Origin of the sequence: Blautia sp. HCP28S3_G10 (assembly GCF_052065235.1) — a bacterium.
GTDB lineage: Bacteria > Bacillota > Clostridia > Lachnospirales > Lachnospiraceae > Blautia_A.
Window position 1 is genome coordinate 1 of the sequence record NZ_JBQHUL010000026.1, and the last position, 51,273, is coordinate 51,273.

47 protein-coding genes, 4 pseudogenes and 1 riboswitch are annotated in these 51,273 nt (G+C 40.7%); of the genes and pseudogenes, 9 read left to right on the plus strand and 42 right to left on the minus strand.

Annotated features, from left to right (window positions below; genetic code table 11):
- Positions 1 to 307: 307 nt before the first annotated feature.
- Entirely contained in the window at positions 308 to 832 is a 525-nt protein-coding gene (locus ACTNB8_RS11045) for a sensor histidine kinase (protein ID WP_441054652.1), read from the minus strand.
- A complete protein-coding gene (locus ACTNB8_RS11050) occupies positions 829 to 1,383 on the minus strand; it encodes a hypothetical protein (RefSeq protein WP_441054654.1) in 555 nt (184 codons plus the stop codon). Before ACTNB8_RS11050 ends, ACTNB8_RS11045 begins: the two co-directional genes overlap by 4 nt.
- A 339-nt stretch (positions 1,384 to 1,722) precedes the next feature.
- On the opposite strand from ACTNB8_RS11050, the gene ACTNB8_RS11055 reads away from it, so the two are divergent.
- Positions 1,723 to 1,974 carry a helix-turn-helix domain-containing protein gene (locus tag ACTNB8_RS11055; protein ID WP_441047709.1) on the plus strand — a complete coding sequence of 84 codons (252 nt, stop codon included), beginning with the start codon at positions 1,723 to 1,725 and terminating at the stop codon, positions 1,972 to 1,974.
- 66 nt (positions 1,975 to 2,040) lie between these two features.
- Here ACTNB8_RS11055 and ACTNB8_RS11060 read toward each other — a convergent pair whose 3' ends face one another.
- The 8 genes from ACTNB8_RS11060 to ACTNB8_RS11095 all read right to left on the minus strand — a co-directional run bounded on the left by ACTNB8_RS11060 (position 2,041) and on the right by ACTNB8_RS11095 (position 8,300).
- Complete coding sequence (locus tag ACTNB8_RS11060; RefSeq protein WP_441047708.1) at positions 2,041 to 2,205, minus strand: transposon-encoded TnpW family protein; 165 nt, start codon at positions 2,203 to 2,205, stop codon at positions 2,041 to 2,043.
- Between the two features lie 288 nt (positions 2,206 to 2,493).
- Positions 2,494 to 3,930, minus strand: coding sequence for a VapE domain-containing protein (locus ACTNB8_RS11065; RefSeq protein WP_441047706.1), 1,437 nt, complete (start codon positions 3,928 to 3,930; stop codon positions 2,494 to 2,496).
- A complete protein-coding gene (locus ACTNB8_RS11070) occupies positions 3,845 to 4,498 on the minus strand; it encodes a CHC2 zinc finger domain-containing protein (RefSeq protein ID WP_441047705.1) in 654 nt (217 codons plus the stop codon). The genes ACTNB8_RS11065 and ACTNB8_RS11070 overlap by 86 nt, the downstream gene beginning before the upstream one ends.
- Before the next feature lie 107 nt (positions 4,499 to 4,605).
- Positions 4,606 to 5,136 (minus strand): AAA family ATPase, encoded by a 531-nt coding sequence (locus ACTNB8_RS11075; RefSeq protein WP_441054657.1) that lies wholly within the window; start codon positions 5,134 to 5,136, stop codon positions 4,606 to 4,608.
- A 15-nt stretch (positions 5,137 to 5,151) separates the two neighbouring features.
- Positions 5,152 to 5,316: a hypothetical protein gene (locus ACTNB8_RS11080; RefSeq protein ID WP_166462287.1), complete on the minus strand. Its 165-nt coding sequence runs from the start codon at positions 5,314 to 5,316 to the stop codon at positions 5,152 to 5,154.
- Positions 5,303 to 5,770: a DUF6075 family protein gene (locus ACTNB8_RS11085; protein WP_441054659.1), complete on the minus strand. Its 468-nt coding sequence runs from the start codon at positions 5,768 to 5,770 to the stop codon at positions 5,303 to 5,305. The genes ACTNB8_RS11080 and ACTNB8_RS11085 overlap by 14 nt, the downstream gene beginning before the upstream one ends.
- 286 nt (positions 5,771 to 6,056) lie before the next feature.
- A complete protein-coding gene (gene rlmD / locus ACTNB8_RS11090; protein ID WP_441054661.1) occupies positions 6,057 to 7,388 on the minus strand; it encodes a 23S rRNA (uracil(1939)-C(5))-methyltransferase RlmD in 1,332 nt (443 codons plus the stop codon).
- Entirely contained in the window at positions 7,389 to 8,300 is a 912-nt protein-coding gene (locus tag ACTNB8_RS11095) for a radical SAM protein (protein ID WP_441054663.1), read from the minus strand.
- 430 nt (positions 8,301 to 8,730) lie between these two features.
- Here ACTNB8_RS11095 and ilvB point away from each other — a divergent pair, with 430 nt between their 5' ends.
- The 3 genes from ilvB to ACTNB8_RS11110 are packed head-to-tail and all read left to right on the plus strand — an operon-like array spanning position 8,731 to position 12,350.
- Entirely contained in the window at positions 8,731 to 10,449 is a 1,719-nt protein-coding gene (ilvB, locus tag ACTNB8_RS11100; RefSeq protein ID WP_441054665.1) for a biosynthetic-type acetolactate synthase large subunit, read from the plus strand.
- Positions 10,450 to 10,461: 12 nt separating this feature from the next.
- A complete protein-coding gene (gene ilvN / locus ACTNB8_RS11105) occupies positions 10,462 to 10,971 on the plus strand; it encodes an acetolactate synthase small subunit (RefSeq protein WP_296156641.1) in 510 nt (169 codons plus the stop codon).
- Positions 10,972 to 11,003: 32 nt separating this feature from the next.
- Positions 11,004 to 12,350, plus strand: coding sequence for an MATE family efflux transporter (locus tag ACTNB8_RS11110; protein ID WP_441054667.1), 1,347 nt, complete (start codon positions 11,004 to 11,006; stop codon positions 12,348 to 12,350).
- Positions 12,351 to 12,374: 24 nt separating this feature from the next.
- Here ACTNB8_RS11110 and ACTNB8_RS11115 read toward each other — a convergent pair whose 3' ends face one another.
- From ACTNB8_RS11115 to ACTNB8_RS11170, 12 genes are all read right to left on the minus strand, one after another.
- A complete protein-coding gene (locus ACTNB8_RS11115; protein ID WP_441054669.1) occupies positions 12,375 to 12,935 on the minus strand; it encodes an N-acetyltransferase family protein in 561 nt (186 codons plus the stop codon).
- Positions 12,936 to 14,315 (minus strand): MATE family efflux transporter, encoded by a 1,380-nt coding sequence (locus tag ACTNB8_RS11120; protein WP_441054671.1) that lies wholly within the window; start codon positions 14,313 to 14,315, stop codon positions 12,936 to 12,938.
- A 94-nt stretch (positions 14,316 to 14,409) separates the two neighbouring features.
- On the minus strand, positions 14,410 to 15,054 hold the full coding sequence (locus ACTNB8_RS11125; protein ID WP_441054673.1) for an ABC-2 transporter permease: 645 nt from the start codon (positions 15,052 to 15,054) through the stop codon (positions 14,410 to 14,412).
- A complete protein-coding gene (locus tag ACTNB8_RS11130) occupies positions 15,051 to 15,902 on the minus strand; it encodes an ABC transporter ATP-binding protein (RefSeq protein WP_441054675.1) in 852 nt (283 codons plus the stop codon). The genes ACTNB8_RS11125 and ACTNB8_RS11130 overlap by 4 nt, the downstream gene beginning before the upstream one ends.
- Before the next feature lie 52 nt (positions 15,903 to 15,954).
- Positions 15,955 to 16,329 carry a GntR family transcriptional regulator gene (locus tag ACTNB8_RS11135; RefSeq protein WP_441054677.1) on the minus strand — a complete coding sequence of 125 codons (375 nt, stop codon included), beginning with the start codon at positions 16,327 to 16,329 and terminating at the stop codon, positions 15,955 to 15,957.
- A gap of 160 nt (positions 16,330 to 16,489) precedes the next feature.
- Entirely contained in the window at positions 16,490 to 19,066 is a 2,577-nt protein-coding gene (locus ACTNB8_RS11140) for a PEP/pyruvate-binding domain-containing protein (RefSeq protein WP_441054679.1), read from the minus strand.
- Positions 19,067 to 19,193: 127 nt separating this feature from the next.
- Positions 19,194 to 19,685: a GNAT family N-acetyltransferase gene (locus ACTNB8_RS11145; RefSeq protein ID WP_441054681.1), complete on the minus strand. Its 492-nt coding sequence runs from the start codon at positions 19,683 to 19,685 to the stop codon at positions 19,194 to 19,196.
- A 252-nt stretch (positions 19,686 to 19,937) separates the two neighbouring features.
- Entirely contained in the window at positions 19,938 to 20,684 is a 747-nt protein-coding gene (locus ACTNB8_RS11150; RefSeq protein ID WP_441054683.1) for a YoaP domain-containing protein, read from the minus strand.
- A 35-nt stretch (positions 20,685 to 20,719) separates the two neighbouring features.
- Positions 20,720 to 20,998, minus strand: a complete 279-nt coding sequence (locus tag ACTNB8_RS11155; RefSeq protein WP_441054685.1) for an SAP domain-containing protein — start codon at positions 20,996 to 20,998, stop codon at positions 20,720 to 20,722.
- A 355-nt stretch (positions 20,999 to 21,353) separates the two neighbouring features.
- The gene (locus ACTNB8_RS11160) at positions 21,354 to 22,154 is read right to left on the minus strand and encodes a helix-turn-helix transcriptional regulator (protein WP_118508485.1); all 801 of its coding nucleotides are present in this window, start codon (positions 22,152 to 22,154) and stop codon (positions 21,354 to 21,356) included.
- Positions 22,155 to 22,505: 351 nt separating this feature from the next.
- Positions 22,506 to 23,903 carry an MFS transporter gene (locus ACTNB8_RS11165; protein WP_441054687.1) on the minus strand — a complete coding sequence of 466 codons (1,398 nt, stop codon included), beginning with the start codon at positions 23,901 to 23,903 and terminating at the stop codon, positions 22,506 to 22,508.
- 167 nt (positions 23,904 to 24,070) lie between these two features.
- The gene (locus ACTNB8_RS11170) at positions 24,071 to 27,109 is read right to left on the minus strand and encodes a glycoside hydrolase family 2 TIM barrel-domain containing protein (RefSeq protein WP_441054689.1); all 3,039 of its coding nucleotides are present in this window, start codon (positions 27,107 to 27,109) and stop codon (positions 24,071 to 24,073) included.
- 201 nt (positions 27,110 to 27,310) lie between these two features.
- Between ACTNB8_RS11170 and ACTNB8_RS11175 the strand changes: the two genes are divergently transcribed.
- Positions 27,311 to 28,174 carry an AraC family transcriptional regulator gene (locus ACTNB8_RS11175; protein ID WP_441054691.1) on the plus strand — a complete coding sequence of 288 codons (864 nt, stop codon included), beginning with the start codon at positions 27,311 to 27,313 and terminating at the stop codon, positions 28,172 to 28,174.
- A 57-nt stretch (positions 28,175 to 28,231) separates the two neighbouring features.
- Here the strand turns inward: ACTNB8_RS11175 and ACTNB8_RS11180 are convergent, their stop codons facing one another.
- The 16 genes from ACTNB8_RS11180 to ACTNB8_RS11255 form a co-directional block, all read right to left on the minus strand.
- Positions 28,232 to 28,447: a hypothetical protein gene (locus ACTNB8_RS11180; RefSeq protein ID WP_441054693.1), complete on the minus strand. Its 216-nt coding sequence runs from the start codon at positions 28,445 to 28,447 to the stop codon at positions 28,232 to 28,234.
- A gap of 50 nt (positions 28,448 to 28,497) precedes the next feature.
- Positions 28,498 to 28,620: a hypothetical protein gene (locus ACTNB8_RS11185; RefSeq protein ID WP_441054695.1), complete on the minus strand. Its 123-nt coding sequence runs from the start codon at positions 28,618 to 28,620 to the stop codon at positions 28,498 to 28,500.
- A 70-nt stretch (positions 28,621 to 28,690) separates the two neighbouring features.
- Positions 28,691 to 28,921 (minus strand): hypothetical protein, encoded by a 231-nt coding sequence (locus tag ACTNB8_RS11190; RefSeq protein WP_173733188.1) that lies wholly within the window; start codon positions 28,919 to 28,921, stop codon positions 28,691 to 28,693.
- 4 nt (positions 28,922 to 28,925) lie between these two features.
- Entirely contained in the window at positions 28,926 to 29,039 is a 114-nt protein-coding gene (locus ACTNB8_RS11195; RefSeq protein WP_305872007.1) for a hypothetical protein, read from the minus strand.
- Positions 29,040 to 29,221: 182 nt separating this feature from the next.
- Positions 29,222 to 31,417, minus strand: coding sequence for an ATP-binding protein (locus ACTNB8_RS11200; protein ID WP_441054697.1), 2,196 nt, complete (start codon positions 31,415 to 31,417; stop codon positions 29,222 to 29,224).
- Between the two features lie 55 nt (positions 31,418 to 31,472).
- Positions 31,473 to 34,679 (minus strand): response regulator, encoded by a 3,207-nt coding sequence (locus ACTNB8_RS11205; protein WP_441054699.1) that lies wholly within the window; start codon positions 34,677 to 34,679, stop codon positions 31,473 to 31,475.
- Between the two features lie 233 nt (positions 34,680 to 34,912).
- Positions 34,913 to 35,003: riboswitch (cyclic di-GMP riboswitch) on the minus strand.
- A 37-nt stretch (positions 35,004 to 35,040) separates the two neighbouring features.
- Positions 35,041 to 35,172: a hypothetical protein gene (locus tag ACTNB8_RS11210; RefSeq protein ID WP_441054701.1), complete on the minus strand. Its 132-nt coding sequence runs from the start codon at positions 35,170 to 35,172 to the stop codon at positions 35,041 to 35,043.
- A 1-nt stretch (position 35,173) separates the two neighbouring features.
- On the minus strand, positions 35,174 to 35,845 hold the full coding sequence (locus ACTNB8_RS11215) for a DUF4956 domain-containing protein (protein ID WP_441054703.1): 672 nt from the start codon (positions 35,843 to 35,845) through the stop codon (positions 35,174 to 35,176).
- On the minus strand, positions 35,842 to 36,591 hold the full coding sequence (locus ACTNB8_RS11220; RefSeq protein ID WP_441054705.1) for a polyphosphate polymerase domain-containing protein: 750 nt from the start codon (positions 36,589 to 36,591) through the stop codon (positions 35,842 to 35,844). Before ACTNB8_RS11220 ends, ACTNB8_RS11215 begins: the two co-directional genes overlap by 4 nt.
- Complete coding sequence (locus tag ACTNB8_RS11225; RefSeq protein WP_441054707.1) at positions 36,581 to 38,371, minus strand: CotH kinase family protein; 1,791 nt, start codon at positions 38,369 to 38,371, stop codon at positions 36,581 to 36,583. The genes ACTNB8_RS11220 and ACTNB8_RS11225 overlap by 11 nt, the downstream gene beginning before the upstream one ends.
- Positions 38,358 to 39,827: an exopolysaccharide Pel transporter PelG gene (gene pelG, locus ACTNB8_RS11230; protein ID WP_441054709.1), complete on the minus strand. Its 1,470-nt coding sequence runs from the start codon at positions 39,825 to 39,827 to the stop codon at positions 38,358 to 38,360. Before pelG ends, ACTNB8_RS11225 begins: the two co-directional genes overlap by 14 nt.
- Positions 39,808 to 41,232, minus strand: a complete 1,425-nt coding sequence (gene pelF, locus ACTNB8_RS11235) for a GT4 family glycosyltransferase PelF (protein WP_441054711.1) — start codon at positions 41,230 to 41,232, stop codon at positions 39,808 to 39,810. The genes pelG and pelF overlap by 20 nt, the downstream gene beginning before the upstream one ends.
- Before the next feature lie 39 nt (positions 41,233 to 41,271).
- Positions 41,272 to 43,116: a DUF2194 domain-containing protein gene (locus tag ACTNB8_RS11240; protein ID WP_441054713.1), complete on the minus strand. Its 1,845-nt coding sequence runs from the start codon at positions 43,114 to 43,116 to the stop codon at positions 41,272 to 41,274.
- Positions 43,104 to 43,997, minus strand: coding sequence for a hypothetical protein (locus ACTNB8_RS11245; protein WP_441054715.1), 894 nt, complete (start codon positions 43,995 to 43,997; stop codon positions 43,104 to 43,106). The genes ACTNB8_RS11240 and ACTNB8_RS11245 overlap by 13 nt, the downstream gene beginning before the upstream one ends.
- Positions 43,994 to 46,105: an NAD-dependent epimerase/dehydratase family protein gene (locus tag ACTNB8_RS11250; RefSeq protein WP_441054717.1), complete on the minus strand. Its 2,112-nt coding sequence runs from the start codon at positions 46,103 to 46,105 to the stop codon at positions 43,994 to 43,996. Before ACTNB8_RS11250 ends, ACTNB8_RS11245 begins: the two co-directional genes overlap by 4 nt.
- Positions 46,106 to 46,157: 52 nt before the next feature.
- Entirely contained in the window at positions 46,158 to 47,744 is a 1,587-nt protein-coding gene (locus tag ACTNB8_RS11255) for a diguanylate cyclase domain-containing protein (protein ID WP_441054719.1), read from the minus strand.
- 457 nt (positions 47,745 to 48,201) lie between these two features.
- Between ACTNB8_RS11255 and ACTNB8_RS11260 the strand changes: the two genes are divergently transcribed.
- From ACTNB8_RS11260 to ACTNB8_RS11270, 3 genes and pseudogenes are all read left to right on the plus strand, one after another.
- Complete coding sequence (locus ACTNB8_RS11260) at positions 48,202 to 48,387, plus strand: hypothetical protein (protein ID WP_014080774.1); 186 nt, start codon at positions 48,202 to 48,204, stop codon at positions 48,385 to 48,387.
- Positions 48,380 to 48,988, plus strand: a complete 609-nt coding sequence (locus tag ACTNB8_RS11265; protein ID WP_441054722.1) for a GNAT family acetyltransferase — start codon at positions 48,380 to 48,382, stop codon at positions 48,986 to 48,988. Before ACTNB8_RS11260 ends, ACTNB8_RS11265 begins: the two co-directional genes overlap by 8 nt.
- A 98-nt stretch (positions 48,989 to 49,086) precedes the next feature.
- Positions 49,087 to 49,308 (plus strand): annotated as a pseudogene (locus ACTNB8_RS11270) (hypothetical protein); the annotation flags it as partial.
- On the opposite strand, the pseudogene ACTNB8_RS11275 reads toward ACTNB8_RS11270, so the two are convergent.
- Positions 49,297 to 49,732, minus strand: a pseudogene (locus ACTNB8_RS11275) (alpha-amylase family glycosyl hydrolase); the annotation flags it as partial. The pseudogenes ACTNB8_RS11270 and ACTNB8_RS11275 overlap by 12 nt on opposite strands.
- A gap of 48 nt (positions 49,733 to 49,780) precedes the next feature.
- Positions 49,781 to 49,924, minus strand: a pseudogene (locus ACTNB8_RS11280) (helix-turn-helix transcriptional regulator); the annotation flags it as partial.
- On the opposite strand from ACTNB8_RS11280, the pseudogene ACTNB8_RS11285 reads away from it, so the two are divergent.
- A pseudogene (locus tag ACTNB8_RS11285) lies at positions 49,919 to 50,143 on the plus strand (IS3 family transposase); the annotation flags it as partial. The pseudogenes ACTNB8_RS11280 and ACTNB8_RS11285 overlap by 6 nt on opposite strands.
- 232 nt (positions 50,144 to 50,375) lie before the next feature.
- On the opposite strand, the gene ACTNB8_RS11290 reads toward ACTNB8_RS11285, so the two are convergent.
- On the minus strand, positions 50,376 to 50,675 hold the full coding sequence (locus ACTNB8_RS11290; RefSeq protein WP_441054724.1) for a hypothetical protein: 300 nt from the start codon (positions 50,673 to 50,675) through the stop codon (positions 50,376 to 50,378).
- Positions 50,676 to 50,698: 23 nt separating this feature from the next.
- On the minus strand, positions 50,699 to 51,154 hold the full coding sequence (locus ACTNB8_RS11295) for a hypothetical protein (RefSeq protein WP_441054726.1): 456 nt from the start codon (positions 51,152 to 51,154) through the stop codon (positions 50,699 to 50,701).
- Positions 51,155 to 51,273: the final 119 nt, after the last annotated feature.

The following is a 51,273-nucleotide window of genomic DNA, read 5'->3' on the forward strand; positions in this document are numbered from 1 at the left end:
TTCTAAAGGATTTATGATAAAGGTTTCCACTACCGGAATGGTGGTTTCCTAAAAAACGGATTTGCGGTTTCCTGTCACCGGACAGCAGGGACACGGGCACCGGATTATTCACCTTTTCCTCTATACATTCCTGTTTTGTTGAAATTTTTCCACCAGGATTTGTAAATTTAATACTGTTTCCATATATATTCAAGAATATTTGTCGCAAATGCAACGGACTTGCTATGACATACGGATGTACAAAAGCAACATCTCCTGAAAAATCCCATGAAATTTCCTTATCCGAGGCATTTCCTTCTATAATAGCCTAAATATCACAAAAAACATCAGATAAACAGACCAATTCTGATGAGAATTCTTCTCTTCCATCCTCTAATTTACTCATCTGTAAAACATCATTAATCAAGGACAATAAGTGATTTGCCGCCTTTTCCATCTTTTTGTAATTTTCACGTACAAGTTTCTCATCATCACTATGTGCCACATTGATTTTCAATAGACCAATAATTCCATTGAGTGGTGTGCGAATATCATGACTCATATTAAGAAGGAATTTAGATTTCGCCCGATTTGCAGTATCTGCTGCAATCACTGCCTTACGGAGCATTTCTTGCTGTTCAAGTTCTTTTTTCTTTTCTTCATCAATAACTTGATATGTGTAGAGTACTTGTGTCAAGCTACCTCTGTCATCTCTTGAAACCTCAACAAAACTTCCCCTCACCCAGCCGGAAAAAACACCTCTGTACTCCTTACTTAAATATCGTTGCGAATCCATACGCTGTGGCAGCGTATTTAAATCAACAAATTTTAATATATCTTGCTGATTTTTCACATTTGCGGTCTTTTTATTGCTATGGAAATAGCCTGTTGAGAAGATGAGTAACCATCAAGAATTTTAATAACTGCATCTTCTGCTTTTATAGGTACAAAAGTATCTGTTACAAGGTTAATTAGAAATACCCCTGTATAAATATCAGAAAGGGCAACTGTCGTCGCATTAAGTTCCCCTATTTTCTCCTGCTGCTCTTTCTCTGATTCAAGTTTGGCAATTTTATGCACTGCCTGTCTATTTGCCTTTTGCAGATGTCCCACAATAATAATATTAGAAATAACTCCCAATACAATCACAATCAGTTTATCACGATTAATCTGAGTATAAAAAATCCAGCTGTGGTCTGTTGAAAAAAAGAATGCAGAATACAAAACAGCAATAACACCACTTGTTATCCCTGCAAAGTATCCAAATTGTACTATTGATGCTGAAAGCAGCACAAATAATACAATATTCGGATTTGGAATGTTAAATTTATATACAATAATGCAGGCAAGGATTTGTATTATACCTGCCACTATACTTCCTTTTAGCTTAAGATTTTTATCCATAAAAACAGCCCTTTCGCATCTGTATTGTTTTTCAATACTACAATACACATCTAATTTCGCCCAAAATATTTATTACATTATATTCCTTCAAAAATAATATCGTCAATCAAGAATAGTATCAATTTAAAGAAATTATTCTAATGTTTTTATGTTGTCTGCTGTAATAATTTTACTTTTTATACACTAAATAAATACATTCAAAATCTGAAATACTAATTCTATGTTGTTTGTATTAAGAGATTTAGAAATGGACTCATATTAGTCCCATTATATCATTTCTGGCCGATATGATAAAGGCAAATATGGACTAATTTCAGTCCTCTATTTCAGGTGAAGTGAATGGAACAAAAAATAAAACAGGTTGGGATTGATATTGGTGGAAATATCCGTCGTATCAGATTGCAGAAAGGCTACGGGCAAACTGAACTTGTCCGTATGCTCCAGTTAGAAAATATAGATATGACCAGAGAATCACTGGTAAAAATTGAAAGAGGTATTCAGCACATTACTGGCACTCAGCTTCGTGGTATCCGGGACTGTCTGCATACTACTTATGATGAATTGCTCAGCGAATCATCTAATAAAAAATAAAGAGCCTACCATTATCCGTAGAATACTCCACAGATAATAGTAGGCTTGCTTTATATCTCTTTTTTATCAAACCGCCTGTCGGCTTGCTTCTGTTACCAACATCCGGTTGATTTTCTCTTGCATAGTTTCTTTTGCATCTTCATTAAAATGATAACGGACAATGTAAACTGTCTGTCCGATTTTCTTTGTAAATGTGTTTCCTTCTGTTTTTGCATTCATCATTTTTTCCATAATCATCTATTTCCTTTCTTTCCTGTGCCCGACAGAGAGAGGATTGCTTCTGTCCCTGCCGGAAGTTTATTGGCACGCTGACAACGTAAGTGTCAACATGAGGGTTCAAACTTTTTTCGGGTAGTTTTTTCTATTTTCCAAAACACTATTGAAAAGTTTTTTGAATGTTCTTGTTGACACCTGTTAAAAAGTAACTGAAACACCAGTAAATATAAAGGATTTCGATGTCAACAAAACTGTCAACAAGTGATAAATTTCCGGGGAATCCGTAGCCTTTCGGCATCAAAATCAGCCTTTCTCTTTGTCGGGCAGGTCAAATGGCAGCTCCAACTGTTCTGCCTTCGTCAGTTTTGTAAATCCGTCTTTGTCCGGTTCGTTGCCAGCCTCTTCTGTCCCTTCTCTGATCCAGCTTCTCTGTCTGCCATAGCCTTCCTTTGAAAATCTGTGGACTCCTGCCCTCTTCCAGCCGGTGATCTGTGTATCCATAATGGAACAGATCTCATTTGTCTCGAATTTTTTCGGCTCCCGTTCAAAATGGTCAAAGGCTTCTTTCCAGATCTGGACGGAACATACATGACTCCCTTTATAAGCGTCCAGCCAGCCCTGAATCATTCCTGCCATCGTATCTTCCTGTGTAAACTGTTTCCGGTATTCCCTGATCTCCTGCTCCATTTCTTTTGAAAACTTCAACAGGCTGTTCTTATTCTCCGTTGACCAGTATATTTCCATTGCTTCTGCCCACAACTGGTCAAAATAGGATCTGGCTTCTTTTTCATCATCGAGGATATGCTTCTCTGCCTTGCTGCTGTCTATGGCAATCGGTAAAAATCGTCTTGCCCCGGTACGGTCAAAGGGAATGAACTGCCTTGTGTTCGTTGAACCGGCAAAGATACACTGACGCTTCCGGTCTTCCTCATATTTATCATAGGGATTCCGGTAAGTGTCTTTCTGCCTGGTCAGGAATGATTTGATCTCTTCATTGCTTTTCGCACTGATCGCTGCAATCATCTCTGACATTTCCATGATCCAGTGTCCCCGGAGATGCTCGTATATTTTACTGTCATTCAACTGCTTTAGATCATCGGAAAACCAGTCATCATTTATGGCAAGGAAACGGAAAAACGTGGATTTCCCGGCTCCCTGCTGACCTACCAGGCAGAGCATTTCGTCTGCTTTACAGCCGGGGCGGTATATCCTGCTCAACGCTTCCATCAGAAAATGCTTCACGATCTCATAGACAAAATCCGAAGCCTCTGCCCCCATATACCGTTGCAGGACATAACGGATTCGCTCCTGACCGTCCCATTCCAGTTGTTCCAGATACTCACAGATTGGGTGGTATGCCCGGCTGTTGGCTTCGATGCGGAGTGCCTTGTCCATACATTTTTCGCTTGTGAGCTTATAATAGCGTTCAAAGAAATAATAAAAATAAGTCCTGCCATCATCGTCCAGCTTGCAGACTTCCTCATTCCACCAGAGCTTTTTCACAATATCAATCCTGCCCGTCAGCTTGTTATACTTCATGCTCTCACGCACAAGCGGATCGTTTCTCAGCACGACCATATAATTCCCTACCGTTGCTTTGGCGGTTCCCTTCTGTGTATATTCCAGCATATTTTTCACTTCATCGACTTTACTTTTATCTACCATCCGGAGCATTTCCTTCATAGCATCTTTCTGTTCTTTTGTGGCGATCTCCTTTATCTTCTCTTTCGCATTGCTCAATCCTCTCCACCTCCTTCCATTTTTCTCTTACAAGTGCTTCCTTATCTGCCCTGTCCCCAAAGAGCAGGATATCCAGATAATACTCAACAACCGTCAGTTCCCTGAGTGCTGTCATGAACTTTTCATGCCATTCTTCCGTCCATGTTTCTGGTGCATACTTCTCTTTCCATTCCAGAAGTAGGCTGCGGTAATCCAGATATGCTCTCAGGCATCTTAGATATTTTTTCTGCCAGATTTCTTCTGGTGTCGGCTCCGGCTTTTTTATCGGAATGCTTCTCCTGTTCTTCGGTGATCCTCTATCCCTGCCGGAATAAGAAATTCCAAAATCATCTGCCAGTTTCATGGCTGCATCTTTCAATCCAATGCCAAACAGTTGTGCCGTAAAATCAATCGCATCCCCGGTACAGCCACATCCGAAACAGTAATATCTCCGGTCAACTTTCATACTGGGTGATTTGTCATTATGAAAAATACAACGGATCAGTCCACTTCTGTTGGGCTTCAATCCATACAGCTCAGCAGCCTGCCGAACGGTCACATTCTGTTTTACTTCATCAAATAATCCCAATTCATTTCCTCACTTTCTTAAATCTGCTTCCCAAATCCGGGAAGCACTTTTTTCTCAAAAACAAAAAAGGCACTTTGTCCTGTCCTTACGGAATCAACAAAATGCCCTTATAGCTCCAGATCACTGGAACGTGATTTTCCTTTCAGTAATTCCATAAGTCCATCCGCCGCATAATATTGTGGCTGTACCGGAATCAGAACGCTGTCCGCTGCACTCAACGCATTGATTGTCAGCATTCCCAATGATGGCATACAGTCAATCAGAATATAATCATATTCATCTTTCAATAGTTCCAGATACTCTTTCAGTACTTTTTCCCTATCCTCAACAGTAAATAAGGACATATCCATTCCGGCAAGCAATTTATTGGACGGAATCAGATCCATCCCTTCTTCATGGTGCAAGACTGCTTCCTTTGGATCAAACTCCAGTCCCATGATGATATTTTCCATCATACTCTTTAAAGTCACTTTGAGATTTTTGGGAAATCCCATTCCCATTGTCAGATGTCCCTGCGGATCTGCATCTACCAGCACTACTTTTTTCCCATTCTTTGTCAGTCCGGCTCCCAGATTGATGGTTGTCGTTGTTTTGGCTACTCCGCCCTTCTGATTTGCAATAGCAATTACTTTACACATATACCTTCCTCCGATTTACTGTTTTTCTTCTACTTCTACATAAACACGAAAATATTTACTTGTTCCTTTATTTGCATAAGCATCAGATACTTCCAGGACATCCAATTCCTTATGATTTTCCAAAATACGTCGAAACCATTGAATGTCCCTCAAAGTACCCTGTAATCTAATTTTCAGCATATATATCCTCCCAGTCTTTGTAAAAGCAATACTCTGGATAACGGATTTTAATAGCTTCCCAGAAATACCGGGCATATCCACAGCAAAACAGATCCTCTACGGTATAACACTGACATTCTTTCAACTGATCTTCTTCTGCTTCGTAATCTCCGACGCTTGGTGTTCCATTACAATACAGGTTAAATGCCATACGGATAATTCGTAAACTTCCACTGGTCTGCCACCCTTCCTGCAGGCATTCCGTTTTTACACATCCAGTTTTAAAATTATAGATTTTATTCACATTATCTCTTGTGTCTCTGTCGATACCCAGGCAATAAATCAAAGCCCGATGGTAGACATCCTGATATCTGCATTTTTTCAGATATTCCTCATAAAATTTTTCGTGTTCCCTACTCTTGAAAGTAATTGTGCGAGAATTGCTATTCTCTGCTCTTAACGCTGTGTTTGTCATTTTCGTTTTCCTCCTGAATTTTTAATATTTTGGTATAAAAAAGACACTCCATTTCTGGAATGCCCTATAAAAAATAGGGACACCCGCTTTTGACAAGTATCCCTATAATCTATCAATAATCTGATAGCTCTCTATTCATTTTCATATTCAAGATTCTTTGTGTTCCCCGTCCCGAGGTCTAACGCAACAACAACGGTTACTTTCTTCACAAGGCTCTTTTCTTTGTGATTTTCACCTATTTTTCTGAAACTGAAAAACTCCACAAAGTGCGTAAATTCAAGGATTTCTACATATTTTTCCTTTGTAGCAACACCGCAGTCTCCACATGGTTCGTTGCAGGGAACATATCGACCGGCACTGCGGTGACTGCGTTATATCCATGTCTGGTCAGATATTTCAGATCTCGCGCAAGTGTTTCAGGTCCACAGGACACATACACAATTTTGCGTGGACTTAACTGTACCACAGAAGACATAAATTTCTCGTCACTTCCACTTCTCGGCGGATCCATAAATACCACATCAGCGCTTTCACCCTCTTCTGCCATCTGACTCATGAAAACACCTGCATCATTCTGATAAAATCGGACATTTTTTATCCCGTTTCTTTTTGCATTGACAATTGCATCACGGACAGCATCACGGTTCAGCTCCACGCTGATTACTTCTTTTGCTCTGCTGCTGGCAATAAGACCAATCGTTCCAATTCCACAGTAAGCATCAACTACGCGTTCCTTACCTGTAAGACCAGCAAGTTCAATTGCTTTACTATAAAGCTTTTCTGTCTGAACAGGATTCACCTGATAAAATGATTTCGAAGAAATCCGGAAAGTAAGGCCACATAACTGATCCTCTATATATCCCTTTCCATATAAGACAGTCTCCTTTTCGCCAAGGATCATGCTTGTTTTCTGTCCGTTTACATTCAGCACAACTGTCGTAATCTCCGGATGAAGTTTCAGAAGAGCCTTTACAAAATTATTCTTCGATGGAAGGACAGGTGATCCAAGTACAAGTACGACCATGATCTGACCACTGTGAAAGCCTGTACGGATCAGAACATGACGGAAAAGTCCGTAACCTGTATCTTCGTTATAAGTCTTGATTTTGAAAGATCTAAGAAGATCTCTTATATCACGGATAATGGCATCTGCCCTCTGATCTTCAATCTTACACTCATCCACCGGCACAATAAAATGTGTACCTTCCTGATATGTTCCAGAAATAACAGTCCCGTCTTTTTTATGTCCAAAAACAGCATGCACCTTGTTTCTGTAATGGAATGGATCTTCCATGCCAATGATCTTCTCTACTTTGCAGAATGGATTCAGAAGTTTCCGCATGTTCTTCTGTTTCTGCTCCAGCTGCTGTTTATATGGCATATCCAAAAGCTGGCAGCCTCCACATTTACTGCTTACAGGGCAGAGTGATTTCTCTGTTTTCTTTTTCGGCTGTACATTCTTCAGAACTGTTTTATCATTTCTGTCTACGGCATTTTTTTCGGATTTCTTTCTGTTTCCGTTTTTTCTGTTTTCTGTTTTATCTGCTGTATATTTTTTATATGTTTTTCTGTTCTCTGTTTTATTTACAGGTTTAAAACTCTTTTTTCTTTCTGTCATCTATTTTCCCTCTCCATCAAATTTCGGTATAAAACTCTCTATTGCAGTTTCTCCTTCTTGGATAAATCCGTTTTCCAGACCCAGAGAAATCCCATAATCAATCAGCCTCTCATATTCTCTTTCTGTTACCTTTCTGGAAAGAAGAGGATCCTCTTTCATTGCCGGCATAGGTGTATACTGATTCATTAAGCTGATATAGATTCTGTTTCCATATGTATCAATAAGATATTTCAGAACATTTCTGGAATCTCTTACATGTCCCGGCAACAAAAGATGTCGGACGATAATACCCCTCTGCATCATCCCCCGATCATCAAATTCAGGCTCTCCCACCTGTCTTACCATTTCTTTCAGTGCTTCTTTTGCCACCTCAGGGTAGTCTTTTGCATATGAATATTTAAATGCAAGATCCGGATCCATATATTTAAAATCCGGAAGATAAATATCAACCAGACCTTCCAGCATTTTAAGTGCAGTCAGGCTTTCATACCCACTGCTGTTATATACAACCGGTATCTTCAGTCCCTGATCTCTTGCGAGAATGATTGCCTCCGCCACCTGCGGAATAAACTGACCTGCTGTAACCAGATTAATATTATTTGCATTCTGTTCCTGTAATTCCAGAAAAATTTCAGCCAGACGTTTAACTGGAACTGTTTTTCCCTGTTGCCCACCTGAAATCGCCCTGTTCTGGCAGAAACGGCATCTCAGTGCACAACCGGAAAAGAAAACAGCACCTGACCCTTCTTTTCCGGAAATACACGGTTCCTCCCACATATGAAGTGCAGCCCTGGCAATCTTCACTTCTGCTGAAACTCCGCAGAAGCCTTTCTGCCCTGCATTGCGGTCAGCTCCGCAGTTTCTTGGACAGAGCCGGCATTCTTCCATAATTTCACATTTTTTTTTGTCCATTTTTCTCCATTCTCATTCATGTGAAATTCCATTAAAATTTCAATATATATTTATACCAAGTTTAACAAAGTTATCTTCAAAACGCAAGCAATTACCTGTAAACACTGTTACTGTTCACTCCGTTCACAGCAACTTGGTCAAAATCCATTCCAAATCACCTTCGGTGATGGGATTTTGCCCCGTATGTCTCGGGATTTTGCCATATTCATGGCAAAACACCTCGCGGAATATTACCTGTGAACAGTAACTAAACACTAACCTTTTGTGTGATACGGCATTGACAAATTCTGCATTTCAAATTATAATTACATTACTCTTGAGAATAGTTTATAAACAAAACGACATATGTCGTGATAATACTATCAAACAGTTCGTCTTAAGCGATATGTGCTTAGGGCTTTTTTATTATAAAGACAGGAGGAATATACGTATGAAGCAGATTTCCGGAAATAAATTACTTGTAAAGGCACTGAAGGAAGAAGGTGTCGAAAAACTTTTCGGTTATCCCGGTGCATGTACTATTGATATCAGTGATGAATTATATAAACAGAGCGGAATCGATATTATTCTGCCACGCCATGAACAGGCCCTTGTCCATGAGGCAGATGCCTATGCCAGAACAACAGGCAAAGTCGGCGTATGCCTTGTAACCAGCGGCCCTGGTGCCACCAACCTTGTTACAGGACTTGCCACCGCCAACTATGACAGTGTACCTCTGGTTTGCTTCACAGGTCAGGTTGCCCGTCATCTTATCGGAAACGATGCATTCCAGGAAGTTGATATTGTGGGAATCACAAGAAGTATCACCAAATATGGTGTCACGGTAAGGAATCGTGAAGATCTTGGCCGAATTGTAAAAGAAGCTTTTTATATTGCACGCACAGGCAGACCCGGACCTGTCCTTATCGATCTTCCGAAAGATGTCATGGCAGAACTGGGAAGTGCGGAATATCCGAAGAATGTTAATATCCGCGGATACAAGCCAAACACCAGTGTTCATATCGGCCAGCTGAAAAGAGCTCTGAAAATGCTTCAAAAAGCAAAAAAACCGCTTTTCCTTGCCGGCGGCGGTGTAAATATCGCCCATGCGGGAGAAATTTTTACCCAAGTAGTTGAAAAAACACAGGTTCCTGTTGTCACAACAGTTATGGGACGTGGTTCAATATCTACAACCCATCCTCTTTTTATAGGAAATCTCGGAATGCACGGTGCATATGCAGCTAATATGGCAGTAAGCAACTGTGACCTGCTTTTTTCCATAGGAACCAGATTCAACGACCGTATCACAGGGAAACTGCATGAATTTGCTCCAAATGCCCAGATCGTACATATTGATATTGACACTGCTTCTATCTCACGAAATATTCATGTAGATGTTCCGATCGTTGCCGATGCAAAAGAAGCCATCACGAAGATGAATGAATATGTAAAAGAATGCAGCACCAGAAAATGGCTTGCAGAAATTACAGCCTGGAAGGCAGAGCATCCACTTACCATGAAAGATCGTGGCATGATGGGACCTCTCGATATCATAAATGAAATCAACCGTCAGTTCGACAAATCCATTCTTGTTACAGATGTAGGCCAGCACCAGATGCTCGTTTCCCAGTATGCTGAAATCACTGAGCAGAAACAGCTGATCATGTCCGGAGGTCTTGGAACCATGGGATATGGTCTTCCGGGTGCCATCGGTGCCAAAATCGGGAATCCTGACACACCTGTCATTGCAGTTTCCGGCGACGGCGGTGTGCAGATGAATATCCAGGAACTTGCAACTGCTGTTCTTGAAGAACTCCCGATCATCTGCTGTATCTTTAATAATGAATACCTTGGCATGGTCCGTCAGTGGCAGAAGCTCTTCTATGGAAAGCGCTATGCAATGACCAATCTTCGCGCAGGTGCCCTTTCCCGTCGTACAGATGGTGAAGAGTATCCGGAATATACTCCTGATTTTATCAGACTTGCAGAGAGTTATGGTGCAAAAGGTATCCGTGTTACAGATAAATCAGAAATTGCAGCTGCTTTTGAAGAAGCAAAGAAAAATACAAAGGCACCTACTATTATCGAGTTTATAATTGATCCGGAAGAAATGGTTTACCCAATGATCAAACCAGGTGGAACTCTCGCTGATATGATCATGGACTGTTAAGGAGGAATTGAAATGGAAAAAGGAATGAAAAAAAGATGGATTTCACTTTATGTAGAAAATCAGGTAGGTGTCCTGTCCAAAATTTCCGGTCTTTTCTCCGGAAAGTCCTATAATCTGGACAGTCTTACCGTTGGAACTACCGAGGATCCTACTGTATCCAGAATGACAATTGCAACTTTCAGCGATGATGAAACTTTTGAACAGATCAAAAAACAGCTGAACCGGATGATAGAAGTCATAAAAGTTATTGATTTTACAGATGTTTTTGTTCGAATGAAAGAAATTCTCTACATTAAAGTAAAAGACTGCACTTCTGAGGACAAAGTAGAACTTTTTCAGATTGCGGAAACTTTTAAAGCCCGTGTTATTGACTACGGCAAAGACAGTCTGCTTCTGGAATTTGTACAGACAGCCACCAAAAATGATGCAGTCATCAAACTTATCAAAGAAGAATTCCGCCATATCGAAGTAGTCCGGGGCGGAAGTGTAGGAATTGAATCTATCAGTATGATGGAACGTTAATTTTATATTGCAGTGGGGGAAGTTACAAAGAAATGAAACTCTCATTTTCAAAATCCGTAGACATGACAAAGGGGTCACTGTGGAAAAATATTTTTCTGTTCAGTCTTCCCCTGATGTTTTCTCAGATTCTTGAAGTCATGTTTAATCTGAGTGATGTAGCTGTAGTTGGACGATTTGCAAATTATAAGGCACTTGGCTCTGTGGGTTCAACTACACTGCTTGTTACTTTGTTCACCGGTTTTCTCATTGGTATGGGATCCGGTGTCAATGTACGTACCGCACATGCCCTTGGTGCCGGCAACCGAAAAGACACAGAGCAGACGATCCATTCCTCTCTTCTGCTCTGTCTGTTCATCGGACTTATCATCGGACTTATCTGTATCATTTTTTCCGGTAATTTTCTCCGGATTCTGCATACAAAAGACGAGCTGATGGACGGTGCGGTTCTTTATATGAAAATATATGCACTCGGAATGCCTGCCATGGCTGTTTATAATTTCGGTAACGGGGTACTGAGTGCAAGAGGTGAAACAACCACGCCTCTTCTTTATCTTACCATTGCAGGCGTGCTGAATGTGCTTCTGAACCTGTTTTTTGTTATCAGATGCCACATGGCAGCTGATGGAGTAGCAACAGCCAGTGTCATTGCACAGTATGTATCTGCTACTCTTGTCATGTGCAATCTTTTTCACAGAAAAGACAATTGTCATGTCCGGATTTCTGGTCTTCATCTGTACAGAAATTCCTGCATGGCAGTTCTTGCACTTGGTATTCCTGCCGGAATCCAGAATGCGATCTTTGCCATTGCCAATCTCTTTGTACAGGCAGGTGTAAACTCTTTTGATGCTGTGATGGTATCCGGTAATGCAGCCTCTATGAACGCTGACACACTGGTATTTAATATCATGTACGCATTTAACATTGCAAATGCCAGTTTTATAAGTCAGAATATGGGAGCCCGCAACAAGACACGAATGAAAAAAAGCTATATGATCAGTATTTTTTATTCATTTTCAGCAGGTGCTATTTTTGGTGTTTTCCTGCTCATCTTTGGCAGACAGTTTCTTTCTCTGTTTGCAACAGATACAAGAGTCATCAATGCAGGTATGCAAAGAATCCACATTATGTGGTTTGCCTATGCAATCAGCGCTTTTATGGATGGCACTATCGCAGCTTCCAGAGGTATCGGAAAGACTGTAATACCAACAGTCATCGTGATCCTCGGTTCCTGTGTATTCCGAATCGTATGGGTCTATACTGTATTTGCATGGTTCCATACCATCCCGGCTCTGTACTCTCTGTATTTCTTTTCATGGACCATTACTTCTGTTGCGGAGGTCATATATTTTCTCCACAGTTTCCGGAAATTACCCATATAGTACATATAGAAAAAACAGCTCCGTTTATCGAAAACGGGGCTGTTTCTGTTCTGTAGTATGTTCACCTATTAACTTTTCCATCCAGACCATATTATACCATCTGTTAAATTTATATCCGCATTTATGAAATTCACCTACCATACGATATCCCAGATGAGCATGAAATTCTGCACTGTTTTTGTCCAGATGTTCGTCTTCTGTTTCCGGATATGCAATACAGGCATTCATGTTCAGGAATCCACGTTCTTTCAGTTCTTTCTCAAGTGCATTGTGAAGTTTCTTTCCTATTCCCATATGTTTTCTGTTACAGTCCACATAAATAGAAGTTTCCACTGCCCAGTCATAAGCAGGACGGTCATGAAATGGACCTGCATAGGCATAGCCAATGATTTCTCCATCCTGTTCTACCACTAAATAAGGATATTTCAGCAACGTATTACGGATTCTGCTTCTGAACTCCTCTGCAGAAGGTACTTCATATTCAAAAGTAATCGCTGTCTCTCTTACATAAGGCTCATATATTTCCAGCAGTGCCTCCGCATCATTTTCTGTGGCAGTTCTTATTTTAACTTCATCTTTTATCATTCAGTCGCACACTTTCCAATCTTTTCCATTAGTTCCAAATATCTTTTTCATATGTACGTTCATAATATAATAATACATCACGATCAGAAGCGCTCCAGCCAGCATCCACGCTGCAGGACCTGCAAGACAGACTCCTGTATAGCTTTTCATGTTTCCGGCAATGACTGCAACCACACCTCTTCCTATCAGTTCTGCAACGCCCGCCATCATCGGAAGAAGTCCAAAACCAAGACCCTGGATTCCATTTCTGTATATATTGACAATTGCAAGCGGTATGAAAAACAGTCCGATGCACTTCAGATAAATATCAACAGAATTCATGATCAGTTCTACATCTTCTGATACAAAAAGATACGTCATGTATTTCCCTATTGTCATTATAAATGCTGCTGCCACAAAAGAATAAATAACACCGATCATCGTACATGCTTTGAAGCCTTCCCGGATTCTTCTGACAGAACCTGCCCCCATATTCTGAGCAGCGTAAGTGGCCATTGTTGTTCCCATCGCAACATAAGCCTGTGTAACAACCTGTTCGATCTTTCCCGCTGCTGTAAATGCTGCAACCATTGTCGAACCAAGTATATTCAGTGAAGACTGTACCATCATGGAACCGATTGCAGTAATCGAATACTGCAATGCCATCGGAAGTCCGATCTTCAGCTGTAATCCATAAATATATCCTCCGACTTGAAGATCATCTCTTTTAAGATGCAGTACCGGGATTTTTGCAATAATATAAAGCAGGCAGAGCACGCCGGATACTCCCTGGGCAATAATCGTTGCTACTGCTGCACCTCTGGCTCCCATATGAAATACAATAATAAGCAGAAGATCCAGAACTATATTCAAAAGAGCACTTATGATCAGAAAATACAGCGGAATCTTGCTGTTACCTATTGCACGGAGAATACTCGACAGCAAATTGTAGAACATCTGTGCAAGAATTCCGGCACTGATGATCATAATATAACCGTATGCATCCTTAAAAATGTCAGACGGTGTATTCATAAATGTCAGCAACGGCTTCATAAACAGCATAAACAGAACAGTCAGCATCGCACCTACAATAAGTGACAGTATCCCGGCACCTGCAACAGTCCGGCGCATTCCCTTCATATCTCCTGCTCCGAATTTCTGTGCCGTAGGTACTGTAAATCCGGCAGTCATTCCAACAACAAAGCCATATATCAGAAACATGATCGTTCCTGTACTTCCAACTGCCGCAAGGGCTTTGTTTCCAACAAATTTTCCTACGATGACTGCATCTGCCATATTATAAAACTGCTGAAAAACATTTCCCAGGAAAATCGGCAGAGTGAAGTTCAGGATAATCTTCATCGGATTTCCAACAGTCATATCATTCTGTACTGTTTTCATACTTCTCCTCCTTTAAAATCTTCTAAACGAGTTCGTATTATACACCAGAATATATATACTGTAAACCGGAAAATTCAAGTTGTTTCATTCTTTTTTAAAACTCTTTTTTCATCATTATTTTTCTGCTGATCAGCCAGGAAAACGCAGCTGCCACAACCATAAATATTAATCCTGCTACTGCCAAACCTGTTTCATTTAAACTGTCAAGCCATAGGATAATACCAAGCGTGTCCGGATTCAAAACTTCCGTAACCACATAAATTGCTGCAATTATAGAACCTGCAAGACATATTAACACGATACGGCTTTTTTCTACTCCGAATTTCAGCTGTACAGGAATCATTACCGAAAGAGCGATGACAATCACCGGTAAAAACGCCACAACTACCTGTATATCAGAAAAAGAATCTATAACACTTCCATGCAGCACTTTTGAAACAAAATATAAGACTGCAGACAGAATCCATGAAATTATGGCACTTCCCATGCACAGAATATATTTTTCATTTACATATAAACTTCTGCTCACCGGTAATGTCATCAGAAACTGAAATCCATTATCTACCTCATCATACGAGATCAGGCTGGTAACAAAAATTGCCATACAGAACGGCAGATATCCCATTATAAATGTATTGCTCTGGGTCAGTCCCATTATTAGCGCAAGTGCCATAAATATCAGAATTGACTGCCTGTTCTGTCTCATCAGTCTGAAATCTTTTACAAATAAACCAGTCATGATCGATATCCTCCTGTCATCATAAGAATCAGTTCATCAATTCCTCCGTTTTCAACAACAATTCCGGGGTAATTTTCCTGATAAAACTTTTTGTTTGCCGTAAAACAGGCATATCCATAATTTACTTTCTGACTTTTTATTAAATATTCCTTATCCAGTGCCTCATACTGTCCATTGCTGACTTTCAGTATTCCATATTCTTCCATAAGTGTATCTGTTTCTTCATGAACGATTATTCTACCATCATGTATCAGATAAATATCATCACAGAGCGTTTCCAGATCTGATGCTATATGAGATGTGATCAGTATTGTTCGTTCTTCATCATTGACAAGATAGTTTCTAAGCATATCCAGGATTTCGTTCCGCGCCTCTACATCCAAACCTGCCGTAGGCTCATCAAGAATCAATAATTTTGCATTATGAGAAATTGCTGTGAGTACTTTAAGCTTTGCTTTCATTCCCGTTGAAAATGTCCGAATTCTCTTTTTCGGCGGAATTTTCAGTTCCTGACACTTTCTTCTGAAAAATTCCCGATCAAATTCGGTATACATTTTTGAAAGGATATGCTCCACATCACCCAGATCAAACTGACCACTGAATCCGGACTCTGCCAGCGAAACACCTAACTTCTGTTTATCATACGGAGTCATTTTTTCTGTATCTTTTCCAAGTATTTTTATACTTCCACTATCCTGTCTGGCAAGGCCCAGAAGAAGCCGGATCGCAGTACTCTTCCCTGCACCGTTCTTACCCACCAGACCGGTGATCCTGCCTTCTGGGATTTCCATACTCATATGAAGCTGAAAATCCATATATTTCTTCCCAACATCATTCATTATTATCATATCTTTCTCCATTTCTGATTACAGGAATCATTTTGTTACTGTTCTCAGTAACTTATTTTTCTTCCAGAAGAAGCTGTACTGTATCCAGTATCTCTTCTCTGCTCATTCCTACTGCTCTGGCTCTGTCTATGGCTCTGTCAAACTCATCTTCCACAGCTTTCCGCCTCGCCTCAGCAGCAAGCTGTTTATCCGAAGCTGTAACAAAAGTGCCTTTGCCATGGACTGTTGTCACAAATCCTTCCTCTTCCAGGCGATCATATGCTTTCTTTACTGTAAGGGCACTGATACGCAGGTCTCCTGCAAGTGCTCTCACAGATGGAAGTGCCTCACCTTCTTTCAGCAAAGACTCCAGTATCTGAGACTTTATCTGTTCCATCAGCTGTTCATAAATAGGTATCATTGATGAATGGTTCAATATAATATGCATATTTTGTATTTCTCCTTTACAATAAACAGTATATAACAGCTGGCATCTGTTGTCAACTGTTATATACTGTTTGTTTCAATATATTAATTAAGAGCAGACGTTATTGTCTGCCCTTAAGAAAACTCTCCTCAGTGCTTCCTTTGAATCAGTACTCTGAATCTCATATCTTTTGATACAGTACCAGCCTTTCAATCTGCAGATCATTACACAGTTCGCATGACACTCTGCTCATATCATACACATGAACAACCTGCTTCAACTCAGGATTCTCCGTAAACAAACTTACAATATCAGGATATTCTGCCAGTTTTTCCGGTGCAAAGCGTAACGTTTTTTCATTGGCAAATACTGCGGTGTACAATATCTCTGCTTCTACCAGATCCTGAAAAATATGGCTTCCATACGAAAGTTCCGGATTATATCCCGCCTTCTTCTCTTCTATCTCACAGATTGCTTCAAATTCACTGATATCTGCAAAAGTTGTCGGAACGCCAAGTTCCGGAGAAGATGTACCTATACGCCCCGGAACCATAAGAAGCATATGCTTATTTTTTCCTTTGTATTTCCAGTTTATTGCTCCGATCAGTTTCGCCACATTTGGCTTTCTGACATACGGCATATTATAGTATGCAACCGGATCGACCAGAACAATGTAATCGATTTTCACATTTCTGGACAGTCCCATCGAAGAATGCACATTCTCCAGAATTATTTTTTCTTCTGCAATATGTTCCGGGATCTGTGCTTTTCCGATATCCTTAAACACCTTCAGTGGCCGGCACTGCAACAGGTTTATGGAATATTCTCCTGTTTCCGAAAGATTCACCGTAAACTCGATATCAACCGGATATTCATATTCTTTCTGGAGCAGCTGCATAATGTCCTGTATCTGCTTCATCAGAATCTGATTCTTTACTATACCACTGCACGCAATAAAACGAACAGATCTGTTTATTCCCCTCTCCCTGAATGATCTTTCTGCGTCAAAATCATGATCCAGAAGAATATTGGCAAGGTATTCCGGAAGAAATCCTTCGATCTGATCCAGATACATTTGTCTCACGCAGTGTCCTGAGGTATCCACTGCTTCTACTTTCCGCTGCGAAAACTGATGTTTCTCTGTAATGGTTGTACAGCTTGTTGCCTGTGGCATATCCAGACTGACAAGCCGGGGATAAGAGCCTTCCGTGCGGTCCACTGCTGCTGTTCCAAGTCCCATAACCAGTCTCAGCATTCCTGCTTTTGGATCGATCTGCTCTAAAAACTTATAAGGACTGTAAGAGTACCCAACTCCCGCTGCACATGGCATATAATAAGAGCCATAATAAGAACCCGAAACGCGCTGTACAAGAAGCGCCATCTGTTCATCACGTTTATCAAGTCCTCTCCTCTTTCTGTAATCCAGTGCCGACAGACTCATGGAACTGGCATATACAGTCTTTATTGCGTTTTCAAACTCCAGAAGGCGCTCTTCCAGAGTTCCTCTGTTGGCGCAGAAAACTGACTCATATTTTCCTGCAAATGCATTGCCAAAACCATCTTCAAGAATACTGCTGGAACGTACTATAAAAGGATCCTGTCCATAATATTCCAGAATATGCAGAAACTGATTTTGCATTTCTTCCGAAAAGGCACCATTTTTCAGTCTCTGCGCAAATTCTTCTGCCAGCGAAAAGTATTCCTCTTCCTCTCTCTGACGAACGCGGATATCCCAGAATCCATTATCTACAATGTAAGTATAATAAACATCAGATCCGATAAAAAAGGAATCATGAGGTTCAAGCACCTCATCAATATCCGGTGCCATATTTCGGACAATTGCTCTGGAAAGCAGCATTCCACATGCTTTTCCACCAATCATACCCGTTCCGATCATATGATTTCGAACGTTAAAATAATCCTGTGGCGTAAAGTGCTTTTTCACCATAAGACGCATCTTTTCATCTCTGGTCATCATAATATTACACATGGTATTGCAGGCATCATCTGTGTTCATATGATTGTCATATAACATTTTTGCTGTGTTAAAAAAACGATTCCAGGAATCCGTAAACTGCTCTTCACCTGTTCTCTGAAATTTATCAAGAACCTGATAAAAACGGCTGGACTGTACTCCATCCAGGATTGGACGAAATGCACCTGTTTCTCGGTTATAAATATGTGGTCGAAACATGGTTTCCGAATCTCTGTTCCACACTTTTGCAGGCCGGACATATATGTTTCTCCTGTCAGAATAGACATCCAGAAATAACTGTGTAGTATTTAATATTTTCTTTACTGCATGAAAAGAATGTTTTCCCCTGATAATCGGAAAAAATGCAACTGTATCCAGTGTAAAAAGGAATGGACACGTAACACGAAAGAAGTTGCCCATCATCAGGTCAGTTGCCCAGGCTGTCTGAAGTTCTGAAAGACAGTCAAACACATAAAATACATCAGAACCTTCTTTTTCAATGATTTTATGTATTTTCACAGTAAAATCCTCAAACCTGTGTGATAAGGTAATTTCTATACGTTCTATCTGTGGACATTCTTTTACCAGCGGCTCATGGCTGGCAAAGCGAAAATATACAATTCTTTTTTTGTCCTTGATTGCCTGCTCTATATAAGGTTCGCAGAAATACCTGAATTCCTGGAGATTTGAAACTCTCCACACCACATTGTCCCCCAGACGGATATTATCCAGTGCCTGATCCATATCCGGAATTCCTGAACAGATTCTCTCAAAAGCTGCCATATTTTCCCTCCATAACCCAAGAATTAAAAAAAGCACACAGACATTCCTGTCCATGTGCCACGCTGCACCCTTTTCCTGAAATTATTATAAAAAGAATATATTATAAAGTCAACCATCTATATTGGTGTTACCTGTCAAAAACCAGCCGCATCTGATGCCATACGACATTTCCATGCGTGGATTTATCTGATATACCCTCATCAGAAAAGCCAAATTTTGCGTAATACGGAACAAGTTTTTCTTTACACGTCAATACAAGTCCCTTACGTCCCTGCTGCCTTGCATCGTCAATAGCACGACATATTAATTTTCCTGCATATCCATGTTTACGATAATCTGGTAAGGTATTAACACCGAAAATCATCTGCCACGCACCATTTTCGTCATGCATAAATGCATTCTTATACATTTCATCTGTTAAATCCGATTCATCTGTTACAAATCCATCCACAAATGCAATCAGCTTTCCAGCTTCATACATTAGCCAAAAGTGATTTCCATAATACTTAACTCTTTCAACAAATTCCTTTTCTGTTGCTGCTTCCGCAGGCGGAAAGCATTCTGCCTCAACTGCTGCAATTTCCGCAATATCTTCATTCGTTGCATATTTTATATTCATAATAGAATTCCTCTTCTCCAAAAATCTGATAACACATTGTATCACAAAAGTCAGTACCACAAGCTTTGCCTGGGTTTGAGATTGTTTCAATCATGTTTTTCACAGTTACCCCCGTAAACCTTAATTCTTCCTGACCTCAAGACAATAATTGACATGCTCGAAGGCTTTCATATCTGCTCCGGCTTTGTCAACAATATCCCTTTGAGTATCATCTGGTGTCAGCAACTCGTAAATCAGGAAATACACAGCCGCTCAGTCCCGAACTCCGGCAAGCGCCAGAAATTTTTTGTCTGACTGAATACCCTGGGTCAGAAACCGGCCGTCCCGGAACAGCGCATATGTGGTAACCGGTGCAGGTACGCTCTGTGCGGATTCTTTATCGGTAATGTGGATTGCTTTGAATGGAATGCCATGTTCCTTTGCCACTTCCTGCACCTTTGGCACCCAATAATAGGTGTATGGACACTGATCGGTATAATAAAGAACAAATCCGTCTTCGGCCACTTTGGGATACCTGGCACATTTCCTGAATTTCGGCAGTTCAGCATTCGGCACAAATGGCAGATACATCAGGCTGATCCCGCAATCAGATATATCTGCTGTCTTGAAACCCTTATACTTCAAGAACTTCGGATCGGCAAGAAATTCACGTTTCCGACCCTCAGCGCACAAAATACAAACGCCGTTCTTTCTCTTTGCCCTGGCGTCCCGAATGCACTCACCTAAAAGTTCGTTTGAATATCCATGTCCTTTCATACCACCGGATACCCACAGACAGTTGATGTAAATCCAGCCATTCGCCTCAATTGGAATCCATGCGTTTTCGGCCGGTATATATTCAATAAAGCATTTGCCCCGCTCTTCGCTTCGGTAGAAAACAAGACCTTCCTCAAAGCGCTGCTTCATCCATTCTTTCTTGGCAATGCTCTGCTTACCAGACATGGCACAGCAAATATGCTCTTTATCAATATTTTCTTTCGTGATCCGCATATAATTCATATTTTGTTCCTCCTGTTATCACTTCCTGCTGTTCTTCAAATGCAACCGCATCTAGTTGTTCCACATATTTCTCTATAATGGTTCTTTCTATATCTGGAACTGTTTGCAATAATTGCTGATATTCTTTTCACAGAACCCTGCAATATTTTTCCGGTATTAAGAAAATATTCAATTCTATCAGCAAGTTCTACTTTGCTCCCCGAAACAGGCCGGTTATTTTTTCTGCAAAAGTCCATCGATTCCTTTTTCAAATAGTAATAATTCCGGAATGTTTCTCCATTCAATCCCTTATCTAACTTCGGCCTTTCACTCACTCATCTTTCTCCTACAATTCGTTACTTTATTAAAAATAATATCGCAATCCATTTCCAAAATCAATTCACAAACTTATATTCCACAATTCTCAAAAAATGTCGAAAAAAAAAGTGTTGCAACCAGTATGATGATTACAACACTTTGTTCATTCTTATTGTTTAATTCTTTTTGTTGGACCCATTGATGCAAATACCACTTCTCCTATTGCTCATGTCTCCCCTCAAAACATTACATTTAGAAGCATATAACAAACATGACATAATAATTAACCACTACCCCATATTATAAATAACACCCAGAGATACTTATTTCAGACTGATAATCAGATTTTTATTGAATTTATTAATCTATATGTTATGACAACATATCTTTCAGACATGTACTCCGGTAGTCACTTGGTGATATTTTATATCTTTCTTTAAATACTCGGTTAAATGTTCTCTGACTTTCAAATCCACTATCCAGACAAATGTTTGTAATAGAATCACTCGTATTTTCCAAACGATGGCATGCATAGTTCAGCCTTGCATCGTTAAGATATTGATTAAAGTTTCTATGGAATGTTTTGGAAAAGAGTCTGGATAAAACATATTTGCTCACCCCCAGATCTTTTGCCATCTCTTCCAGAGAAAACTTCTTCTTGAAATTTGCTGATATATAGGAAACTGTCTGGTAAATAAGATCGTTGCTCCCCACATTACTCTTTTCTACCAAATTTAATTTTCCTATGCAGCGTGCCAACACAATTTGAAGATATGCCTGTGCAACAGTAATATCCGACTGTTCTGTCTCTAAAATTGCATTTATAACCCTATATACCTCCGGTTCAACCTTTTCCGCTTTGATGATTGGGTATTCAGGAGCCATGGATTGCATGATATCTGCAAATTTGGCTATCGTAAATGGCGATGCAATCAGATAAGTCGCTTTATTTACACCGGGTGTCAGTACCTGATAGTGATGAATAACATCTGGAAATACAAAGCCTATATCTCCTTTTTCCATATGGTATAGTTCCTGTCCGACACCAAGTTCTAATGCTCCACTTGTTACACAAACGATTTCCAGTGCATTATGAAGATGTGGTTCAATATGTTTTGACTTCCTATTTATTGCTATAATCTCCTCTTTTGTGTCAACATATTTTAACTGCATGAAATACTCCCCTTTGCAACATTTGTCTATATCTTCTTTCGATTTGGCAAGCAATCCTTTTACACCTATCTTATAATCAACTTGTAAATAAGGAAAGGAGGAATTGCAAATGAGCAACCTAAAAAAATATCTGAATGACCTTTTAGTATTCTACGCTGAATATTTTGAGCATCCTTACCATGTATAAATACTAAAAGGACTATTTTGTGAAAACTGAATATTTTCTTAAGGCCATTTCACAAAAATGAAGTGGTCCTTTTTTATTTTCAAAATACAGTTCTATCACTTTATATATAGAAAAAAGCACTGTCTCATCGAGCAACGATCAGACAACGCTTTCTCCTGTCAATTCTAATTTATGTCCGATGCATCTGTTACTTCATCTGCAGCAATTTCTTTTTCTGCTTTCAGTTTTTTATTTGCATCTTCTACATTCATTCTTGAAAGTGCAAACATAATCAATACATCAAAGATTAACGGAAGCCAAAGATACATGAACTGCATCATATCAAGTGCAGACTGTGGCTGAGTTGCATTTGTTCCGACATATCCACTGAACTCAAGCATCCATCCAACAACAGCGGTTCCAATACCTCCACCGATTTTTACACCAAGAGAAGTACAAGAGTACATCGTTCCGTCAATTCTCTTTCCCTGCGTAAGATAAGTGTATTCAGAGCAAGATGCGATAACAGCATTCATATCTCCCTGCCATGGTCCCTGACCTAAGGCTGCAAGAGCTGTAAATGCCATCATCAGCGGAACACTGCCCATATATCCGGCAACAACAACAAGTGCTCTACCGATGACTGCTAAGACGTAACCTCTTAAGTTCAGTTTATACATACCTTTCCACTTACCAACTAATGTCGGTGTGAAAATCAGGGCAATGATCAGTGGAATATTTACTGCCCATGCAAATTGTCCAAACAAATTCTTATTTTTCAGTACCCATGTCATGTAATAAATGCCAGCTCCAATCATGGCACCATATAACTGCTGTAAAATATATGTTCCACAAATCATCATGTAATATTTGTTTTTGACAAGAAGCTTGAATGCCTGTACCATTCCATACTTTTCATTATCATTCTTTACTTCTCCTTCATTAAGTTCTTCCTCCGGAAGTTCCTTAACAGAAAGTGCTGAAATCGTATTTACGACCAGACCAATGATTGCATAGATAATAGCAACCGTTCTCCATGCCGCAGCATCTCCACCACATTTATCTACAAATCCAACTGTAATCGCCTGAATCAGAAGACTTGTTGAAAATGCAAAAATAAAACGGTAAGATCCCATCTGTACACGCTCTTTGCTGTTCTTTGTAATCAGTGACGTAAGTGCTGAATAAGCAATATTGTTTGCTGTATAAAACACACCATTTAACAGTGTATAAGAAATAAAGAACCATGCATATTTAGCCGTTGTTCCCAAACTCACCGGTACTGCAAAGCAGCCGACCAGCGTAATGGCACAACCAATATATCCGTATAGCATCCAGGGTTTCGCTTTTCCCATTTTACTGTGTGTTTTGTCAATCATTGATCCAAAAAATATATCCGTAAAACCATCAAATAGTTTTGATACGGCAATCAGGGTACCCACGACACCTGCAGCAAGTCCTACCGAGTCCGTCAGATAGACCATCATAAAAGATGTCAGGAACGCATAGACTACATTACCTGCAATATCACCTGATCCGTATCCAATTTTGTTATACCATTTCAAATACTTTTTTTCTTCCATCGAATTTCTTTGCTCCTCATCTTCATCGCACTTAGAATCTCAATATGGCTAACCGTATGATATCTAATTCTGTTTTTTTCTCCGATTTTGTCTGATTGCTCTGTATATCCGGACTTTACATTACAATCAGACTCTCTTTCCTTGTTTACGGGTTACATGAAACTTTATTATCCTTTTACATACGGTATCAGCGTAAACTGGAACCGGAATAATACATCATCAAATCGGTACTGATCCAATACAACTGGACCACAACTATTAGAACCAATGCCATTTAATGCGTAGTCAACGCAAAATACTACACTATCTGATTCTGTCAGTTCATAATTATGCGTTTTCTTCTCAAGTTCTTCCTGCGTATAATAAGAAGCATTGAATGAAAATGCCTTTTCTGCGGATGCCACAATTCCATATCGGCTGTTGTTAAGCTCTACATATTCACAATCATAATGGCTTCCATTTTCCTGTGGACGGATATAGTCCTCATGTAAATCCCCTACATCTGCCCGGTACAAACCGTGGCTCGCAGCCTGATGTTTATCACAATAACTTTCCTGTGGTCCCATTCCAAAGTATCTTACAGCTGAAAGTTTTTTATCCAGGAACATCCTCACACCAAATCTCGGAAGATCCGGGAATTCATCGTCTTTTGTTACTGCAATATCTGCATCAATCTTTCCAGCAGCTTCTATTTTCCATATAATCGTCACATCAAGAATCTTCTGTACTGTCTCTGCCACAACGGAAGCATGGCTTGTAATCTTCACACCATGTTTTCCCTGCACAACCTCTGTCGTATAGGCTCTTGTGTAAGCCTTATCATAGTGGGCTTTCTTCCATTCAGACTTGATGTACATATCGTTATCTGTTGGAGCTCTCCAAATATTTAATTCCATCGGATGGTTCAAGTATTCCCGCCCTGCGAATTTCATCTCTGTAAAGAGTGCAGTACGTTTGTCTATGGTATAAGCAAATTCACGCCCCTTGATATGAATCTGTGTATCATTTTCATTTACCTGTAATTCAGAGTCCACTACTGTTTTTGGTATCCATTTCTCTGCAAGTTTACATTTTGTATCCTCTTTACTTACCTCAATTTCATCAAATCCAAGAATATGGTCTTCATCCAACAGTGGCAATTCTTTTTTCAGATGGTAAATAAGTTTTAAATAACATTTCCCATTCTCTGGAACATTGATCTTCAGGTTTGTTTTTCCTTCCCCGTGTGGTGCCACAGAAAACTCCGGAAGTATGCCTTTGCTGATCACAAGACCATCCTGTGTCAGCTCATAACTAATCTTCACATAATCTTTCAAGTCATCAAAATCCATGTAGTTATGAAGCACCAGTTCTCCGCTTTCTTTGTTATAGGAAATAACTCTTGCCGGGCGATAAACATTCTTGTATTCCAGAAGTCCTGTATGTACCGTTCTGTCCGGATATACTAATCCATCCATACAGAAGTTGCCATCATGAATTTCTTCGCCATGGTCGCCCCCATAAGCATATATAGTCTTTCCATTCTCAGCAGTTCCATGAGAAATCGCATGGTCACACCATTCCCAGACAAAGCCGCCGCACATTTTATCATTATCCTGAATCATCTGGAAGTAATCTTCAAAATCTCCAGGTCCGTTTCCCATGCTGTGACAGTACTCTACCAAAAGGAAGGGTTTGCTTCCATCTTTATCCAGATATTCCTGAATTTCGGAAAGCGCTGGGTACATCCGGCTGTACACATCCAGATTGCTGTAATCATATGTTTCATCATAATTACGGTATCTTGCACTCTCATATTGTGTGATACGGTCTGGATCAAAATTCTTTGTCCATTCCAGTGCTTTTTCAAAGTTGCAGCCATAAGCACTCTCATTTCCCATTGACCACATAACAATACAGAAACGGTTTTTGTCACGTTCCACCATGAGTTTTACGCGATCAACGATTGCCTCTTCCCATACTGGATCATCTGCAATCTTCTCATTCCATCGTTTGAACCGATTGTAATCAGTGTCTTCTTTTCTGTAGATCATAAATGGACCATGAGCTTCAATATCTGCTTCATCTATTACCATGAATCCATACTTGTCACACATTTCATAGAAAAATGGTGCGTTCGGATAGTGGCTGGAACGGATCGCATTAAAATTATGCTGCTTCATTAACGTAAGATCGGTTGTAATCTGTTCCGGATTGATTGTAAATCCAGTAACCGGATCAGAATCATGTCGATTGACACCACGGAATTTAATCTTCTGTCCATTTAAATAAATAACCTGGTCTTTAATCTCTATCTTTCTTAATGCAATGTGATCTACAATTACTTCATTCTCTGTTTCAAGAATCAGTTTATATAGATATGGATTTTCTGTATTCCAAAGTTCCGGACTTGCGATTTCTAATACAGCTGTTCCTTCTTCAGCAATACTTCCTAGTGCTACAACTGCTCCGTTTCTATCTTCAATCGAAATTTTTACATTTAACGGAGAGTAGAATTTCATTTCAATTTCTACTTTCGCAAGCATATCCTCAATTCTTGTTTTAATATGATAATCACTGATTGCCTGTTTTGGGCGTTTCAAAATGTACACATCCCGGAAAATACCACTCATACGGAATTTGTCCTGATCTTCCAAATAGGAACCATCACACCACTTCATTACCAGAACCGCTATGCTGTTCTCTCCGTCCCGAAGGAGGTCGGTAATATCAAACTCACTGGTCATATGAGAAACCTGGCTATACCCTACATAAGAGCCATTGATCCATACATAAAAGCAACTGTCTACTCCTTCAAAATTCAAGAAAGCTTTTGGTGCATTTTCATCTTTGTGATAAACAAAGGTATGTGCATATGTTCCACATGGAATATCCTGTGGTACATACGGTGGATCAAATGGGAACGGATACCTGATGTTTGTATACTGATGTGTGTCATATCCTGCCATCTGCCATACACTCGGAACCTGAATCTCATCAAAATTTTCTGTATCATAATCTTTCTCAAAGAAGGGTTCCTGAACCTCATAGATACTGTTAAAATACTGGAACTTCCAAGTTCCGTTCAATAACTGCATTCGGTCTGACTCTTCCCTGTGCTCCACCAGGTTATCCATTCTTTTGGAGGCCGGAATAAAATAGGCTCTGGCTGGCATTGTGTTTTCGTGCAGTACGCTTAGATTTTCATAATAACGTGGTACGATCATAAATAACTCTCCTTTAATACATATACATTTTTTTGCACTTTGTTTTTCCACAGCAAACCTTGTCTTTTACTTTTATGTTTACGCTTCTCTGTTTTGCTATATATATCTTATCCTAATCTGCAAAACATGTCTATGAATTGGATTAGACAAAATATGCACTAAATGATACAATAACAAAAAAAGGAAAAGAGGTGCTACCATATGTATATGAATACCGGTTATTTAAACCACTCCCATATGGATTTCAAAGACAAAAGTCGCCCACTGGTTGTAGGAAGTTGCGGTACTTACCGCCTTTCCAGCCATCCAAAGTTACCAACCTACCGTCCAAGGGGACGCCTGGATTATCAGATTATCTATATCACTGCTGGTTGTGGGCATTTTCATTTTGACAATGTGGATAACGAAACGATTGTCCCCGCCGGTAATATTGTACTGTACAGACCGAAGGAACTTCAGAAATATGAATATTATGGAAAAGATAAGGCAGAAGTATACTGGATTCATTTTACAGGCAACAATGTAAAAAATATCCTACGGCAATATGGATTCCCGGATAAAGAACGTGTCTTTCAAGTGGGTACATCTAATGAATATGAACAAATTTTCAAACGTATCATTATCGAGCTCCAACGCTGTCAAGACAATTATGAGGAAATGCTTGTCCTTTTGCTACGTCATCTTCTGATCAGTTTCCACCGGGAACTGACAAGAGAGCACATATTAAAAAATGAATATCTTGATCATGAGATGGATAATGCTGTTACCTTTTTCAGTGAAAACTACAATCAAAATATCAATATTGATGATTATGCTGCCTCACGAGGCATGAGTATCAGCTGGTTTATCCGAAATTTCAAAAAATATACCGGTTCTACACCAATGCAATTCATTGTGGGAATCCGCATCAACAATGCTCAGATGTTACTTGAAACAACAACTTATTCCATCAATGAGATTTCTAAAATTGTCGGATATGATAACCAGCTTTATTTCAGTCGGCTTTTTCACAAGTTGAAAGGATATTCGCCGAGAGAATACCGAAAGCTGAGAAACAAATTCTGAAATCCACAAAGAGGATACCACCGAATTATCAAAACAATGATTCGTAATATCCTCTTCTCACTTTTGCTCTGTTCCGTACTCTATCGTGCTTTTGTTCTCTATAGAGGTCGCAGATCTTCCATAATATTCTCTGTTTGCAACACCTTCCAAGATTGGCGTTTCTGTCAAATATTTTGAATATTCGTCTGCCGCAATAAGTTTTGTAGTAAAATTATCAAAATCCGGTGTAATGACAATCAATCCATAATCTCCCTCTCTCATAGCACCTTTCAATGACTGAATCGTTGCTTCCTTAATGTCACTATCCTAACTCTTTGCTTCCATCATGGACCACATCCCCGTACTTCTGGATCATCCTTGCCAGAAACTCTGCACACTTTTCCATGTTTTAGCCTGGCCTGTTTCTCCGTCAGTCCGCCGGTATCGATCAGTTCATTTTTTTCCATAACCAGAAACCACCTCCTACTGTTCCAAGGAGTCCTGGTCCCTGATGCATTTATTTACTTTATCATCCGTTCAATACCATCTGTCATACGGATTCCCACGCACCTTCTTTGTCTCTGGTGCCTTCTCGATACTCTTTTCAGCTTCTTCCCTCGTTGCAAACAGCCTGTGAGCCTTCACCTGTATTCCGCCACCTGTATCTGTAAAACGGACCAGGAACATCCCGCCAGAACACCTGCGGATTTCCACCTCTCTCACATACCGGTTTGATTCCACAATATATGCAGTATCCCCGACTTTCATAAAATCACACTCCTGCACTCAAAACATCCTTCATCCTCACCAGAACCGGAAGCACCTGCCCGTCAGCAAATCTCCGGTCAAAAGAACCATTGGAAAAATGATCCTCTCTTAGCAGCATTGTCAGTAATGCTATACACCACCTTCCATCAATCGCCTAAAATCGAATGTATGTTCCTTATTTTAACATGCCCCATATAATTATTCCAGTCCAAAAAGACATATGAATTTTCACAGCCTGCTTCTTCTAGAGAATAAAAAAACAGACCATATAACAACTTTATATGTTCTGTCTTTTTATTCCTACAAATCTTCGTGCAGTTTTACATCGCTATTATCTGCCATGCATTGTTTTAAGGCAATGATTATTTTTTCCGCATCCAGTGGTTTTGCAAGATGAACATTCATTCCAGCCAGCCGGCTGTTGATAATGTCTTCTGCAAAGGCATTTGCGGACATTGCAATGATCGGAACCCTCCTGGCATCCCTTCTTTTCATTTCCCTGATTGTCCTTGCCGCATCCAGACCATTCATCCTCGGCATCATAATATCCATATAAATTACCCCAAAATAATCCGGTGCAGATTTTTCGAAGATTTCAACTGCTTCCTGCCCGTCTACTGCACATGTAACTTCCATACCGCTGTCTTCCAGTATACATCTGGAAATTTCCATGTTCAACTCATTGTCTTCCACAACCAATGCCCGCATGCCTTCTACCGAATAATCATCAAGGCTTACTGGCTTATCTGATAAATTACTGTTTTTATCCTGTGTGCCAATTTTGAACGGTATTTTTACAATAACTGTAGTACCAACACCAACTTTGCTCTTCAGTTCAATACTTCCACCCATCCTGTCCACGAGCTGTTTCGTAATCGCAAGCCCCAGTCCGGTGCCTTCATACCTGGATCTGCTTGTCTCGCTTTCCTGTGAGAACATATCAAAAGCATGGGCAATAAAATCTTTACTCATACCCACACCCTGGTCTTTACAGTAGAACGTAAAAAATGCTCTGCCATCATCCAGAATTTCTTCCTTAACCCAGACCGTGAGCACACTACCCGCCCGACTGAATTTTATGGCATTGTCCATAATATTCGATAGGATCCTGCCAAGATATACCGGATTTCCAACCAGAGCGCTATGACTGTATGTACTTTTCCAGTCAATCTCATACCGGATGCCTTTCTTGGCAGCCCGCTCATCATAAATCTGGTTCAATTCCCGCAGTACCATTGTCAGATCAAACAAAAGCTGCTGGTCCTTCAAATCTCCGCTCTGTAGTTTATTCATATCCAGCACATCGTTTACCAGAGATACCAGATATTTCAGCGCTTCCATTTCCTTTTCTCTGATCTTCTGCTGCATCTGTGGATCATCTGCATACTGATTTCCCATATTTACCATACCGATAATACCGTTCAGTGGTGTACGGATATCATGACTCATAGTTTCCAGAAACCTTGTTTTCATTTCGACTTCCCGCTTTGCTGCTTCCGCTGCAAAGTTAAGATCCTCTTCACGTCTCTTGGAATCGCTGATACTACGGACCGTACATAAAACATGGGTTACATTTCCAGACTCATCTCTTTTTTTTACAGTAAAAAGCATCCTGTGCCAGCTGCCATCACACATTCTGTATTCTGTAGAAATACATTCTTCCGTCTTCAATCTTGCTGAAAGTGTAGAGACATCCAGAAATGGGCGGATCAGCGAGCGGTATTCCGGTGCAACCATTGTATCACAAAGCTGATACATTTTTTCCGTTGCACATCCACTGTTTCCTGTCAGTTTGTGTACTTCACTGTCATTTGATACCTCTTCAAAAAAATCTTTCTGCACATCAATTCTGTAGATAGAACAGTAACTCTTGGCAATTGCTGAGATTATTTCATTACTCAGCCGTGCTTCATCCAGTGCCTGCTTTAACTGATTCTGGATCGTAGTTTCCTTTTCCATGATATCATCAATATGCCGAAAACCCACCAGTGCGAAAAAATGTTTCTCATCCTCGTATATTTTGACTGCCTGTGCCTCAAAAAATTCATGCTGGTTCGGATTCGGTTTACTTCTATAATGGTATGTAATGCGCTCCTTCCGGGAAAGCTGTTCCTTTAGATTCCCTGTTGAAATCCAGTCCTTAAATTCCTGTCTTTCTTTCTCATACAGATAATGAACCGCATATTGGTCAGCAGAATAATTAAAATTATCACACTGTTTCAGATTCATTTTTTTTGCGTTGGTCCCGGCACTCAAATGGAGAATTTCAAAGGAACCGGTATTTAATTCAACATAATAGACAGCCGTGAAATCTGCAGACATCTTATCCAGAAGTTGTCTTTCTGCCATTTGTTCTTCCAGTATACTTTTTAATTTTCTGTTTCTCATATGTACCATTACAATCAGGACAAGAAGCAAAATGATCAGCACGGCTATGAAAGCCAAAACTGCCATGGACTGCGGTTGCTTCGGAAATATATATTTAGTTTCTGTCATAACAAAACCCTCTCTATGTTTCCTAACTGCTTTTCCCATGCATCCAGGAAGGCAATTACAGCCAGCTTTCCAGAACATCATTCAGCTTATTCATATCCAGCGGTTTCGCGATATGTCCATTCATGCCTGTATTTTTGGCCAGCTGTACATCTTCTGCAAAAGCATTGGCAGTCATGGCAACAATAGGCAGTTTTCCCTTTTCACCCGAAAGACTCCTGATTGCCGGTGTTGCCTCATAACCATTCATAACAGGCATTTGGATATCCATAAAAATAAGATCATACGAACCTTTCGGAGAAGCTTCCACTTTCTCAACTGCAATTTTCCCATTTTCTGCCGTTTCCACTTTTGCACCTGTCATCTGCAAAATTTCACCAGCAATTTCTCTGTTCAACTCATTATCCTCAACCAGCAGAATCCTTTTTCCCGTGTAATCTGATTCTGATAGCTTCTCCAAATAATTTCTTGCTGTTTTTTCTTTTCTTCCTGAAGTAAACTGCCGCAGTGTAGCTGTCAGCCGGGAACGGAACAGCGGTTTTGCAATAAAAGCATCTATGCCCGCCGCCTTTGCTTCTTCTTCAATCTCGCTGAATTCATAAGATGTCAGTACAATGATGGTGATTTCTTTACCTATCCGCTTCCGAATCTGTCTGGCTGTTTCTATGCCATCCATATCCGGCATCTTCCAGTCTAAAATAACAGCAAAGTAATCATCTTTCAACTCATGCCGTGCATAACAGCACTCAACGGCTTCCCTGCCAGAGAGAACCCATTCACCCATAATACCGATTTCCTTTAATGTTGCAACTGTACTTTCACAGCATGTCCTATCATCATCCACAACCAGAACCGGCAGATTCATCAGATCTCTGTCCTGTTCTTTTTCTTTTTCCTGAAGCTCCAGATAAATTGTTACTGTGATTTTAGTTCCCTTGTGCAAGGTACTGTCCACTTTAATATTGCCATTCATCAGGTTCACAATATTTCTGCTGATTGCCATTCCCAGACCAGTTCCCTGGACTCTGGTTGTCCGGTGGTCATCCGCGCGGCTGAACGGATCAAACATAATTTTCTGGAATTCCGGTGACATACCGATCCCATTATCCTCAATCGTAAATTCATAGCATCCAAGCTCTGAAAATCCATTTGGCTTTTCCTCTATGGAAAAAATAATATTCCCGCCATCCGGTGTATACTTGATCGCATTACTCATCAGATTCACAAATACCTGCTGAATCCTCAGGCTGTCACCACAGACAGCCTCATGTTCAATATGATTGATGTGTATATCAAAATTATGTTTATGTTCATCAAGCACCGGTTTCGTAAGTGTAATAAGATTATCTACCAGCTCTGACAGATTGAAATCTTCCTGTGCCAGTGTCATTTTTCCACTTTCAATACGTGCCATATCCAATACTTCATTGATCAGCCCCAGCAGATGGCGGCTTGATTCTGTGATCTTGCCGAGGCATTCAATGACTCTGTCCTGGCTCTCAATATTTGCTCCTGCGATTGCCGTCAGACCCACAATCGCATTCATTGGTGTCCGGATATCATGGGACATATTGGAAAGGAATTCTGTTTTCGCACGATTTGCATTTTCTGCGGACCGGTAAGCCTCTTTCAGTGCCTGACGGGATTCAATCTCTGCTTTCTTCTCCTGTGTCACATCCATGGATGCCAGCAATACCTTTTCCAGCTTTCCATTCTTCCATTCCAAGGGAATATAAGAAGCGATTTTATAAGTCTTTTCATCCAGGCTGCAATACTCAAACTTATAAATATCATTTTCACTTTTCAGTTTTTTCCGAATATTATCCGGGGTTATCAGGATATCTATAGCTTCCAATGGTTCCAGTGTCTTATATTTTTCAAGAACCTGCATCTGAAAATCATGATAAAATCCCAGAGGTTTATATATCATCTGTCCATTCGGATTGTAGAATTCATATCTGTCATTTTCCAGATCACAGACAACAAAGCGGTCAACCAGACGCACAATACTCTGAATCAGCTGCTCCATGGAAGCATTATCCGCTGCCATCTGCAGATGCCGTGCGCTCTCTACCTTTGCCTCTGTGATATCACGCAGAAAGATCATGGCATATTCTGAATCCTCTATTTCGCCACGTATGACCACATTGCGGACCCATCGTTCTTCTCCATTCAGAGTGATACGGCACTCTAAAGCCAATTCGGTTTCCAGACCCTTCAGCCTTTCTGCAATATAACCACGGTCGTAAAAAGAGGATACCGCCTTCTTATCTGTCTCCACAACATAGGAATCCACAAAATGCCGAATCAATTCATCCCACGTATGACTCTGTTCAAAGACGGTCATCAGGGACGGTTCAACCTTAAAGGTATCAAAAGTATTCGCTTCCAGATTCACATAATACTCGCACAGATCTGCTTTCGTAAAAGCCCGGTGGAAAGCAGCCGATTTTTGTGCCTGCATGGTTTCTTTTTTCTCCGCATCAATGTTAATAAAAATCCCGGCAATCCTGCTGGCAGAACCATCCAGACGGCGTATTACTTCTGCCGATGCCCGAAACCACTGGTATTGATTATCCTTCATTCTCATACGATACTCTACCTGGTATTTTATCTGGTTCGTCTTATCCTTAATTGCCGCCTGAAGCTGCACCATTACTCTTTCTTTATCCTGTGGATGCAGAAGATCTGACCAGGATTCCAGTTTATTCGGAAAGTCCAGAGTGTCATGATAGCCAAGCATTTTTCGGAATTCATGACTCCAGTTTGCATTCACAATCTCACTGTTTTCGTCACAGTCAAAATACCAGAAGCCGGAATAGATAGCCTCATTGAGCAGTGCCAGATTTACATGATCCCAGTTGACCTGTACGGACATAACCCAAATCTGTCTGCCCGCCTCATCTGTCGCATCCTCTTTACAAAGCCGTACATTATTCACCGTACCGTCTGCTGTAATGATCTGTGCTTCCCCTGTTCCGTGAAGCTGCAAAAAACGTTCTCGCTCCAGTATATCTTCCTCGTCATAAAAGAAGTTTCTCAATGAGCCTTTTGTCTGTTCCATGAAAGTATCGAATGTATATCCTGTACTATGCAACAGCAGATTATCCACAGACAAAATAGACAGGTTTTGGTCATAAGATCCTGTCATTATACCTACCCCGCCATTATTTTCCAGTGTTTTCTGTACGGCCTGTGACATGGCCTGTGTCTGCCCCGTTACAGTCTCACCTAAGGAATATATTTTGTCTTCATAATTTTTCATTTTATAAAAGTCCTCTCTCCGTCTTATGCCTTCTTCATCCTGCTTTTATCTGTATACAGAAAACCTGTCCCTGCTAGTTTTGTTACCCATTTTTGCATACAAAAAGGACACTTGCCAAAATCTGCCAGTGTCCCTACTATATTTCTCTAAAATCACACATCTATATAGTATAAAAGGTATCGGAATCTCTTCTGTTCAAACATCTTTTCCATATATTATGATGATATGGAAACAGTGGCAACCGGCTGACATGGTCAAGCTTTCTGACTTTAGTCCCTTCTGGCTTTGCGACCCTGCCTTTCAACAGGTTTGCCTTTAAATAATTTCTATTTTTATCAAAAACAAAATACCATAAAGTTTTTCATACGTCAATATTGCCGGATAGAAAATCTGTGTATTTTGCGTATGCCAGCCGGCTGTTGATAATGTCTTCTGCAAAGGCATTTGCGGACATTGCAATGATTGGAACCCTCCTGGCATCCCTTCTTTTCATTTTATCCGTGATACTCTCCATTATACTGGATCAATGTAATATCTTCTACATTTGTGATCTTCCGGATCTTCTCTGTGAAATCGAGATCATTCTGCCGACAGAATACCTCAACTGCCATCTCTGTTTTCTCCCCACGCATCGTCTTTGACTTTATGAAGTATTTCATTCTGCCAAAGCTGCGGAGGATCTCATCACCGACTTCATCTCCCTGATAATGGATCACGGCGATATAGATTCTGCCTTTCTGCTGCTTATGATAAAACAGATAAATCATAATGATCATAACCGCTGCTGCAATCAGTGCCAACGGATACATTCCCGCTCCAGTCGTGATACCTGTCGTGATCGCCCAGAAAAGATAGAGCAGATCCATCGGATCCTTCACCGCCGTACGGAAACGTACGATAGACAATGCACCGACCATACCAAGGGAAATCACGATATTCGTACTGATTGCCAGAGTAACCATGCAAGTGAGAAGTGTCATGCCGACCAACGTAACTGCAAAGCTCCGAGAGAAGATCACCCCTACATAAAACTTGCTGTAAACCATATAGATCACTGCTCCGAGAAGTAACGCCACGATCAGCGAAATTGCCATCTTCGGTGCATTAAAGCTGTCAAATACGCCGGATTCCAGCACCGACTTCTTAATCATATCTTGTATACTCATAATAGTTTTCTCTCCTGTGTTTCATTCCAATATTCAAATCCATGCAAATACTGCGATTTTTCATAACAGAGTACATATTTTGATACTGCTGTGAATTCCTGTGCATTTGGTGGAAGCAAGTCACGCACGATCTGTGGAAGCATCTCTGTGAATTTCACTTCCATAACCAGTTTCCCCGGTTCAAGCACCGGAAGTGTCGGAAGGGACGGATCAAAGATGTCATAACTTCCGACCGCAGCCCTCACATCACTGTCAAATGTAATCCTGACTGTCCCCTCATCCATGATCCACGGTACACGGTCATAGTCAACGATCGTGCGTGGACGCATGAGATTGCTGACACATTCCACATAAAATTCTCTGCACAATGAATACGGACTGCTTAACAAAAATTTATAATCTCCATCAAGGATCTTATAGAATTCTTCCTTTGTCAGCGGAGCACTTTCTTTATAAATATAACTTCCGAATTTCTTCTTCCGCTCCAACTTAATCGAACGGTCACTACAATCATAAATACGGATCCTGTATTTTTTTCGCATCAGGACACCAGATTCCTTTTCCGCATAAGCGCTGTTGAAATAATCTTCAAAATAGAGGCTGCGGATCATATAACCATTTCCCTTTGCATTTGGATCCTTTTTCAGCAAATGCTTCATCCTCAGCTCCAGCAATTCTTTCTCACTGATACTGATCAGATATTTCCATTCATTACGGAAGCGTTCTTTTGATAAATCATTCCTCATAAATATCTTCCTCAACATTTTGGCCGCCTGTAATGTAGAAACATTTCATACCATAATTCTTTCCAGCGTCTGTTACATAATAATCAGAAGCATCCTGCGTCTGTCCAGATGTATTTGTCGCACGGATACGCACAAAATACTGACCATCTGCTGGAACTGTAGTCTCCGCTTCCAGAATTTGAATATTATCCTGACGAAATACAATCTCATTGAACTTATAATCTTTTGCCAGTTCAACTGTGTAAGTGATCGTCTCTGCATCAAAGTCATACGATGCGTCCCAGTTGAACTTCAAAATATTTCCCTCGATCACCGGTTTTCCGATAAAAAACGGCATTGGCTTTTCCAGGCTCTCCTTATAAAGTTCATAATTTTGTTCTACCTCTGATGGGATTGCCGATGCAATTGTTTCATACTTCGCTTCAGTCAACGGTGCATACATCTGGTCCGGCATCTGATTTAAATACTTCTGAGTAACTGTACGATATTCCTCTATCATATTACTGATCCGATCCACACTGAGATAGGATCTCAGATCCTGGATCGCCGCGTCAAGTTCCTCACGGAAATCCTCCGACTGCAGACATCTTTGAAAGAGAACATTTCCCCAGTAATTACTGACTCCACATTCCCAACTGCCTTGATCGGAACGGTTTTTAATGTTATATTCGGTTCTCCTGAAAGAGGTATCATTATCCCACGCGATCAGATACCATATATTTGAATTCTGTGGACTATATAAATATGTATTACGATTCTGTGTATCTACATTTCCGGTCAGTATCTGATACGCCATCCAGTACGTCAGATTTTCTCTGTCAAAATATTGATCCAGGATATCACCAATCGATTTTGAATTATCATTCAGATCCGTAAGCATATCGATCAATTTTGTATGGTCAGAATCTCCTTTGATCTCCAGAAGCTTTTCAAAGGCTTTCTGGTCATAGGTCGGATCGTCTTCTTTTTTTATTACATCTTCATAGCAGAAAAACTCAAACGAATTAATTTTGTACAACTGTCCCTTCGAATCCATTCCATGGTTCTTCATTCCTGTCTTGTTCAGCTGTTCCACCTGTGTGTACAATCCATAGTCCTGGAATTCTGAGCTGTCCCCCTCGGTAAGATCTCTTACATATAAATGTACAAACTGGGTTCTAAGTGACATCAGCTGCGGTATCCCTTTCAGAAGATCGTAGGACAGCTTATTACGGAAACGCATTCCATCTGTCTGATGTTTATTCAGATTGATCGTGCGCTGTCCACGCCAGGTTCCCTTATTCTTCTTCAGCTCAATCTTATAGTTTTTCTGCGAATTACGGCTCGATGTCTGTCCTCTGATCTGCACGGTAGCATTCGGCACATTTTCACCATATCCAACCTCCCCGCTCTGCGGACCTGACTCATCACCAACCTGAAGAAGCGCCGCTGTCTTGTAACGGTCTACTCCCATCTTGTCATAATCATAGGCCGAATAACTGTTGATCTCCTTCCAGGTGTGATCCGTACCCTCTGAAGAGTTTCCTTGAGAAACAGTAAGATACATCGTCACAACACTCGTCTCGTCATCATTTTCATAGAGACTATCCTTATCCCTGAGGTGAACGTCGTTGATATCCTGTGTCTCTGCCTTTTTTATCTCTTCCTGTTGTTCTGTCTGTTGTTCTGTCTGTTTCTTTGAAGTATCCCCTGTTTTCTCCGGGGTGGTACATCCCGTCAGGCAACAGGACATTCCTAATAAAAGGGCACATCCCAACGCAAGTAATTTATATTTTTTCAAGCTTATCTCCCCTCTCTATTTTCTCTTCCAAAAAGCAGCCAAGCCATGTGAAGAAACCTGTTTTATCCTCTGCCACAATCGGCTGTACACTCAAAATATAATACGGAAGTTTTTTTATAAAATATCCAAGACGCAGTGTACAGATCAAAAAGAACACTGCACTTCCCAGTAAAAATCCAAATCCATAATACACCTGTGGGAAAAATAAAGACACACAGGTAAATGTCGTCGTACACGCGGCGAACATTCCTGTTGCAAATAATGCTCCCTTGTAATCTGTAAAATAAAGTAAGATCAACATCATCGTGTTAGCAATTGCATAGAGTCCATAGCCGACACAGAGTGTCCTAAAATATCCTTCCATAAGATCATTAAATCCAAGCGGAAGATATGTCAGAAGCAGCTGTCCGATCGAAATCGCCAGTGCCGTTGTAAGTAGCTGCTTTAACGCCGTATATTTCAGCTCCATGTTTAAAACCTTTCTCATCTCATTTCCTGCCTGCAGGATATCCTTGATTTCTCCCTTGTCATTAAACAAACTATAATAATTCCGATATTTCGGATAGAAATTCACTTCCACAGACACAACGAAATTAACGGTTGTAATAAGAATCGTCAAATAGGCGATCATCGCAGGTACATCATGATACGGTGCACCATAAAATAATCCCTGAACATGTACACGGATCGGTCCGCACCACATGATAACAAGATGTGCAAATAGTCCGATGTTCGTGAACAAGCCTGTAAACGCAAGCGGAAGGAACTGATCCACCCAGCGTAAAAAGAAAAATGCACTGATCTCTCTCTGCGGAAAATAACGGTACAACAGCGTCACATCCCAAAGCAGCATAATTCCATAACCGATCGTAACTGCGATCATCAACGCCTCTACATGTGGAATCCCAATCAGGATCAATAGGAATCCGAACAACAATGATACCGCTACCGCTGTAATAAATGAAATAAGAATCCCTTTGTAATCCTTGATCGCTGTCAGATAACTCATCGCATTCCAGGTGACGATCAATTCTCCGAAAAACTCCAGGCACAAAAACTGATCGATCAGATTGATTCCTGAAAACAGAAGAAAAATCCCATACATGATTCCGCCGACTACAAGCAGGATCGCTGTTGAACCCCAGAAAGAAGAAAGCACCGCCTCGTGGCGTTCTTCATACAGCATATCCGCAATATATCTCGTCACGACCATAGAGAAGAAACTGGTCACGGTCAACGAAGCGAGAAGTGTGTAAGTAATCATACAGTTCAGAAGTTCCCGGTTATGTCTCGTCGCACCGGTATGATCACAGATAAAAGCGATTCCTACCAACAGCACGATACCGAGCAGCATCGGACCTGTACAGATCACTCCTGCATACCCATACGCTTTTGCCGTCGCTGCAAGTCCGCGCTTCTGGAATAATTTTTTTAACTCAAATCCGATTCCAGCCATCTGCCTCTTCCACCTCCTGATACATCTTCCGGTACTTTTCAATCATTTCTTCTTTTCGATAATATGCTTTCACTCGTTTCTGTGCATTCTCCCCCATGCGGAGTCTCCGAGCTCTGGAAGCGCACATCCGATCCATTGCCTGCGCGAGCCCCTCTCGATACATCGGTGGAACACAATATCCTGCTTTTCCGTATCGATCCTCCTCGTTACCATTCAGAAGCTCCCTGCAGCATCCTACATCTGTAGTCACACAAGGCCGCCTTGCAGCAAATGATTCTAAAACAGACAGCGGCTGTCCTTCCGATATACTCGTCAAAATTGTAAAATCCAGCTTCTCCATATAAGAGATGATATCCACTCGTCCTGTAAAGATCACATTTTCCAGATGAAGCTGATCGACCAACGCATAACACTCCTGCGCATACTCCTCATCATCGACACCTCCCATAATGTGGAGACGCACATGTTCTCTTGTCGTGCAAAGCTCATAAAACGCATAGATCATCGTCTTGATATCCTTGATCGGTGCCAGACGCACGATCGCACCGATGTCAACCCATCCGTCTTCCTCTTTCAATGGAATAGGGGAAAGCCTTTCATAGTTGATTCCGTTCTCAACGACACGACATTTCTCCTTGTCACATCCCATCTGGATCTGTGCATGCATGGCATTGGTAAATAATGCTGAGACTAGAAACGCTCTCGTATAAATAATATCCGACAGCATATAGAAGAAAGAAATCCACTGCTTTTTAAATGCCGGCTGTACCCATTTTGCACGAATAATCTCTTCTTCACGCTCTCTTGTGTATATTCCATGCTCTGTCAGCAGCACTTTCTTCTTATAAACATACCCGCCCAGGCATGCAAGAAGTCCGCCATATCCTGTACAGATTGCATGATAGACATCTGCCTTGGGCACTTCACTTCCCATTAGATAAAGGACCGGAAGCAGCATAGAACGCATTGTGTGAAATGCATCCGCAAACGGAGTATATGGATAATCTTTTATACAGCACTCCGTCAATATATTCAGGAATTCCTCACTTCTTAAAAAAGACATAGGATTCAGCTTCTGGTCATGATAGAGCCGAAACAAGATTTCCCAATTCGGGCGTCTACACAGCATCAGCTCTTTCAGGCTGTTCGTCTCTTCCTCTGTAAAGGCATGAAGCATTTTTCCTGAATCCTTCAGCCGCAAGGCGTCATCCAGAAAGACCTCGTGAACTTCTACAACATTTTTCGGAAGCTCGTAGACAAATTTCCCTTTATCCTTCGCATTTGCCCCAATCACCCACAGAACAAACTCATGCTCTTTCATTTCATTGATATACTGGTGCATCCAGGTGGATACACCTCCAAATATGTAGGGATAACACCCCTCCAATATGAGACAGATTCTCACAATTAACTCCTTATCTGTCGCGTGTTACCGCTTTGTATTTCAATCTTCTAATTTCTCAATAGTTACTGTTGGTTCCTTTGCCTGAAGCAGATAGAGATTTCCTGTCAGATGTGTAAGTTTTCCTCCCGAAACTTCACCCGGTGTTCCTTCATTGATCCTCACCATAAAATATGCTTCATCATAGAAGTTTTTAAGCTTCAATTCTATAGACTGCTCTGTCACTGTCTTTGTAAATGTAACCGCTCCATAACGCTGAATCGCACCGGATAGTTCCGAACCGGTGAGTTGTCTCAAGGACGGTGCCGAATCCACCAGCCAGTCCATATATTCAGCGAGGTTGCTCTTCATCTTTTCCCAGCCAAGCGCTGCACCGCGGTCTTCGTCCAGAAGATCATCCGGATGAATAAAATGACTGTTCACAAAATGCATATTTAATTCCGACAGTGCCGCCATCTTCATATAATCATCGATAATTGCACCGGAGATGATACGCGGCTGTTCTACAATCCCATCCTTTGCAACTTCAAATTCCTGCACATACGCAAACTCACCGGTGAAATAATTACTGGCGATCGTCCGGATCTCCGGGAAATCTTTCGCGAACATCTCCCTTCCTTCTGCTGACAATACATTGGACGGCGGTACATAGACTGACATTGATACACTGGGAAATGTATCCTCTCCAAAATGGATCAATTCTTTTACAGCCTTTTTCATGGCCGCCTCATTTTTCCATGTATCATACGGAAGCACGTCACCATAATCCACATTTGAAAGACTCAACGGCTGATGATTGTATCCATGATACCCGAGTTCTCCACCTTGATGAAGCAGCATATTTCCAAAATACTGAAAACGTCTGGTATCCTTCTGTTTCTTAATCGTTCCATCCGTCGCATCCTCATAATTTTCAATAATCACACCGGTATAGCGAACGTTGTGATCAGATGCAAGCGCCTGCATATCCGGCCACCACACATCCATATAGAAATCACTAATGCTCATTCCATAGTCCCGCTTCACATAAGTAGCATCTCCCTCCGGAACCGGTGATGGAAAGTCATCCAGATAAAATGCTGATCCATTGATCACCGGATAAACCCCCACATCAGTAAGGAGACTGTAGGAAGCCGCATAGAATCCACGCACCGCTTTCTCATACAGTCCAAAGTTGTCTACTACAAACTTCCCTTTTCCATATTGGTTTTCCCAAATGACAGGCTGACCGTTTTTTTCATTGACATGCGCATAAACCTTCGCATTCTCACTCAGCTGCACTGCCCAGGCAGAGTCATACGGATCCGTGATTGCATAAGCCTGTCCGCCGCCAAGCATAAATTCCGGTTCAAAATAAATACTGTCTACAAGTATATTGTCATATCCGGAAGAAATGATTCCAAGCTTCTGCTCAATCACTGATGAATACGCTGTTTTCTGAAGTGTCAGGGCAAAAAGTACATTCCCACCCTCTGACACCCAATCACACAGTTCGATAAGATTCTCTTTCAACGGACTTACATCACTCAGTAATATAACAACCGTTTCATAAGCATGATAATCTGGAATAGAGGATGCACTCTGCAGGTCTACCACATCTGTTCCAACCTTCATATCTTTAAAAATTTGTTGAAACTGCTCCCATGCAGCCACACTCGCCTCATCTTCACTGTTACGAAATACCAGACAGGTCTTCGGCAGTGATTTCGCAGCCATCTGTTCCGTAACCACTTCTTCCTGACTGAGATATGCGACTTTTCTGTTTTTTTCAGTATATTGAATTCCACTTCGTTCAGCAAAAAGGACGACCGCGATCATCAGAAATACACCCAGGATCACCAGCATACTTTTAAACGGAAATGTTTTCAATGATTTTAATCCAGCCAAAAAGCCAATACCTCCTTACTCTTAGACGACAGATAGATCTGCTCCTCTTTCATCTGTCTTAAACACTGCTGCAACTCCGCTCCCTTTTTTCGTTCTGCCAGATACCGGATCTTCAAAATCCAGAACTCCTCTTTCCGATGCCATTTCTGATCCATCAGCCCTAGAATCTCTTCCGCCTGAACATAATCTCCTGTTTTCATCAGATTTTGTAACAGACGTACACATGTGGAGAGCGTCGTTTTCACCTTCAGCTTTTGTCTTAAAAGACGGATATAACGTTCCCTCTGTTCTCTCTCCATCTGGGCTTCCAGAATCCCCTGATTCAGATACTCTTCCATAAAATCACAGTACTGCTCCAGGATCTCCGAATCGTCCGGTGATGCCGCATACAGCTTCTCCATCTTCTGCAAACGAAAATCATATTCCTTGGAAAGTTCAACCATGGCTGTGATCGCATAATGGACAACCTCTACATCTTCATTCATGCGGGCCTGTTTCAGAAGATCCATATATTCTTCCGGATCATCATTTAACACATCCATGATCAGTTCACGGCGCACTCTCGGTTCGTTAATCAAAAGTGCCTCCTCTAACGGAACGATCTTTTTGTCCGTATCCGAAACTGCCTGAAAAATATTTTTATAAATCTCTTCATTTACACGAAGCTTTTCCACTCCCGGTTCTATCCTATTGTCTCTTCTGGTCAGCATTTGCAAATGCAAAAGCAGCACGCACACTGTTCCCCAGAAAGGAACGAAGATCACAAGTGCCATCAGATATTTTTTCACCTTCAGCAGATGTGTCTTTATCCCCAGCCAGACAAGCACACAGCAGACAATATGTAACAGGATCAGGAATACTCCAAGCACTGTCTGAATCATAATTTTTCTCCTGTATTTGCATTCTCCACGGTATCGATCTCATGACAGACGAAGCCGTTATTTTCCAGTCTTGCAAGAATGATCGGCAAGGAACTTCTGTCCGTCTGTGAAAGAATGAGGAAGAGCTCTCTTTTTTCAGAAATCCCCCAGACATCATTTTCACGGACCGAAGCCTGTAGCGCTGTGTCTGCCTCTTCCAGTGTCATCTTCGGATACTCCAGCTTCAAAAGCACATAGGATGCCCGATTCTCCTCCCTCATAGAATGGAAGGAATACAGCCGTTCTTCAAAATACTCCTGCTTCAATATACGTGTACCCTGCACGTACTGCCTGTTCTTGATTGCCTCCTGATATTCCAGTGCGCGCAAAAGTGCTGTTTCTACCAGACCGCAGAGAATCTGGAACAGATTCAGATAATAGAGGGAAAGCTGTTCACTTCCCACTTCCTGAATGAAAATCAGCATCACGAGCTCTCCATCCTTGTGAATCCCGTTCATATACATCGGATAGCCGTCCAGGAAATTCCGGTTTACCCACACCTTTCCGGACACAATCGTCTCTTTCGCTTCCAGATAATCATCCAGACAAATGGATTTTTTCAACACATCTGTCATTCCCTGGGATGCGATCTCAAGACGTCCATAGCTCTGATTCTTTCCAACTGAATAAATCGCAAATGTATGATTCTCAAGAACTGATTCCATCACATGCAGAGTTTCAATAAAAAGCTCCTGCGGAAGAATGATATCCAGTTTTTTCGTAATATCAAAAATCTTACCAAAGCTGTCACGGCTTCCCAGAATCTGCTTCTTGTACTGCCGTTTATCAGAAAGCGTCTCCTGATACATTTCTCTCATAAACAGAAATTTATCCAGGATCAGTTTATTCTCCTCTTTCATGAATTGAATATTATCTCTGTTTTTCAGTCGGATGTAACCACAGATCGCGCCGACTGCAAAATAGAAGATAAACGGAATCCAGTTCGAAGGTTCGTAGAAAAGTGTCGTCCAACCGATCCCGGTTTTCGTATATGCTGCCAGCAATGAAAGTGTTTCCAGCCCCGCTGCAGCAAGCCCATAATTAATGCCGTACAGACTGCTGAACAGCACGATGTAAACAAGCCTCAGATCGATCATCTGAAACTGCACCTGATTTCCCGCCACCCGGTTCAGTGCTTCAAAAACAAAAAATGTGAGCAGCAATTCCGCGATTTTCACGATTTTATCATGTACTTTCAAAAAAGTTTTTACTACATCGATCTTCCGTGTCTTATGGTTCGTTTTCTCACAATAATCCTCATAAATTTCTGTGAGATCCTCCAAAAGAGAAATCTTCGGAAACCAACCGTATTCATTTCTCAGAACGTGGTCATCAGATATCCCCTCCCGGATCAGCACCTCTGACAAATAGGTAATGTTTGCAGCCGGAAACATCTGTGCCAGTCTCTCCCCGAACTGTTGAAAAGTAAAATGAAATACCTGCGGAACCTGAAGACAGGCGCTCCCCTCTCCCCAGTTATCAAAAATCTTGTATAATAAATCCCCAAGATCACTCAAAGCAAGAAAATGCATCTCCTGTGCCGGTGCTTCTTCAAATGTAATCTGCTTCTTATTGATCACAGTTGAGAACAACTTGAAAAAATAATCCTCCTCATAAGTACCGGAATAAAGATACGGCACACGCAGAATCTTGACAGCGATCTGATGCAGCTCGCCGTATTGCCTGCAGAACTCTTCTGCCGAGCGGACCATCAGCGTCTTTCCTGTTGTATCTTCATATAAACTATCCGGTCCTGTAATATACAGAAGCCTGGAATTCAGATTCCCCTTATAGTAATGTAATAGCTTGCGTAAAGTCTCAATCTCACCCTCCATCGTCCCATGAAATGTAAGATAATTAGAAAAATAAATCACTCCCTCAAATTCATACGTCTTGAAAATGTCTTTGAATTCTTCCTCCGTCTTCGGCATCGGGTATACCGATAAGCTCTTATTGCGATTTGACTTTTGTTCAGTCTCTCCAAGAAGAAGAATCTGACACTCAGGGAAAGCCTCCTCGATAAATTCTGTTGTAATATATCCGATATTTCCGGTCATCAGTAATTTCATACGTCACCTCGTAATCATATATTGCGCATTTCTATCATTTCCAACCTATCATTTATGCAGAAGGTGTATTTTCTTTTATCCTCTTTTTATCTTTATACATCTTCTCGTCAGCACAATGGATCAGCTCCGGCAGATTCTTTTCCTCTGCATCTGTCCAGACATATCCCATTGCAACAGAGATAGGAATGTCACTTTGTTCATCGGCAAATTCAATCTCCGCTCTGACTTGCCTTATGATCTCTTCTGTTTCTTCGGCTGTCTTGTTTTTCAGGATAATCACGAACTCATCACCGCCGATTCTGTAACACTGACCGTTCTGTCCAACGGCAGCTCTCATACACTTTGCGATCGTGATAATAAGCTCATCACCTTTATTATGTCCCAGGCTGTCATTTATCTTCTTCAGATTGTTGGCATCCATCATTATATAGGAAATCATTCCCGGGAAAACCGCATTACTCTTGTTCTCCTCCAGAAATGCCGTTCTGTTTCCAAGACCGGTCATCGTATCCATATAGGCCATTCTTGCATAGATCTCGACATTGGCATTCTCCTGAACCTGCTCATACATTACGATACAGGCTGCATTGATCAAAAATGCGATAAATATCGCAATACCGACCGAATAGATATAGGAATAGCTCACTACATTTCCATAATAAAATAAAACGAGTGCTATAATGCTGAAAACGCAATATGCTACACATCCATTAATAACTCTTTGCAATTTAAGATTTTTATGCTTTTTGTTCTCATTGACCCCATTCCAGATCACGCGCAGAAGTGTTACTGTCATAAGCAGATGTTCACAGATAAGTATTATGGTCATCATATCACATCCGCTGATATAATTTAACAGATAAAGGACTAAGTTAAAAACAAACAGCTTACGCATCACGGACAGCATCCTGTGTTTGCCCGGCATGATCTCTTTGATAAATTCCAGAAGAGGGAACGGCAATGTGAAAAAGGACAAGAATGATATCTGCTCAATAATACTGGTGTGCTGAATGACTAACAGCAAAATCTGCGAGTCTGTCACCACCCAGATTCCTTCGGTCAAAATACAGATTCCCAGATTCCGCAGTGCACGGTAGATCTTCTCCGTTTTTCCCGCTTTCATATAAAGACAGGCGACAATACACATCACACCAAGAACAAGCGACAGTACACCGATAAGCACCGCATAAAGGTTATCCTTTATGATCCGTCTGTACATACTGGTTTTGTCTCCTATCAATATCCCCGAGCTCTCAATGCCTTTCAGATTATCTTTCGTCCCACCGATAAAGCTGATCGTCAGACTGTTTCCTGATGGAATATCAAACAAATGCACCGATCCATCTCTTTTTCCGTTCCTGTGATAGATCGTCTCATCGCCCACACGCACATAATAATTTTTCCAATGGGATCTGAGAAGCAGCACCCATTCCTCGTGCTCTCCTCTATCTGAGAGGCTGAAGGTGACCTCCGCCTTCGTAACACCGTCGGAAGCATCAATCGTCCACTCACCTTCCGGGGCACTTACTTTTCCTGTAAAAATTCTGTCGGGAGCATTCTCATATCTCCCGCAAATATATAATGCAGCTACCATAAAGAAGATAATTATAAGAGTAACTGCAGTATGTATCTTTTTCATAATCATTCTCTCTTATAATATTTTTTGCCATTCCGGCAGATATAATCGTGTCAGCATAACTGCCGAATAATTTTTTATTATACCATAGATTCTCATTTTTGAATTTATTTTTTTCAAAAAAAGATTCCCATTTGGGAATCTCAGACTGTAGACAAAGCCCTGCTTTTGCAGGGTTGGGTACTTGTTCCAACTATTTTCAATACTTATTTTTCTTATTGACGCACTTCTCTGTCAATTGTATAATTAAGTTAGATACAGAACATTTCTGTTATCAAAATATTGCCCGCCCACCATTGGCGACTTATAAATGATTGGCTCGAAAATATTGTTCGCTTACCGGAGGCGTCTAATAAATGTCCGGCTTGAAAATTATTTAGAAATAATTTCTGTTTTTGATATTGTGTTTTTATCACACATTGCATATACTATAAATACACAAGAAAGAGGAGGTGTTAGTATGGCTACTTCAAGTATTACTCATAATTTTGTCGTATCCAATCCAAATAGCGTAAAGCGTTTTGTCGCAGCAATTGACGAAGCCGACCGTGACCGCACACCAAAGCAGACACTTCCCGGACGTCAGTTAACGAACCCACAGGAAATCTTAGCTTTAATGTCAAAAAGAAAGAAAAAACATGTCTGATAAATATTTTACCGTTAATATTCGGGCATATTTGGATAAAGACGAACCGACATATATCGGAGAGGAAAGTCTTTACGACTTACTCTCCGATTTTTCTTGTCCCAAAAATCCCGATGTGGAATACTTTTTATTACATAATGCGATTGAGTTTACCAAAAAAGATCAATCTATCACTTATCTGGTATTTGATGCTGAAGATGCTTCACTGGTTGGTTATTTTTCACTTACAGTAAAACCAATCTCTGTCCGTGCTTCAAATATCAGCAAGACAATGGCAAAAAAGCTGTCCCGTGTCAGTATTTTGGATGAAGAAACACAATCCTATACCACCGCAGCTTACCTGATTGCCCAGTTGGGAAAGAACTATTCTCTTCCAAAGGAAAAACGAATTCCTGGAAATATTCTACTGGGATTTGCACTGGAAACCATATCCAGTCTCAAATATTCCATAGGCGGCGTTATGGAGTTTCTTGAATGCGAAGATAATGAATTTCTTCTGAGCTTTTATACGCAGAATCATTTCAAGCCATTTGATACTCGTATTACCGCTTCTCAGAATAATGAGCCACACACTCTGCATCAGCTTTTAAAATTTATTTGATTTAAAAATGCATGAAAAAAGCGACAGTCTGATTTACATTTTGTATTTCAGGAAACTGCCGCTTCTTTTTCTTCTTTATTCTGTTTTTCTTCCTCCAACTCGCCGGAGGGGCTTTATCCCCCATTGTGCTGGATTACATTATGGACAGTGAGGTTCCGAAACCATGCCGTCATTTTATCGGAAGAGATAAAGAACTGGAAGAATTATATACCATGCTTGAGGAAAACCGTCATGTTTTTCTTTGCGGAATTGCCGGAATCGGAAAAAGTGAACTTGCTAAAGCCTATGCAAAACAATACAAAAAGCATTACACTAAGATCTGGCTCTTTTGCAATCTGGTCGATTACATCCAGACGAAATCCACCTGCTCCTTTTTCCATCCACCAGAGAATCATATCATAGAGCTCTCTTCTCACTTTCGGATTCTCCCAGTTCAGATCTGGCTGTTTCACTGAAAACTGATGAAAATAATACTGTCCCAGTTCTGGAACCCACTCCCATGCCGGTCCTCCGAATACAGATATCTTCCATTGTTCCGAACATCGGCTCAATATCCTGATAATCTGAAATATCGTATCCATTGTCATCCTGTGGCGAACGGTACACCGGTGAGAGCCAGATTGCATCTATTCCAAGTTTTTTCAAATAATCCAATCTGCTGATAATTCCTGGAATATCACCGATTCCATCTCCATCCGAATCTTGAAAGCTTTTCGGATAAATCTGAATATCTCTCCAGCAGATTTTCTGATTCTACCGGGATATCCTCTCCTTTCTAACCATATACCTGGCTTATTTTTTTCTATATTTTAACGGAGAAACTCCATATGTTTTTCTGAAGCTTCTGATAAAATAGCTTACATTCTGATATCCACTCTGCATTGCAATCTCTGTAACAGGAATATCCGTATCTTGTAACAGCTGTTTTGCATGTCTAGAAAGGGGAATTGCTACGATAATTGCATCATGGAAACATTCTTTGGAAGAATAAAAACAGAACTGTATTATGGTTTTGAAAAAGATTATACATCATTTGAAGAATTTGCAATTGCTATTGATGAATATATTGATTACTATAATAGCAAACGAATCCAGGCAAAAACAAAATGGATGCCTCCTGTAAAATACAGAGAAGCATCCATAATGTCCGCCTAACTTATAAATATGTGTCCAGAATTCTGGGTACATATCATATATCAGTCATATAGCGATTGTTTTTATATCCATTATGAATTTATTATTCTTCTGTCAAGTCTGGGTCGGCTTTCTCTTTTACGTTCATCAACTCATTATACTGTTCTTCCTTTCCATTTTGTTGTAGAAAATACAGCATTCTGAATATAGTTTTTTGCTTCTGCTTCAGTAACATTATGCTGCCTTTCCTGATTCACATGCTTCTCATGTATCTATGATGCCTATATGGTTCCTTTAATCCATATCCGATTTCCACTATGCCGTCTTTGCCCAGTCCCTTGAAGGAAAAATCGCCCACAATCGTTCCTGGAGCATCTTTTAGTTCCATATTCCAGACTGCATACCATATCCTACGATCTGGTTCCAAAAGGCATCCTTCCAGCATTTCAGTATATGCCTGCTTCATTTCTGTATCAGCTTCTTTGTCTATCAAGCATCTCATCTCATCATCACTTATTGGATATAAATAAAGTCTTTCTGTTTCAACTTTCATTTTTATTTAACACAATAAAATTACTATACTCTGACAATAATTCTTGCCACTTCCATTACAAGAATCTTCAGCATTACTCCACTGGACATCACATAAAACCATATCTGCCTCATGTGCTGTGATTTTGCAATCGGAGTTGCGACAGCTGAAATGATAATGATTGTAGCTCCAATACATCCGATCAGATTAGGGATACTGACCAACGAGAATACACCCGGCGCACAGCTTCCATTGATTGTATTCTGAATTGTCTTATCAAGTCCATCTCTCGCCGCCGCAAAACAGCATATAACAAGTCCGTATGCCAGAAGAAACAGACTTCTGCGTCCCCAGTAATTGATGCTTGTTCGGTTTGCTATGGATTCACCAATAAATCCAAGTAATACAACGCGGATACGTTCAATCTGTATGCCCGCAGTACGTCTGCCATTACTGTTCGGTGCTGCCTTTGTTGCCTCTAAAACCTGAACCTGTTTCATGCTCATAATTTTCCTGGTATATTGTAATTGACTCATCTAACGGTCATTTACAAATATACCTTTTCCTTTCTATCAACCTACTATCTGTGGTTGATTACGGTGTTATACATTTGTATTAT

Bases quoted from the DNA above. Each gene is read 5' to 3' on its own strand.
- ACTNB8_RS11050 (WP_441054654.1), bottom strand. From the start codon at position 1,383: ATGGATAAAAATCTTAAGCTAAAAGGAAGTATAGTGGCAGGTATAATA.
- ACTNB8_RS11055 (WP_441047709.1), top strand. From the start codon at position 1,723: ATGGAACAAAAAATAAAACAGGTTGGGATTGATATTGGTGGAAATATC.
- ACTNB8_RS11060 (WP_441047708.1), bottom strand. From the start codon at position 2,205: ATGGAAAAAATGATGAATGCAAAAACAGAAGGAAACACATTTACAAAG.
- ACTNB8_RS11075 (WP_441054657.1), bottom strand. From the start codon at position 5,136: ATGTGTAAAGTAATTGCTATTGCAAATCAGAAGGGCGGAGTAGCCAAA.
- ACTNB8_RS11080 (WP_166462287.1), bottom strand. From the start codon at position 5,316: ATGCTGAAAATTAGATTACAGGGTACTTTGAGGGACATTCAATGGTTT.
- ACTNB8_RS11085 (WP_441054659.1), bottom strand. From the start codon at position 5,770: ATGACAAACACAGCGTTAAGAGCAGAGAATAGCAATTCTCGCACAATT.
- rlmD (WP_441054661.1), bottom strand. From the start codon at position 7,388: ATGACAGAAAGAAAAAAGAGTTTTAAACCTGTAAATAAAACAGAGAAC.
- ACTNB8_RS11095 (WP_441054663.1), bottom strand. From the start codon at position 8,300: ATGGACAAAAAAAAATGTGAAATTATGGAAGAATGCCGGCTCTGTCCA.
- ilvB (WP_441054665.1), top strand. From the start codon at position 8,731: ATGAAGCAGATTTCCGGAAATAAATTACTTGTAAAGGCACTGAAGGAA.
- ilvN (WP_296156641.1), top strand. From the start codon at position 10,462: ATGGAAAAAGGAATGAAAAAAAGATGGATTTCACTTTATGTAGAAAAT.
- ACTNB8_RS11110 (WP_441054667.1), top strand. From the start codon at position 11,004: ATGAAACTCTCATTTTCAAAATCCGTAGACATGACAAAGGGGTCACTG.
- ACTNB8_RS11115 (WP_441054669.1), bottom strand. From the start codon at position 12,935: ATGATAAAAGATGAAGTTAAAATAAGAACTGCCACAGAAAATGATGCG.
- ACTNB8_RS11120 (WP_441054671.1), bottom strand. From the start codon at position 14,315: ATGAAAACAGTACAGAATGATATGACTGTTGGAAATCCGATGAAGATT.
- ACTNB8_RS11125 (WP_441054673.1), bottom strand. From the start codon at position 15,054: ATGACTGGTTTATTTGTAAAAGATTTCAGACTGATGAGACAGAACAGG.
- ACTNB8_RS11130 (WP_441054675.1), bottom strand. From the start codon at position 15,902: ATGATAATAATGAATGATGTTGGGAAGAAATATATGGATTTTCAGCTT.
- ACTNB8_RS11135 (WP_441054677.1), bottom strand. From the start codon at position 16,329: ATGCATATTATATTGAACCATTCATCAATGATACCTATTTATGAACAG.
- ACTNB8_RS11140 (WP_441054679.1), bottom strand. From the start codon at position 19,066: ATGGCAGCTTTTGAGAGAATCTGTTCAGGAATTCCGGATATGGATCAG.
- ACTNB8_RS11145 (WP_441054681.1), bottom strand. From the start codon at position 19,685: ATGAATATAAAATATGCAACGAATGAAGATATTGCGGAAATTGCAGCA.
- ACTNB8_RS11150 (WP_441054683.1), bottom strand. From the start codon at position 20,684: ATGAATTATATGCGGATCACGAAAGAAAATATTGATAAAGAGCATATT.
- ACTNB8_RS11160 (WP_118508485.1), bottom strand. From the start codon at position 22,154: ATGCAGTTAAAATATGTTGACACAAAAGAGGAGATTATAGCAATAAAT.
- ACTNB8_RS11165 (WP_441054687.1), bottom strand. From the start codon at position 23,903: ATGGAAGAAAAAAAGTATTTGAAATGGTATAACAAAATTGGATACGGA.
- ACTNB8_RS11170 (WP_441054689.1), bottom strand. From the start codon at position 27,109: ATGATCGTACCACGTTATTATGAAAATCTAAGCGTACTGCACGAAAAC.
- ACTNB8_RS11175 (WP_441054691.1), top strand. From the start codon at position 27,311: ATGTATATGAATACCGGTTATTTAAACCACTCCCATATGGATTTCAAA.
- ACTNB8_RS11185 (WP_441054695.1), bottom strand. From the start codon at position 28,620: ATGGAAAAAAATGAACTGATCGATACCGGCGGACTGACGGAGAAACAG.
- ACTNB8_RS11190 (WP_173733188.1), bottom strand. From the start codon at position 28,921: ATGAAAGTCGGGGATACTGCATATATTGTGGAATCAAACCGGTATGTG.
- ACTNB8_RS11195 (WP_305872007.1), bottom strand. From the start codon at position 29,039: ATGCTGCTAAGAGAGGATCATTTTTCCAATGGTTCTTTTGACCGGAGA.
- ACTNB8_RS11200 (WP_441054697.1), bottom strand. From the start codon at position 31,417: ATGACAGAAACTAAATATATATTTCCGAAGCAACCGCAGTCCATGGCA.
- ACTNB8_RS11205 (WP_441054699.1), bottom strand. From the start codon at position 34,679: ATGAAAAATTATGAAGACAAAATATATTCCTTAGGTGAGACTGTAACG.
- ACTNB8_RS11210 (WP_441054701.1), bottom strand. From the start codon at position 35,172: ATGAAAAGAAGGGATGCCAGGAGGGTTCCAATCATTGCAATGTCCGCA.
- ACTNB8_RS11215 (WP_441054703.1), bottom strand. From the start codon at position 35,845: ATGAGTATACAAGATATGATTAAGAAGTCGGTGCTGGAATCCGGCGTA.
- ACTNB8_RS11220 (WP_441054705.1), bottom strand. From the start codon at position 36,591: ATGAGGAATGATTTATCAAAAGAACGCTTCCGTAATGAATGGAAATAT.
- pelG (WP_441054709.1), bottom strand. From the start codon at position 39,827: ATGGCTGGAATCGGATTTGAGTTAAAAAAATTATTCCAGAAGCGCGGA.
- ACTNB8_RS11245 (WP_441054715.1), bottom strand. From the start codon at position 43,997: ATGATTCAGACAGTGCTTGGAGTATTCCTGATCCTGTTACATATTGTC.
- ACTNB8_RS11250 (WP_441054717.1), bottom strand. From the start codon at position 46,105: ATGAAATTACTGATGACCGGAAATATCGGATATATTACAACAGAATTT.
- ACTNB8_RS11255 (WP_441054719.1), bottom strand. From the start codon at position 47,744: ATGAAAAAGATACATACTGCAGTTACTCTTATAATTATCTTCTTTATG.
- ACTNB8_RS11260 (WP_014080774.1), top strand. From the start codon at position 48,202: ATGGCTACTTCAAGTATTACTCATAATTTTGTCGTATCCAATCCAAAT.
- ACTNB8_RS11265 (WP_441054722.1), top strand. From the start codon at position 48,380: ATGTCTGATAAATATTTTACCGTTAATATTCGGGCATATTTGGATAAA.
- ACTNB8_RS11290 (WP_441054724.1), bottom strand. From the start codon at position 50,675: ATGAAAGTTGAAACAGAAAGACTTTATTTATATCCAATAAGTGATGAT.
- ACTNB8_RS11295 (WP_441054726.1), bottom strand. From the start codon at position 51,154: ATGAAACAGGTTCAGGTTTTAGAGGCAACAAAGGCAGCACCGAACAGT.